Genomic DNA, 56,764 nt, shown 5'->3' on the forward strand with positions numbered 1-56,764 from the left:
TTTGGCCAACATACAAGGAGCCAGGCTTGCCGGCGAACCAGACGCCGCGGTGTATCTGTAGTACCGCGTCATCGTTCTTCGCGGGCAAGCCTCGCTCCTACAGAGGGGGAGGTGCGTTGTTATCGATGAGGTGGGTAATTGGCCAAAATCCGCGTGACCGTTTCGTGGATCGCATTACTTCGGTCCGTCGGGTTCGGGGTGCGGCTGAGTATCTGTTCGTCACTGCCGCGCCATACCAGCTTGCCGTCCTTGCCGTCGAGCATGTCGATCTGGATCGTCGCGACCTTGTAGGACACCAGGCGGGTTTCGTTGTACATCGGCGCGCCATAGTAGCCGTACCAAGGGTAGCCCCAACCGCCGCCGTAGTTGGTCGTCACCTGTTGCTGGCGATCTTCGACAATCAAATAGGCCTGGACACTCACGTCCCCCTTGGCACCGGCGCCCGCCTGGCGCAGGCCTCGCTGGTCTAGCTGCTCGACCACCGATTCGCGCACACGCTGTTCGGTCAGGTCGCTCTTGATCCTGGGGTCGTCGGGACGGTATTGCAGCGCGGGTTCTTTCCAGCTCCAGCTGCGATAGGCGGCAAAATCGCGGCTGGCATCGAAGTCATGATTGACCTGGTTGGCGGCGCAGGCACTGAGCAGTACGGCCACTGCCAGTAAAGCGAGACGGCGGAACATGATGATTCTCCGGTAGAAGACATGAACCTGCGAAGTGCTTCTTGACCACAGGAAGCTAACTAGGAGGATACGCCGACATTGCCTTTTCTACAGCCTCCCGAATGGCATCGACTCGCTCGCCCTGGCTGCCGCGGTTGCTGGTTTCGGCGCTGGAGCTCCAGACCGGTTCACCGGTTTTTGCGTCGTACAGGTCGACGTGAACCACCACGACCTGTTCCTCATAAGTGCGCACAATCGGCACGCTGCCGTACATGCCGTAACCCGGGCCATAACCATAGCGGTTGTAGCCGCCATAACCGCCGTAGTAGCCGTAATCGTCCTGGACCTGACGCAAGCGGGTTTCCAGACGCAGGTCAGCGCTGACGAACAGGTCCGCCGGCCGATTGTCATGCAGAGGCCGCAAGCCGCGTTGATCCAGCGCACTGCTGACGGCTTCGGCGACTTGCGCCGAGTCCGCCCACGGGGTGCCCGGGGGCATTTGCCCGTTGAGCCATGCCCAGCTGCGGTAACGCCCGTAGTCTCGCGGTGGGGCCGGATAAGCGCTGCGATCAAAAGTACTGGCTGCCTGGGGCGGCGCTGGCGGCAAGGGTCTGGAACTTGCCACGTACGGATTGCTGCCCTGGCAGGCCGCCAGGCCCAGGCAGATCAACAGCAACCCTGAACGACTTTTCATTTCGGACTCCGATCAGACCGGCCGACAGATCCAGTGCAAATAGCGCCCAAGCCCGGCGAAGGCTGGATGGCGACGATGGGCCAGCTCCATGTCGAGCAGGTCCGACAGCTCGGCGCGGGCCTGGAACTCCACTGGCATGTAATCGTGAAAAACCCGCACGCCACTCTGGCTTTCGACCTGCCACAGCCCCTCAAGTTGCGCGGCCAACTCCCGTGGGTCCAGCGGCTGTTGCGGGGTCAGGCTCTGCTTCTCGCCGGCCATGTCGTTCTTGCGCATCTTGCGGAAATGACCCTTGAGCAAGTTGCGGTAAATCAGCGCATCGCGGTTGTAGAAGGCCAGGGATAGCCAACCATCGGCCTTGGTCAACTGATGCAATACCGGCAGGATGGCGTACGGTTCGGCCAGCCATTCCAGCACGGCATGGCACAGCACCAGGTCGTAGGGTTCGGTGAGCTGGCCGGGTAGTTCCTGCCAGGGCGCCTGGATGAAGGTTGCATTCTGTCCCGCTTCGGCAAAACGCTGGCGGGCGCCTTCGAGCATGGGTTCGGCGGGCTCGGCCAGGGTCACCTGATGGCCACGCTGGGCCAGCCACAGCGACATGTGGCCAAGGCCGGCGCCGATATCCAGCACTCGCAACGGCCGGTCCGGCAGGGCTTCGGCCAGATCGGCCTGCAGCACCGCCAGGCGAATCGCACCTTTGGCGCCGCCGTAGATTTTTTCGGCGAAACGCGTCGCCAGCTGATCGAAATGACGGTCGCTCATCAGCCGAACCTCCGCTCGCTGTCCGACAGCTTGCTGCGCACCACGTCATTCATGTCCAGCCCCAGTTCGCTGCACAGCAACAACAGATAGAGCACGATATCGCCGATTTCCTGCCCGGCATGGGCTAGCTTGTCGGCCGGCAACTGCCGCGACTGGTCTTCGCTCAGCCACTGGAAAATTTCCACCAGCTCGGACATTTCGACACTCGCGGCCATGGCCAGGTTTTTCGGGCTGTGAAATTGCCGCCAGTCATTGCGATCACGGATGGCGTGCAGGCGTTCGGTCAGTTCAACAAGGTTCATCGGGCTCTCCTGAAGGCGTATAGCTTCGGGGGGATGGCGAGTGAAGGCAAGCGTCCAAGTGTGACGTGGATCTTTGCACCATAATCAAAAGATCGCAGCCTTCGGCAGCTCCTACCCGAGGTCGATAGCCCAAGGCTCAAATCCGGCAACCATGCCTTTCTTTGATCAGGACGTTCATTTCATGCAGGTAGAAGGTTTTTTCGAATGGCTTGGCCAGGTCCTCGGTTCAGTCATCCGCTTCATCGTTGACGGCCTCAGCGGCCTGTTCCAACTGGTGAGTCGCGCCAGTAGCCATTTTGTCGAAGGCCTGTCCCAGGCACTGGGGATGGACACATCGATCATCAGCATCATCACCCTGGTCGTCGGGTTGGTGCTGTTGTGGTCGGCGATCCGCGCGTTCATGAACGCTGCGTTCATCATGGGGATCATCTGGTTGATGCTGGGGTTGTGGCTGCTCAGCTGGATCATGCACTGACACCATCCACCACCGTGTCGCTACAATGCCTGCTCCCCAAGGAGCCTGCATGTCCAAGCTGATCGCCGACTGGCGCGACCGTCCAACCCATCGTCGGGTCTGGGCGTTGGCTGCGCCGATGATTCTTTCGAACATTTCCGTACCGCTGGTGGCGCTGGTCGACAGCACCGTCATTGGCCACCTGCCCCACGCCCATCAACTCGGGGCCGTGGCGGTCGGGGCCAGCCTCTATACCTTCCTCGCCTGGGCCATGGGTTTCCTGCGCATGGGCTCCACCGGTTTTGCCGCCCAGGCCGCGGGACGCGGGGATGGTGCGGCGCTGCGGCAAATTCTGTTGCAGGGCCTGCTGCTGGCCATGGGGCTGGCGGTGCTCCTGGGTGCCTTGGGCGTACCGTTGAGCGGGGTTGCGCTGCACTTCATGCAACCGTCGGCGGAACTGGACCAGTTGACTCGCGAGTTTTTCCACACGCGCCTGTTCGGCCTGCCCGCGGCCCTGGCCAGCTATGCGCTGGTCGGCTGGTTTCTCGGCACGCAGAACGCCCGCGCGCCGCTGGCGATCCTGCTGAGCACCAACCTGGTCAACATTGCCCTTAACCTGTGGTTTGTCCTTGGCCTGGAATGGGGGGTGGTGGGGGCGGCCCGGGCTTCGGTGATCGCCGAGTGGACCGGTGCGCTGATTGGCCTGGCGCTGACCCGCCAGGCCCTACGCGCTTATCCCGGCCATATCGTCTGGGCCGCCCTGGCGCTCTGGCAGAGCTGGCGACCGTTGTTGGCGGTCAACCGCGACATTTTCATCCGTAGCCTGGCGCTGCAGTCGGTGTTTTTCCTGATCACCGTGCAAGGCGCCCGGCTGGGTGATGCAACAGTTGCCGCCAATGCCCTGCTGCTCAATGGCTTGCTGCTCACCGCCCACGCGCTAGACGGCCTGGCCCATGCCGTGGAAGCCCTGTGCGGGCACGCCATCGGCGCTTGCGACCGCGATGCCCTTCGCCGCTCCCTGGTGGTGGCCTGCGGCTGGTCATTGCTGGCGAGCCTGGGATTTGCCGGCTTGTTTCTGTTTGCCGGACACCTGTTCATCCAGATGCAGACCGACATCACCAGCGTGCGCGACACCGCCTTCCTGTACCTGCCCTACCTTGCCGTGCTGCCGCTGATCGCGGTCTGGAGCTACCTGCTCGACGGCCTGTTCATCGGCGCCACCCGTGCCAGGGAAATGCGCAATGGCATGCTGTTGACGGTGGCACTACTGCTGCCGTTCGCCTGGGCGCTACAGGGATATGGCAACCATGGCTTGTGGATAACCTTCCTGCTGTTCATGTTGCTGCGCAGCCTGACGCTTGGCTTGATTGCCTGGCGCCTGCGCCAGAACGATGGCTGGTTCGCCCGCGCGCACTGAGCCGGCGTGGTGTACAGCGCCAGATCAGGGTGAGTCGTTCTGCCATAGCTTGCGCAGGCTTTCGAGGCGCTCGTGCTGGGTAGCACCCGACAATGGCTGCACCAGCCAGGCGTCGGGGTATTGCAAGCGCAGCCACATCCAGCCATCAAGCACCGGGCGCTCGCTGAAACCCAATGCCAGCCCCTCTTCCATATGGCCCCACAAACGCGTGAAATCAGCTCCCGTGGATCGATTCCAGCGCCAGGCATGGTGCTCCAGCAGGCAGGTCTGCAGTTTTTCCCGCTGCCGTGGGGTGAGATCCTCCTCGACCGCCAGGGGGCGCACGGCAAGCCCCGGGTTGAGCAACTGCTGCCAACCCTGACAGCCGAGCGCGCGGTCCGCCCAGGTGCCGCCGAACCAGCGTAACTGGCTGATAGGCCCCAACCAGCGACTGAGCTCCTCGGCATCGCAGGCATCAAAAAAATAACTGGCGGTGTTTGGGTTGTAGTAACTCAACAAGGCACGGTGATGCAGGTTGAACGAGACGCTGAGCATGCGCCGCAGATGCGCCAGCAATGTCGATGCCGGCGCCTCGCTGAACATCAGCAACCCGCGCCAGCGTTGCCCGTCGACGCGGTAGAGATCGGCCAGGGCCGGGCAGCTGCGCAGATCAACGAGTACCGGCCCCTGCTCCTGCAGTGCCTGCCACTCGGTGTCGTCGAACAACCTGAACCGATGGGCATGGGCAAACGTGTCCTGCAGGGTCATACCCGCCTGCGGTCCGCCCGGAATGTCCAGCAACAACCATTGCGGGTTCGCATTCGGCGCCTGTGCCGCGCTCATGCCGCACCGCTCTGGCCAAGGCGAGTGGCCGCGCGGCAGACGCAGGGTGCCTGTGCGCAATGATTGAAACTGCCGCCACCGGGCAGCAGGCACAGCAGCATCAGGGGCTCGCCCGAACACAGCCACTGTTGCACACCGTCGAGCGGGTAATCTTCGAGATCCGTGGCGGCAGGGTTGGGCACCTCGTCTGCTTCGGCACCGGCGGGGCCGTGCAGAAACCCGGTAATCAACGGCCGGTCCGGATCACCTTCGGTGAAGCTCACCACCACCTCCGTGCCTTCAGCCAACCGGAGGCTGCCCGCCGCGTTCAATGGCGCAGCCAATGGCAGCCAACAGTGGCTGGATACCGCGCCCTCCCCCTGATAAACCCAGTCAAACTGCACCGCCACTGGCCTGGATGGATCAGGTTGCGGCTCATCGACATCGACCACCCAGGCACGTTGCAGGCTGTGCATCCGTGGCTTCACCGCCACATGCGGTGTTTCAAGGGGTGATACCCAGTGCTCCGTCCGCACCTTGTTGCTGTAGGTCTGGCTCGCCGCCTGTGCGCCTTGGTGCTCGATATGGGTCAACAACCACGGCTGATTCCATTCGGCAACCGGATGACCGGACAATGGCATGAGCTGGCCGCTGCGCAGCGTTGCCAGGTCGGTGTCACATTCCACGCGCTGCGCCGCGCCATCGGTGCAGCGCTTGACCTCGAAACGACGCACTGCCGCTTGCCCGCCCGCCGCACGGAAGACCGCTGCTTCAGCGCTCTGAAAATTCCCCGGCCCATCGCCGAACACCACGCAATGCCCATCAGCGCGGTGTTCGAAGTAGTAGTGCAGGCGCTCCTGGGCACACAAGCGCTGCAGAAACTGCAGGTCCGATTCCCGGTACTGCGTGCAGAAATCACGGGGCGGGTAATCGCCAGCCAGTTCAAAGCGCCGATCCTGATCGCCGATGCCGTGCTCCCTGAGCACCTGATCCAGTATCTGCGGCACTGAACGTCCGCTGAAAATACGCTGGCTGAAGCGCTGGTCCAGACAGGCGAGTTTGGGCCCCAGCCGAACCTGACAGAGCCTGATCCCCTGGCCGTGATCGCGCTGGACCAGTTCATGCAACTGTCCATGGATGGCGTTTCCCGCCGGCCCGAACAGCAAGGAGGCCGAACGGTACAGCAAGCTGGCGAGGTCGAGCGTCGGGTCTTCGATCAGCAGGTCCACGTCGAACACGAAGGGCTCGCTAATGGATTCTCTACCGGCAAAGGACAGAACCTCGAAGGCTTTGGACAGACCTGCTACGTCCAGACGAAATGACGGCTCGTTGACTGGATCGACCATGGGCGTTTCTCTACAGGAGGGAAAGCCGGGGATTCTCGCCGAGAGACATGGCCGAGTAGAGGGGCGAAATACAACTTAGGAAAAGACCTACGCGAAAAGAGGACGAAATCCCTTGGACGGCCAAGTCGCGGTCTTTTTCGCTAGAAGAAAGAGAATTGCCCTACCGGGTCATCTGAAATTTCCGAAGCAAAAGGTAAATTTTCAGACAACCCGGTGAGCGCGGTGCTTACCTCAGGAAGACAGGTAAGAGGAACGGGTCAGGCCCAGACGCAGGGCATCGAGGAATTGGGTGCGCTCGCTGGCACTGATACGGGCACTGGCGCACTTGTCACGGTAGTGGGTCATCAGTTCTTCCGGCGACAGGTGGACGTAGCGCAGCATGTCTTCGATGGTGTCGTGGGTCTCGATACCGGCGTGGTACACGCTGCCGTCAGCGTTCTGGTAGATATTCACCGAGTCGGTGTCACCGAACAGGTTGTGCATGTCGCCGAGGATTTCCTGGTAGGCGCCGACCAGGAACACGCCCAGCAGGTAGTCCTCGCCTTCGTTCAGGGCGTGCACCGGCAGGCTGGTTTCGATGCTCTGCTCGTCGACGTACTGGTTGATCTTGCCGTCGGAATCGCAGGTCAGGTCCTGCAGCACCGCGCGACGCAGAGGCTCTTCGTCCAGGCGGTGCAGCGGAATGATCGGCAGTACCTGGTCGATGGCCCAGGTGTCCGGCAGGCTCTGGAATACCGAGAAGTTGCAGATGTACTTGTCGGCCAGCTTGTCGTTGAGCTCGTCGAGCACCTGGCGATGGGAGCGCTGGCGTGCCTTCAACGAGTTGTGCAGGCGACGGCACACGGCGAAGTAGCATTGCTCGGCCAGGGCTTTTTCGGCCAGGGTCAGCTTGCCGTCGGCGTACTGGGCGGCGACGTCGCTCATGTAGTGCGTGGCGCGCCAGTAGGTTTCGGTGACCATCTCGATGTCGGTCGGGCCCAGCAAATCCACCAGCCACTGCACGGTTTCCGGCAGCGCTTCCTTGTTCTCGATCTGTGGCACGTCGTCGTTGTGCTTCTCGACGTCGGTCACCTGGATCACCAGCATGGCGTGGTGGGCGGTCAGGGAGCGGCCGCTTTCGGAGAAAATGTTCGGGTGCGGCAGGCTCTGCGCGTCGCAGAATTCCTTGAGCATGCCGACCACGACACCGGCGTAATCGTCCATGTCGTAGTTGATCGAGCTGGCGTTACGCGAGTGCGTACCGTCGTAGTCCACGCCCAAACCGCCACCGACGTCGATGTGATCCACCGGCAGACCGAGGTTGCGCAACTCGCCGTAGTAACGGATCGCTTCCTTGAAACCGTGCTGGTAGTCCGCCAGGTTGGCGATCTGCGAGCCCATGTGGAAGTGCAGCAGGCGGATGCCCTGGTCCAGGCCCGCGGCGCGGAAGCGCTCGACCACCGACAGCAGTTGCGCCGCCGACAGGCCGAACTTGGATTTCTCGCCACCGGTGTCGGCCCACTTGCTCGAGGCCAGGGACGACAGGCGCACGCGCAGGCCAACCTGTGGCTTGACCTTGAGCGAGGCGGCTTCTTCGATCACCAGGCCGACTTCGGATTCTTTCTCGATCACGATGAACACGTTGTGGCCGAGCTTCTGACCCATCAGCGCCAGGCGGATGAACTCGCGGTCCTTATAGCCGTTGCAGACGATGGTGCCGCCCTTCGGCGCCAGCGCCAGCACTGCCAGAAGCTCTGGCTTGGAGCCGGCTTCCAGGCCGATCGACACGTTCTGGGTGGCGATGATGTTTTCGATCACTGCTTCTTGCTGGTTCACCTTGATCGGGTACAGCGCGGTGTACTTGCTCTGGTATTCCAGGCGCTCGATGTTAGCGTCGAACGCACCGGTCAGCTGACGCACGCGGTCTTGCAGGATGTCGGGAAAACGTACCAGCAGCGGCAGGGACAAGCCGCTTTCGCGCAGCTGCTCGACTTGCTCGAACAGATCGATGGGTGAACTGCTCGGGCCGTTGGGACGAACTTCGACGCGACCGGCGTCATTGATCGCGAAATACCCGGCCCCCCAATGGCGAATCCCGTAAACACTGCGGCTGTCCGCAACTGTCCATTGGCTGCCATCGTCTTTGCGTGTGCGTCGTACGGACATTGAAGTCCCCTATAAAGAAGTCATAGTGCGTCGCCTGGATTCAGGCCGGCGCAGTCTAAAGAATGAAAATGACGGTTCGTCAACGAAGGGATAGACCTCGCCGACCGCAGTGAGTTTAGAAACCGGTCATGAACAGGCTCTGTGAAAACCATGGTGACGACGCCAGGCCTGCAGTCAGGCAGGTCTGGATCAAGCCGCGGGTGGTTTTCACAGAGGCTGCTAGCCGCCGGACTTCTTCGCCTTGAAACCGTGCTTGATCAGCTCAGCCAAGAGTAGCTCGACATGATCGCCCTGGATTTCAATGATCCCGTCTTTCAACGCCCCACCGGTACCACAGCGTTTTTTCAACGTTGTGGCCAGCTCCTTGAGTGCGTCTTCGGCCAAGGGCACGCCGGTGATGGTGGTCACCGTCTTGCCGCCACGGCCCTTGCTTTCGCGACGCACGCGCGCGATGCCGTCGCCGGCCGGGATAACGGTCTGTTTGCAGATGCAGGCGTCCACCGGTTTACTGCATTCCGGGCAATGACGACCTGCGTCGGTGGAAAATACCAGGCCACCAAGGGCGGCGAAGGATGCGGCTTTTTTGGCCACCGGCAATCCTCTTGGGAGGACAAAGACTGGTCGCGGCAACCTGGGCAGGTGCCATCGACCGCGAAGCCCCACTCAGGCAGGGGCAGCGCTACTGAGCCAGGCAATACCGGCTCAGTTTGAAAAGGTCGCGCAGTGTAACGGCAAAAACGCCGATTGCTAAGAGCCAATCGGCGCCAATTTATAGCTGTATTGCGACGTCTTGCCCGCGAGACTTCAGATAGCGTTTCAATGCCGCCAAAGAGTCCGGGCAGTAAGGCTTTTGCTCGATATCCCGCAGCACCTGCTCAATGGGCATGAAGCGCGCTTCCAGCACCTCTTCCGGTTGCAGGATCAGCGGGCCGTCCCACACCGCCGAAAACGCCGAACACCAGAGGCGATTACCGGTGTCCTCGAAGAAAAAGTGGTCATGAACGGTCAACTCCACCCCGCTCACCCCCAACTCCTCTTCCAGCTCCCGGGCGGCCGACTCGGCATAGGTTTCGCTGGCGAGCACCATGCCGCCCGCCGCCACGTCCCAATAACCCGGATAGATCGCCTTGCTCAGGGTGCGCCGGTGTACACAAAGCTCGCCGGCGGAGTTGAACAACATAATGTAGGTACCGCGCCCGATCAGCCCGCGCTCGCGCAAGTCAGACCGCACCAGGGCGCCGAGCAAGTTGTCCTGCTCGTCGACCCAGGCGATCTGTTCGGCATCGGAGGCCGCCCGATGGGCGGCCTCGCGCAGGTTATCGATAGAGCTATCGGCCATGGCTCAGCCCTGATTCAGCAATTGACGCAAATCGATCACCGCGGCGTTGGCCCGGGAAATGTAGTTGGCCATCACCAGCGAGTGGTTGGCCAGCACGCCGAAACCGCTGCCATTGAGGATCATCGGGCTCCAGACCGCTTCCTGCGACGCTTCCAGTTCACGAATGATCTGGCGCACGCTGACCGTGGCATTCTTCTTGGCCAGCACGTCGGCGAAGTCCACTTCGATGGCACGCAGCAAATGCGACAGCGCCCAGGCCTGGCCGCGGGCTTCATAGAACACGTTGTCGATCTGCAGCCATGGGGTTTCAACGATCTCTTCATCGACCTGCGGCACCTGCCCAGGGGCCACCACTTCGGTTTTCAACGCCGTATTCAGCTTGACTCGGCCAACGCTGGCCGACAGGCGTTGTGACAGCGAACCCAGACGGGTACCGACATCACCCAGCCAGTTGTTCAGGTTGTCGGCACGGGCAAAGAACAGCGCGCTCTTCTGGTTTGGATCGGACAGGCGGGTCTGATAGCGGGTCAGGGAGTTGATGCCCTCCTGGAACTCGGACTCACTGGATGGCAGCACCCAGCTCTTATTGTCGAAGTTGAAGCGCGGCTCGGCCTTGGCCAGGTCGGCGTCTTCGGTGGACTGCGATTGCGAGCGGGCGAAGTCTTTACGCAGCGCACGGCTCAGATCGCGCACCTGGACCAGCACGCCATATTCCCAGCTCGGCATGTTGTCCATCCACAGGCCTGGCGGCAGGCGGTCGTTGGAAATGTAGCCGCCCGGCTTGTTCAGCAAGGTACCGGCGACACTCTTGAGGGTTTCAACCGTGGTGTAGCCAACCACCATCTGCTTGCCGTCACGTTCGGCGGCCAACTGCGCATTCTGCTGTACCGGAAACAGGGCAGGTTCCGCGCTCCAGTACCAACCCAGAGCAATCGTCACCAGCAGGTAGATGCCAATCAACGTGGCCAGCGCCCGGCTGAACACCAGGCCGCCCAGATAACTGCGGGTGGCCGACTTCGGTTCAGCGGCACGTTCAGGCGCGCTACCGGCGCGGTTCTTCCAGTCCAGCATGGCGATATCCTTTCAATTACTTGAGTTCATCGATTCGACCACAACCATACAACAACGTGCCTTTGCCCGGCACCCGCCGTTGGCTTTACAGCGAAATTTATCTCTTTATCCCTAGGGGAATCCCTTAGCCCGCCAAGACTGAGAACCTGCCGCTTTCCAGCAATGGACAATCGGCTACCGCAGCCCTGCGTGCTGGACGCAAGCAGCTTCAGAATTGCACTCGATGCTGGCCGAGCCCAAGGATTGCCAGACCTGAGCAAGAACTGGCAGGCAATTGGCGACTCTCTGGTCAGAAACTGAATGGATGGGGGTCGCAGATTATTAACGTACAACACTCATGTAACGGAAAAGAGATGCTAGCATAGAGCCACCAGTCGACCTCAGCGTACCCCCTAACCAGTAGTCAGGATATGACCGAGCCAGAAGACCCCAGCCGCGAGCGCCTCAAGCACCACTTTGCCCAGCGGGTAATTCATCAAGCACGTCAGATTCTTGAGATATGGCAACGCCTGCAACGCAATGAATGGTCGACCCAGGAACTGGCGGAACTGAGCGAGGCCAACCTGCGCCTGCTGCGTTTCGCCGAACGCTTCGAACAACCCGAACACACGCAACTGGCGCGTCACATCGGCCAGTCCCTGGAGGCTGTCGACGCCAATCGCGGACGCCTCAGCAGCGGCCTGATCAGCGACCTCAACCGGTTGATGCAGCGCCTGTCGCGCACCGGCCTGCGCCATGGCGATCAGCTCGACCAAACGTTCCTGCCGCCCTTGCGCAAACCAGTCTATGTGATGCTGCAGGATCATGACCGTGCCGAGCGGCTGGCCAAGCAGCTTGAATTTTTCGGCCTCAGCGCCCAATCCCTGGAGAGCGTGCCGGCATTCCGCTCCTCCATGGTCGAGCGCCTGCCGGCAGCCATCGTCATGGACGTTGACTTCAGCGGCCCAGGCATAGGCCTGAAACTGGCGGCCGAAGCCCAGGAAGGTCTCGACCAGCGTTTGCCGCTGCTGTTTTTCAGCTTGCATGAAACCGACACCCCGACCCGCCTCGCCGCCGTGCGCGCCGGTGGCCAGGAGTTCCTCACCGGCACCCTTGAGGCATCAAGCCTGCTGGAAAAAATCGAAGTGCTGACCTGCGTCGCCCAGTACGAGCCTTATAAAGTGCTGATCATCGACGATTCGCGCGCCCAGGCCTTGCACACCGAACGCCTGCTCAACAGCGCCGGGATCATTACCCGGACCTTGCTCGAGCCGATCCAGGCCATGGCCGAGCTGGCGGACTTTCAACCGGACCTGATCATCCTCGACATGTACATGCCGGCCTGCACCGGTACGGAACTGGCCAAGGTGATCCGCCATAACGACCGCTACGTCAGCGTGCCGATCATTTACCTTTCGGCCGAGGACGACCTCGACAAGCAACTCGATGCCATGAGCGAGGGCGGCGACGACTTCCTGACCAAACCCATCAAGCCCCGACACCTGATCACAACCGTGCGCAACCGGGCCGCACGGGCACGCAACCTCAAGGCACGAATGGTGCGCGACAGCCTCACCGGCCTGTACAACCACACGCACATCCTGCAATTGCTCGAAGACTGCAGCTTTCGTGCGCGCCGCGAGGGCAAGCCGCTGAGCTTTGCGATGCTCGACATCGATCACTTCAAGCGCGTCAACGACAGTCACGGCCACCCCATGGGCGACCGGGTGATCAAGAGCCTGGCGCTATTCCTTAAACAGCGCTTGCGCAAGACTGACTTCATCGGCCGCTACGGTGGCGAGGAGTTCGCCATTGTCATGCCCGATACCGACCTCGAAGCGGCCGTCAAAGTGCTCGACGACATCCGCAAGCGTTTTGCCGAGATTCATTATCCCGCGCAACCCCAGGATCTCTGGTGCACGTTCAGTGCCGGCGTGGTAGACCTCAGCGAACACTCCGACAGCCTGTTGATGGCCAGCCAGGCGGATGAGGCGCTGTACCGTGCCAAGGGCGCGGGACGCAACCGGGTGCAGGCCGCCCGGGCATAAAAGCAAAGTGCCACTTTTTCATCGGAAGAGCCCGATACGGTCATAACCCTGTAACACAAACGCAATAACTTCAGGCACTTACCATTCTGCCGTTGGTAGTCCTTGATGCGCCTGAAACTGCTGACCAATCTCAATACCCTGCTTTTAGTTGCCGTGTGCGTGGCCCTTGGCGCCACACTCTGGTGGTCGCAAAAAGCCCTCGAACGCCCCTATCTGTTGATGGAGCGCTACCTGGGGTTGTCCCAGCAGTTCCAGAATGACGTGGCACGCAATATTGTGGATTACCTCGCCAGCGGCGATGCGCTGCGCTTGAGCAGCGCCAGCCAGGCCATCGCCACACTACAAAATGAGCTCGGCGAGTTGCCACCGGACCTGGCTGAAACCTTGCGCCCGAGCCTGACCAACCTGGATGAATTCAGCAAAACCGATCTGCTGGCCGCCGGCAAGCTCGCGAGCGACCCACAGGCCCTGCTCCTGCAAGCCGAACGAGAGCTGGGCGCCAGCCTTGATCAACTCAGCCAGTACGCCAGCGGCAACGCGAGCTACCTGACCCCGCTACTCACCGCCTCCCAGCACCTGGGCAAGTTGTCACTGGCCCGGGACAAACTGGTCAGCAGCGGCCGCAGCGAACTGGCCGCCGACGTCGAGCGCGAAATCAACAACATCCGTAGCCAGGCCGAGCAACTGGACGCCCTGCCGTTATTGGGCGTGACCGCCAGCGCTGAATCGAACACCGATGATTTCGCCGCGATGATGGGCCTGGAGAACAGCGAGAAAGCCGCCGCCGAAGATGCCGGCGTCGGCTTCAAGCGTGAGCTCAACAGCCTGCTCGGTCGCTACCCGGCGGAACTGTCGCGTACCCGCGAGCAGATCCAGAAACGCGCCGAACTCAGTGCCGCGACGCACCTGAAGATCGCCGCCGTGCAACACGCCATCGCCGGGCTGGAGCCGGTGGTACGCGCCCAGCATGGGCAGATCCAGAGCGAAGTCCGAATGATGCAAGGGCTGATGATCGGCTTGATCCTGTTGATCGCCCTGCTGATCGACACCCTGCAACGACGCCTGGCCCGGACCCTGACCAACCTCGCACCGGCCTTGTCGACCTGGGCGGAAGGCGACTTCAGCCGGGACATCCAGCTGGGCAACACCAACCGCGAATTGCACGATATCGAAGCCTCGCTCAATCGCTTGCGCGCCTACCTGGTGGATCTGGTGGGGACCATTCGGCTCAATGCCGAACAGGTCGCCGGCAGCAGTCGAACCCTGGCCGCGCTGAGCAATGACCTGCACAGCGGCGCCGAACACCAGGCCGGCGACACGGCAATGATCCGCGACTCTCTCGGCGAACTGGAAGCGACCATCCAGCAAGTCGCCGGCGACGCCAGCCAGGCCGCCGACGCCAGCCGCCATGCCGGCCAGGCGGTCGAACATGGCCAGAAAGTCATTGGTTTGAGCCTTACCGGCCTGCATGCGCTGGTGGGCGAAGTGCAAGGCAATGCGCAGATGATCGAGCACCTGGCGGAAGAGTCCGCGACCATCGGTGGCGTGCTCACGGTGATCCGCTCGATCGCCGACCAGACGAACCTGCTGGCCTTGAACGCTGCCATCGAAGCGGCCCGGGCCGGGGAAATGGGCCGCGGCTTTGCCGTGGTGGCCGAAGAGGTGCGCTCGCTGGCACAACGCACCGCCGGGGCCACGGCCGAAATCCAGACCCTGATCGCCGGCCTGCAAACCGCGGCACGCCAATCGGTCGAAGGCATGCGCGCCCAGGTCGAACACGCCGAAGCCACCGCCAACCAGGCGCAGGCGGCGGACGGTGCGCTGGATAAAATCGTCGGCGCAATCCAGACCATTTCCGACACAGCGGTACGCATCGCCGATGTCACCGCCCAACAGAGCGGTGCCGTCAGTGAAATCCGCGACCACAGTGAGCGCATTCACCAGCTGGGTGGGGATAACTTGCTGCGTATCGGCCAGGGGCGTGAGCAAGGGGAGAATTTGTTAGTGTTGGGTGGACGTTTGCACACTGCCGTTCAAGCGTTCCGCGTCTGACAGGCCGCCATCGCGGGCAAGCCCGCTCCCACAGGATAGGGGGCGCTCACGGATTTTGTGAGCACTGTCAATACTTGTGGGAGCTGGCTTGCCAGCGATGGCGTCGGAACATTCACCATAGAACTACCCGCACTGCACACCCGCTCTTCGTCCGCTATCATCCCCCCAATTCCGATACGCGAGATCGTCATGCGCCGTTTGCTTTGCCTGCTGCTTTTAGTATTCGCCCTGCCGGCCACCGCCGCCGGGTTGCTGGAGAGCCGTCCCAGTTCGACCCTGGGCTCGATCAACAACAGTGCCGATTTCCTGCCGGTGCGCGAAGCCTTTCAGTTGAGTCTGGTGGAAAGCACCCCGCAATCGATCAAGCTGCGCTTCGTCGCCACCGAGGGCTACTACCTTTACCGGCATCGCTTCCAGTTCCGCGCCGACCCGGCCGATGTCACCCTCGGCCCGGCACAACTGCCCAAGGGCGAACAAAAGCACGATGAGTACTTCGGCGATGTCGAGGTCTACCACGGCGTACTCGATGTAGAACTGCCGCGCACCGATCAACGCGCCTTCACGCTGGCGGTGACCTACCAGGGCTGCGCCGACAAAGGCCTGTGTTATCCACCGGAAACCGAGCGCCTGGGCATCGACGGCAGCGGACCGACGACAACCCACGCCTGGAACTGGCGCGAATTGGCGCTGTTTTTCCTGGCAGGCCTGGGCCTGACCTTCACTCCGTGCGTGCTGCCCATGCTGCCGATTCTTTCCGGCGTGGTGTTGCGTGGTCAGGTCGGCGGCTGGCGTGGTTTCAATCTGTCGTTGGCCTATGTGCTGCCGATGGCCGCCTGTTTTGCCTTGCTGGGCGCGCTCATGGGCCTGTTCGGTGCCCAGCTCAATCTGCAGGCACGCCTGCAATCGGCATGGGTGCTGGTGCCGTTCGCGATGTTCTTTGCGCTGTTTGCCCTGGCGATGTTCGGCGTCTTCGAACTCAAATTGCCCCACGCCATCAGCAGTCGCCTGGACCGCATTGCCGGCCGTACTGAAGGCGGCTCGCTGTGGGGCGCCGCGGTACTGGGCGTGGTTTCCAGCCTGCTGGTTTCGCCATGCGTCTCGGCGCCGCTGGCCGGTGCGCTGCTGTACATCAGCGCCAGCGGCGATGCACTGGGCGGGGGCCTGAAACTGTTCATGCTCGGCCTGGGCATGGGTGCCCCGCTATTGCTGGTGGCCACCGGCGGCGCCGCCTGGTTGCCGAAAAGCGGACCGTGGCTGATCTACGTGAAAAACGCGATCGGCGTGTTGTTGCTGGGCCTGGCGATCGCCTTGCTCAGCCGGGTGCTGCCGGGGCAGGTGACCTTGCTGCTGATCGGCTTGCTGGCCGCGGGTGTCGGGTTGTTCCTGGGAGCACTGGAGTTCGTCTACAAACCGCCGCGAAAACGCCTGGGCCAATTGCTCGGGATGTTCCTGCTGTTTTATGCGCTGGCCTGTTGGTACGGCGGCCTCAGCGGCCAGACCGATCCATTCAGCCCGATCAGCCAGCCGTCCATGGTGGTTGGCAACGAGCCCGTGCAAAACCCCAGCGCCTGGCAAACCGTCAGCACCCCGGCAGACCTCGACCGCGTGCTCGCCGAAGCCCGCTCGTCCGGCACCCCGCTGCTGCTCGACTGGTACGCCGACTGGTGCATCAGCTGCAAAGTCATCGAACATGAAGTGCTCGACAATGCCAACGTCGTCGAACGCCTCAAGGGCTATCGGCTGATCCGCTTCGACATCACCGCCAGCAACGCCGAACAACGTGCCCTGCTCGACCGTTACCAACTGTTCGGCCCTCCCGCCTTGATGTTTTTCGGCAAGGACGGCGCCGAACGCGTCGATGTGCGGGTCATTGGCGAGATCAATGCCAGGGACTTCGTCGAACGTGTCGACAAGGCTAATGACCGGATTTAATAAGGCGGTCATATATTTCGCGCAAACATCGCTCATCGTGCTGGCTATTGCAGAGAACTGGACAGTCACAAAGGCTTTGCGGCATAGTCGCCGGGTTCTGACAAATGCACACGGATAACCAAGGAACAGCCGATGGCAACGCTACTCGTATTGCATGGACCCAACCTGAACCTGCTGGGCACCCGCGAACCGGGCACCTACGGCGCTACGACGCTGGCGCAGATCAACCAGGACCTGGAACGCCGCGCCCGTGAAGCCGGCCACCATTTGCTGCACCTGCAAAGCAATGCCGAGTACGAATTGATCGATCGCATCCATGCCGCCCGCAGCGAAGGCGTGGACTTCATTCTGATCAACCCAGCAGCTTTTACGCATACAAGTGTCGCATTACGTGACGCGCTGCTGGCGGTGAGCATCCCATTCATCGAAGTGCATTTGTCTAACGTGCACAAACGAGAACCTTTCCGCCATCACTCTTACTTCTCCGACGTAGCGGTAGGAGTGATCTGCGGCCTTGGCGCCAGCGGTTATCGACTGGCCCTGGAGGCCGCACTAGAGCAGCTTGAACAACAAGCTAAACGCCCCTGACCGACCCTTGGGAGTTGATGATTCATGGATATCCGTAAAGTTAAGAAACTGATCGAATTGCTGGAAGAGTCCGGCATCGACGAGCTCGAGATCAAGGAAGGCGAAGAGTCCGTACGCATCAGCCGTCATAGCAAGACCCCGGCTCAGCAGTACTACGCACCAGCTCCGATGCCTGCTCCGGTTGCCGCGCCTGCCGCTGCCGCCGCTCCGGCTGCCGCTGCCGCCCCTGCAGCTCCCGCCGCGCCAGCACTGAACGGCGCCGTTGCCCGTTCGCCGATGGTCGGTACGTTCTACCGCAAGTCTTCGCCAACCTCGCCGTCCTTCGTTGAAGTCGGCCAGACCGTGAAGAAAGGCGACACCCTGTGCATCGTTGAAGCCATGAAGATGATGAACCACATCGAAGCTGAAACCAGCGGTGTGATCGAATCCATCCTCGTCGAAGACGGCCAGCCGGTTGAGTACGACCAACCGCTGTTCACCATCGTTTGAACCGCGGAGAGCCTTTGATGACTGCGAAGTTGGAAAAAGTTCTGATCGCCAACCGCGGTGAGATCGCACTGCGGATTCTGCGCGCCTGCAAAGAGATGGGCATCAAGACCGTCGCCGTTTATTCCAAGGCTGACAAGGAACTGATGCACCTGGGCCTGGCAGACGAGTCCGTCTGCATCGGTCCGGCATCGGCCGCCCACTCCTACCTGCACATCCCGGCAATCATTGCCGCGGCCGAAGTGACCGGCGCCACCGCCATTCACCCAGGCTACGGTTTCCTCGCGGAAAACGCCGACTTCGCCGAACAGGTCGAGAACTCCGGCTTCGCCTTCATCGGCCCGAAAGCTGAAACCATCCGCCTGATGGGCGACAAGGTTTCGGCCAAGCACGCGATGATCGCCGCTGGTGTACCGACCGTTCCAGGTTCCGACGGCCCGCTGCCGGAAGACGAAGAAACCGCCCTGCGCATCGGTCGCGAAGTCGGTTACCCGGTGATCATCAAGGCCGCTGGCGGCGGTGGTGGTCGTGGCATGCGCGTGGTGCACAAGGAAGAAGACCTGATTTCCTCGGCGAAACTGACCCGCTCCGAAGCGGGCGCAGCGTTCGGCAACCCGATGGTCTATCTGGAAAAATTCCTGACCAATCCGCGCCACGTCGAAGTTCAGGTTCTGTCCGACGGCCAGGGCCAGGCGATCCATCTGGGCGACCGCGACTGCTCGCTGCAACGCCGCCACCAGAAAGTTCTCGAAGAAGCGCCGGCACCGGGCATCGACGAGAACGCGCGTGAAGAAGTCCTCGCCCGCTGCGTCAAGGCGTGCATCGACATCGGCTACCGCGGCGCCGGTACTTTCGAGTTCCTGTACGAGAACGGCCGCTTCTACTTCATCGAGATGAACACTCGTGTCCAGGTAGAGCACCCGGTATCGGAAATGGTCACCGGCATCGACATCGTCAAGGAGATGCTCAGCATCGCCGCCGGCAACAAGCTGTCGTTCACCCAGGATGACGTGGTCATCAGCGGTCACGCACTGGAATGCCGGATCAACGCCGAAGACCCGAAAACCTTCATGCCGAGCCCGGGCACGGTCAAGCACTTCCACGCCCCAGGCGGCAACGGCGTTCGCGTCGATTCGCACCTGTACAGTGGTTATGCCGTTCCGCCGAACTACGACTCGTTGATCGGCAAGCTGATCACCTACGGCGCAACCCGTGACGAAGCCATGGCGCGCATGCGCAATGCGCTGGACGAGATCGTTGTCGACGGGATCAAGACCAACATCCCGCTGCACCGCGACCTGACCCGCGACGAAGGCTTCTGCAAAGGGGGCGTGAACATTCACTACCTCGAGCACAAGCTGGCTGGCGAGAAGCACTAAGCTTCGACCCCATCAACAAGGCCGCCTTCGGGCGGCCTTGTTGTTTCTGAACGCTTCACGCTTTCCCTGTGGGAGCGAGCCTGCTCGCGAAGAGGCCAGCACATTCAACATCAATGTTGACTGATACACCGTCTTCGCGAGCAGGCTCGCTCCCACAAGGGATCTCCCACAAAACCTTCGCGCTCGCGTAAACTTGCGCGCTTCTCGCAGCCCGCTAGGCTGCAATCAATATTTTTCAAAGGTGCCCGCCATGCCTTGGCTGCAAGTCCGTCTCGCCATCAGCCCAGAACAAGCCGAAACCTACGAAGACGCTTTCCTTGAAGTGGGCGCCGTGTCGGTGACCTTCATGGACGCCGAAGACCAGCCAATCTTCGAGCCCGAACTCAACACCACCCCGCTGTGGTCCCACACTCACCTGTTGGCGCTGTTCGAAGGCGGCACCGAGCCAGGCCCGGTACTGGCCCACCTTGAGTTGCTGACCGGCAGCCCGCTGCCCGAGCATCACAGCGAAGTGATCGAAGATCAGGACTGGGAACGCAGCTGGATGGACAACTTCCAGCCGATGCGTTTCGGCCAGCGCCTGTGGATCGTGCCGAGCTGGCACGCAGCGCCCGAGCCAGACGCCGTGAACCTGTTGCTGGATCCGGGCCTGGCCTTCGGTACCGGCACACACCCGACCACCGCGCTGTGCCTGGAATGGCTCGACGGCCAGGACCTGAAGGACTGCAACGTACTGGACTTCGGCTGCGGTTCGGGGATCCTGGCGATTGCCGCGCTGCTGCTGGGCGCCAAACAGGCCGTGGGCACCGATATCGACGTGCAGGCGCTGGAAGCTTCCCGTGACAACGCCGGGCGCAACGGCATCGCCGATGAACTGTTCCCGCTGTACCTGCCCGAAGATCTGCCGCAGGTTCAGGCCGATGTGCTGGTGGCCAATATTCTCGCCGGCCCGCTGGTTTCGCTGGCGCCGCAGTTGTCGGGCCTGGTCCGGCCGGGCGGTCGCCTGGCGCTGTCGGGCATCCTCGCCGAGCAAGGCGACGAAGTGGCCGCAGCTTATGCCAAGGACTTCGATCTGGACCCGATCGCCAATCGCGATGGCTGGGTGCGCATCACTGGCCGTCGGCGCTAGAATGGACGCCTGCATCTACCGGATCGCCGCATGACCGACAGCTTCGTCACCCAGTGCCCGCATTGCCAAACCAGCTTCCGCGTCAGCCATGCCCAATTGAGCGTGGCGCGCGGGGTCGTTCGTTGTGGCTCATGCCTGCAGGTGTTCAACGCCGCCAAGCAGCTGCTGGAGCAGGCCGGCAAGGAAGCACCCGCGCCGACGCCAGCACCTCGGGAGACCGTCGAACCGCCGCCGCAGCGCGCCATCAGCCAAAAGCAATGGACCGCCACCGAGCTGGACCTGGACAGTCTCGACCTGGACGAAGAACTCGCCCGGCTTGAACAGCGGGAAATCCAGCCGACCACCGAATTCGGCCGACACCGCGAAGACACCCTCAGCGCTCGCCGCGACAGCGCCGAGCACGACGAAGCCCCCTGGCCCGACAGCCTGTTCAGCGAGTCCGCTGCCGATCGTGCCCAAGCGGCCGACACCCTTGACGCACTCGATGTGCTCGACACACCGCCGCCACCGAGCGAACCCTCGCGCACCGAACCGTCGCTGTCACTGGAACCGGTGGACCTGGACGATGAACCGCAGCCTCCGCAACTGCGCCTGAACGATCCGCTCGTCCCCCCCGTACATCACGAACGCATGACGGCAACGACAGAGATCGACGACGACCTGCCTTCGATCGAGCCGCCGCGCAAGCGTCGCGAACGCAGCGAAGCAGGGGTTCGTGCCGAAGCGCTGCAGGACCTGACTGACGATCCACTGCAACTGGATTGGCAAAAACGTCGCTCGCCATGGGGTCGGAGGCTGTTCTGGCTGTTGTTGATCCTGCTGGGAGCTGGCGCACTCGTCGGCCAATACGTCGCCTACCACTTCGATGAATTGGCGCGCCAGGACCAGTACCGCCCCTGGTTCCAGCAACTGTGCCCGCAAATCGGCTGCACGGTGCCCTCCAAGGTCGACATCGCGAAAATCAAGAGCAGCAACCTGGTGGTGCGCAGCCACCCCGAGTTCAGCGGCGCCCTGGTGGTCGATGCGATCATCTACAACCGCGCCCCTTTCTCGCAGCCCTTCCCGCTGCTGGAGCTGCGCTTTGCCGACCTCAACGGCCACCTGATCGCCAGCCGCCGCTTCAAACCTGGCGAGTACCTGAACGGCGACCTCGAAGGCAAGGTGGAAATGCCTCCGCAAACGCCCATCCACATCGCCCTCGACATCCTCGACCCCGGCGCCAAGGCGGTGAATTACAGCCTGAGCTTCCACTCGCCCGAGTGAAACGATTCACTGATCGGCAATTGACGACGGCTTCATGACGTTGCCCATCCGGACCAAACCGCTGGCAATAACAGAATAACTGTTCAGATTTTGTTCAATTCAGCCTTTATCCAGTCATCGAGAGCGGGTATCATGCCAACCCTTTTTCGAACTCTCATGATCCGGCCCCACACCAGGGAAGTCCTATGTCGGCGGTACGCATCGGTCCATACACATTACACAACGGCTTGATTCTCGCCCCGATGGCGGGTGTCACCGACCAACCCTTTCGTCAGCTGTGCAAGCGATTGGGCGCGGGGCTAGTAGTCTCGGAAATGGTCACCAGCGACATGAGTTTGTGGAACACCCGCAAGTCGCGCATGCGCATGATCCATGCAGGTGATCCCGAGCCACGCTCGGTGCAGATCGCCGGTGGCGACGCGCAGATGCTGGCGGATGCAGCCCGGGCCAACGTCGAGCTGGGTGCGCAGATTATTGATATCAACATGGGCTGTCCGGCCAAGAAGGTCTGCAACAAGGCCGCCGGCTCCGCGCTGTTGAAAGATGAAGCATTGGTAACCGAGATCCTGCAGGCCGTCGTGGCCGCGGTCGATGTGCCGGTTACCCTGAAGATCCGTACCGGCTGGGACCGGGACAACAAGAACGGCCTGACGGTGGCGAAGATCGCTGAACAGGCAGGCATTACGGCGCTGGCAGTGCATGGCCGCACCCGTGCCGACCTGTACACCGGTGAAGCCGAGTACGACACCATTGCCGCGATCAAGCAGGCGGTGTCGATGCCGGTCTTCGCCAATGGCGATATCAATTCGCCAGAAAAAGCCCGGTACGTGCTCGACGCGACCGGTGCCGATGGCCTGTTGGTGGGCCGGGCTGCCCAGGGGCGGCCATGGATTTTTCGCGAGATCGACCATTTCCTGCGTACCGGCGAGAAGCTCCCGGCGCTGGACCTGATCGAGGTGGAACGCATCCTGCTAGAGCATCTGGCTGCGCTGCACGCCTTCTATGGAGACGTGATGGGCGTACGCATTGCTCGAAAGCATGTGGGCTGGTATCTCGCAACCTTGCCGGGCGCCAGGGAGTTTCGCGCCCACTTCAATCGTTTGGATGGTACGGAAGCACAATGCGCCAACGTTCGGGAGTTCTTTGCCGGGCGTTACAAGAGCCTGACAGGGGACGGAGAGTGGGTGGCCGCATGACGATGATGACCGAGACTTTAGTGAGTGGAACAACACCCGTGAGCGACAACGTGAATTTGAAACAGCACCTCAATACGCCAAGCGAAGAAGGCCAGACCCTTCGCGGGAGTGTCGAGAAGGCGCTGCACAATTATTTCGCCCACCTTGAGGGCGCTGCCGTCACGGACGTGTACAACCTGGTGCTCTCCGAAGTCGAGGCTCCCCTGCTTGAGTGCGTGATGAACTACGTCAAGGGCAACCAGACCAAGGCCAGCGAGATGCTCGGACTGAACCGGGGCACGCTGCGCAAGAAACTCAAGCAGTACGATTTGCTGTAAGCATTCAATCAAACCAGAAAGGCGCCCGCGTAAGACCGGTCGCCTTTTTTGCTGACTTCCTTTGCTTTTGATGGAAATTGAGATGACCGACCAGACTACCCGCCTGCCGATCCGCCGCGCCCTGATCAGCGTTTCCGACAAGACCGGGATCCTCGAATTCGCCAAGGAGCTTGAAGCCCTGGGTGTCGAGATCCTCTCCACCGGCGGGACGTTCAAGCTGCTGCAGGACAACGGTGTTGCCGCAGTGGAAGTCGCGGACTACACCGGCTTCGCCGAAATGATGGACGGCCGGGTGAAAACCCTGCACCCGAAAATCCACGGCGGGATCCTCGGTCGTCGCGGTATCGACGACGCCATCATGAACGAGCACGGCATCAAGCCGATCGACCTGGTAGCGGTCAACCTGTACCCGTTCGAAGCCACCATCAACAAGCCTGGCTGCGACCTGCCGACCGCCATCGAGAACATCGACATCGGCGGCCCGACCATGGTCCGTTCGGCCGCGAAAAACCACAAAGACGTGGCCATCGTGGTGAATGCCAGCGACTACGCCAGCGTCCTGGAAAGCCTGAAAGCCGGCGGCCTGACCTACGCCCAGCGTTTCGACCTGATGCTCAAGGCCTTCGAACACACCGCCGCCTACGACGGCATGATCGCCAACTACATGGGCACCGTGAACCAGGCCGCTGACACCCTCAGCACAGAAGGTCGCAGCGAATTCCCGCGCACCTTCAACAGCCAGTTCGTCAAGGCCCAGGAAATGCGCTACGGCGAGAACCCGCACCAGAGCGCGGCGTTCTACGTTGAAGCCAAGCCTGCCGAAGTCGGCATCGCCACCGCGACCCAGCTGCAAGGCAAAGAGCTTTCCTACAACAACGTGGCCGACACCGATGCTGCGCTGGAATGCGTGAAGAGCTTCGTCAAGCCGGCCTGCGTGATCGTCAAGCACGCCAACCCGTGCGGCGTGGCCGTGAGCCCGGACGCCGAAGGCGGCATCCGCAAGGCCTACGACCTGGCCTACGCCACCGACACCGAATCGGCATTCGGCGGCATCATCGCCTTCAACCGCGAACTGGACGCCGAGACCGCCAAGGCCATCGTCGAGCGTCAGTTCGTCGAAGTGATCATTGCCCCGAGCGTCAGCGAAGAAGCCCGTGCCATCGTCGCCGCCAAGGCCAACGTGCGCCTGCTGGCCTGTGGCGAGTGGTCGGCCGATCGCGCCGCCGCCTGGGACTACAAGCGCGTCAACGGTGGCCTGCTGGTGCAGAGCCGCGACATCGGCATGATCGGCGCCGATGACCTGAAGGTCGTGACCAAGCGCGCCCCGACCGAGCAGGAAATCCATGACCTGATCTTCGCCTGGAAAGTCGCCAAGTACGTCAAGTCCAACGCCATCGTCTACGCCAAGAACCGTCAGACCATTGGTGTCGGCGCGGGCCAGATGAGCCGTGTGAACTCCGCGCGCATCGCCGCAATCAAGGCTGAGCATGCCGGCTTGCAGGTGGCGGGTTCGGTCATGGCTTCCGACGCGTTCTTCCCGTTCCGCGATGGTTTGGACAATGCGGCCAAGGCGGGCGTGACTGCCGTGATCCAACCAGGTGGCTCGATGCGTGACAACGAAGTGATTGCAGCCGCTGACGAAGCCGGCATCGCCATGGTATTCACCGGCATGCGCCACTTCCGTCACTAAGTACTCGATCCACTGTGGGAGCTGGCCTGCCAGCGATAGCATCCCCTCGGTTTAGCGGATAAACCGGGTTGCCTGCATCGCCGGCAGGCCAGCTCCCACAGAAAAGCGCCCCTGCGGTGCTCAACAGAATTAGCGTCATCCGAGGTTTTTGAAATGAATGTTTTGATCATTGGCAGCGGTGGCCGTGAACACGCCCTGGCCTGGAAAGTGGCCCAGGATCCTCGTGTGCAGAAAGTGTTCGTGGCACCCGGTAACGCCGGCACCGCCATCGAAGCCAAATGCGAGAACGTCGCCATCGACGTACTTGCCCTTGAGCAACTCGCGGACTTCGCCGAGAAAAACGTTTCCCTGACCATCGTCGGCCCGGAAGTGCCGCTGGTCGCTGGTGTGGTCGACCTGTTCCGCTCCCGTGGCCTGGACTGCTTCGGTCCGACCGCCGGCGCTGCGCAGCTGGAAGGTTCGAAAGCGTTCACCAAGGACTTCCTGGCTCGCCACAAGATCCCGACCGCCGACTACCAGAACTTCACCGAGATCGAGCCAGCCCTGGCTTACCTGCGTGAAAAAGGCGCGCCGATCGTGATCAAGGCCGATGGCCTGGCCGCTGGCAAAGGCGTGATCGTTGCCATGACCCTGGCCGAAGCCGAAGACGCCGTACGTGACATGCTGGCAGGCAATGCCTTCGGCGACGCCGGCTCGCGGGTAGTGATCGAAGAATTCCTCGACGGCGAAGAAGCGAGCTTCATCGTCATGGTCGACGGCAAGAACGTCCTGCCGATGGCCACCAGCCAGGACCATAAGCGCGTCGGCGACGGCGACACCGGCCCGAATACGGGCGGCATGGGTGCCTACTCCCCTGCCCCGGTGGTGACCAGCGAAGTCCACCAGCGCGTGATGGACCTGGTGATCTGGCCGACCGTGCGCGGCATGGCCGAGGAAGGCAATGTCTACACGGGCTTCCTGTATGCGGGCCTGATGATCGACAAGGCCGGCAACCCGAAAGTCATCGAATTCAACTGCCGTTTCGGTGACCCGGAAACCCAACCGGTCATGCTGCGTTTGCAGTCGAGCCTGGTCCTGCTGGTCGAAGCTGCCCTGGCGCAGGCGCTGGACAAGGTCGAAGCGCAATGGGATCCACGTCCGAGCGTCGGCATCGTCCTGGCGGCAGGCGGCTATCCTGGTGACTACGCCAAGGGTGTGGCCATCAATGGCCTGGATGCAGCGGCGGCACTCGACGGCAAGGTCTTTCACGCCGGCACCGCGCTCAAGGATGGTCAAGTCGTGACCGCCGGTGGCCGGGTGCTTTGCGCTACGGCCATGGGCGTCAGCGTCGATGCGGCTCAACAGCAGGCCTACAAACTGGCGGCCAGCATTGATTGGGAAGGCTGTTTCTATCGCAAGGACATTGGCTACCGCGCCATTGCCCGCGAGCGCGGCGAACAGGAATAAGGCAACAATTCGACAGGCAGGGGCTTGCGACCCTTGCCTGGCTATTCCGGCGCCGCGCATAGTTATATTCTGGCATTAACCTACGAAGGGATTTCGCCGTGCGCTGGCTCAGGATTGCCATAAGTCTAACCGTCACGTTGCTGACTTTGCTCTGCATGCTCCCGGCCCAGGCCGCGCAAGGCAGTGGCTGGGCGGTATTGCTCGACGAACAGGGTGACCTGCAGCTGAGCGACATCCGCTCCGCCCGCTACACCAATCAATTCAGCCCCATCGAGCTCGACCACCTCACGGCGGCCGAGCCCGACGGTGCGCTATGGCTGCGTTTCCGGCTCGCGCCGGGCAAGCATGAACAATTGCTGCGGGTGTTCGCACCCGACCTGCTGCACTTCAACATGTATGTGCTGGACGGCGACAAGCTGATCGACCAGTCTCAGACAGGCAATGAACAGCCCCTGGCGGACCGGCCCCTGCCCAGCAGCGACTTCATGTTGCCGCTGCCGCAAAGCGACAAGACCCTGGACGTCTACCTGCGACTGGTTTCCGAACACCAGTTGCGACCCTACATCACCTTGCAATCGGCGGTCGTCACCGCGGCCAACCAGAACCAGACGCTGATCTACGGACTGCTGCTGGGCTGCATTTGCATGCTGATCCTGCACAATCTCATCCGCTACGCCTATACCCGCTCGACCAGCAGTGTCTGGCTGGCGGTATGCGAAGCCTTGCTGATGCTCAGCCTGGTGCTGTTGTTGAACCTGGCGGGGCCCTGGATCCCGGACTGGCAGGCCGTGCAGACGCCCGGCGCCTACCTCGCATTGCTGCTGACGGCCCCCAGCGGGCTGATATTTGCCTATCGCTTCTTCAAGCCCCTCGGACCTCATCCGCTGAACAAGCTGATCGTGGGCGACATCCTGTTCATCATGATCTGCAGCCTGCTCCTGCTGTTCGTCAACACGCTGCCGCTCAACATCATCACCTATGCACTGGTCGCCCTGGCAGGCCTGAGCATGTTGTTCGTCAGCACCTTTCACTGGCAAAAAGGTTATCGCCCGGCGCGGTTCTTCGTGGCGGCCATGGTGGTGTTCAACCTTGGCACCCTGATCATCCTGCCCGCCTTGCTGGGGCTGACCCTGATCGAACCCCACGATCTGATCACCACCCTGCTCGCGTTCATCTGCATCAGCGGCCTGTTGATGAGCATTGCCCTGAGCGAACGCCAGCGCAGCATCACCGAAGCGCGTTTCAGCATCAGTCGTGACCTGGCAGCCAGCAACGCCGAGATCAATGCCAAGGCCGAGTTCCTGGCAAAGATCAGCCATGAGATCCGCACCCCGATGAACGGCGTGCTGGGCATGACCGAGTTGTTGCTGGGCACGCCGCTGTCGGTCAAGCAGCGCGACTACGTGCAGACCATTCACAGCGCCGGCAACGAACTGCTGACATTGATCAACGAGATTCTCGACATTTCCAAACTCGAGTCCGGACAGATCGAACTCGACGATGTGCAGTTCGATCTCAACGCACTGATCGAAGACTGCCTGAGTATCTTCCGCGCCAAGGCCGAGCAGCAGAACGTCGAACTGATCAGCTTCATTCAGCCACAGGTTCCGCGCGTCATCAGCGGTGACCCGACGCGCCTGCGCCAGACCTTGCTGAGCCTGCTGGAAAACGCTCTGAAGAAAACCGACGAAGGCGAGATCCTGATCGTCGTCGCCCTCGACGAACGCAGCAGCCATCCTCGCTTGCGCATCGCCGTGCAGGACAGCGGCGAACCGATGGATGCCGAAGAGCGCGACGCGCTGATGCACGCCGAACTGCACAGCAAGCATTTCCTCTCGACCAACCACCTGGGCGGTAATCTGGGGCTGGTGATCGCCCGTCAGCTGATCCGCCTGATGCAAGGTGAATTCGGCATCAAGAGTGGCAACAACCAGGGCAGCACCTTGTGGCTGACCTTGCCGCTGGACCCGGACCGCCTGGAGCATCCAACCTGCGACCTCGATGGCCCGCTGCAGGGTGCACGGGTGTTGGTGGTGGATGACAACGACACGTGCCGCAAGGTGCTTGTGCAGCAGTGCAGCGCCTGGGGCCTGAACGTGAGCGCGGTGCCCTCGGGCAAGGAGGCCTTGGCGCTGTTGCGCACCAAGGCGCACCTGCGTGACTACTTCGATGTGGTCCTGCTGGACCAGAACATGCCCGGCATGACCGGCATGCAACTGGCCGCCAAGATCAAGGAAGACCCGAGCCTGAACCACGACATCCTGCTGATCATGCTGACCGGCATCAGCAATGCGCCGAGCAAGATCATCGCGCGCAACTCGGGAATCAAACGCATCCTTGCCAAACCGGTGGCCGGCTATACTCTCAAGACCACCCTGGCCGACGAACTGACCCAGCGCAACAAAGGGCTGGCGGTGCCGCAGCACCTGCCACCCGGTCCACCCCTGCCGGTCAAGGTTCCCAGCGATTTCCGCATTCTGGTGGCCGAAGACAACAGCATTTCGACCAAGGTCATTCGCGGCATGCTGGGCAAGCTCAATCTGCAACCGGACACTGCCAGCAATGGCGAAGAAGCCTTGGTGGCAATGAAGGCGTATCGCTACGACCTGGTACTGATGGATTGCGAAATGCCAATCCTCGATGGTTTTTCGGCAACCCAACAGCTGCGTGCCTGGGAAGTCGGCAATCAACGCACTCGCACCCCGGTGGTGGCGTTGACCGCGCACATCCTCGCCGAACATAAGGAGCGTGCACGCCAGGCCGGTATGGATGGGCACATGGCCAAACCGGTCGAGCTCTCGCAATTGCGCGAATTGATCGAACACTGGGTTGCCCAGCGCGATCAGCAGAACCGCGCGACGACGCCAACGTCCTGAGCCGACAGACCCCACGGCGCCTGTTAGACTCCCCCTCGACTTCCCCACCAGTGAGCCTGTCCCATGCTCCACGTGTTGTTCAGCGTTTATCTGAAGATGTTGGTGCTCTATAGCCCGTTCTTCGTGTTGTCCTGCTTCATCAGCCTGACCCGCGGCTATTCGCGCAAGGAACAACGTCGACTGGCGTGGAAGGTGGCCATTGCCACGCTGGTGTCCAGCGTCTTGCTATACCTGTTCGGGCGGGTGATTTTCAGCGTCTTCGGCATCACCGTGGACGCCTTCCGCATCGGCGCCGGCAGCGTGCTGTTCATCTCGGCGCTGGGCATGGCGCAAGGCAAGTCGGCGGTGCAGACCGATAATGTGCAGCAGGACGTGACCATCGTCCCCTTGACCATTCCGCTGACAGTGGGCCCAGGGACTATCGGTGCCCTGCTGGTAATGGGCGTCAGTCAGCCGCATTGGGACGACAAACTCACGGCCATTGTCAGTATTGCCCTGGCCAGCTTCACCGTGGGCGTGGTGCTGTACCTGTCCAACCGTATCGAACGCATTCTCGGCGATCAGGGTTTGCAGATCGTCAGCCGGTTGATGGGCTTGTTCGTGTGTGCGTTGGCGGCACAGATTATCTTTACCGGGGTGAAGGGGTATCTGGTGCCCTGAATGCACAAGGCACCTGCCAGGGACTGCTAGATCGTCAGGTTGGCGATCTCGAGACACTCAGACTGCCGCCGTGCACCTAGCCACTGCACGGTATCCTCCCTGTACTCGCCATAGATGCCTGCATTGAAGCGAGCAGTGTAAAAATACGCGTTTACCGCGCCATGCAGATCGCTAAAAGCAAACTCACGCCCTGTGAAAAGCCTGCCGACTGATCCGCGAGTATCAAAAAAAACCGAAGCGATACTCAGGGACCCACGTTCATTTACCACACCAATGCACGCCCGGATGCGCGTCAGCCCCTTCACCTTCAGCGCAGCATATTGACGGAAGGTCTGCTCCACGCTCAGTTTGTCCGGCAGCTCGGCGACCTTATCCAACGCTGCCAGTAAAACAGTGGCCTGCTCACCCTCCAGATTGCTTTCAAAGACCGTCGCAAACACCTCTCGCAACGAAAACGCCTTTTCAGCAATGGATGTGAACGTACCGGTTATCACGTTTTGCCGATCGTAGACCCAGCCACACTCATACAAGATACCCTTATAAGCTTCGAGCCAATCCAGGCCGTTCGGATCCTCAGGAAAGTCTTCATCGGCAGCAAGTTGAGTAAAAAGCAAAGCATCAATCACATCTTGTTTCGTGGCTGACGACAATGCTTTTGATACAGCCAGCACGCCACTTCCATTGATGTAAATCGAATAGTCCATAAGCCTATATCCTTCGTGCAAACCAGAGGCAAGCACCTCTGGCCCATACTGACTACTTTTTACTTCCTATGCCGCGCAAATCGTTTACCCCGCACTTCTTTGCGCCGCTGCCCAAGGACAGACTCAATATCATCTTTTACTTCAGCATAAGCAAAAGGATTAAAGGTGAGAAAATTCGAACCCTGGTAAATATCAACATTGGTGACTTCGAGATCAAAGAAAATAATCTCGCCACCGAACTTTTGAGTTTCGTGATTCACAGACGAAAAGGAAATAATAATGAGGCCATTCTTCGCTTGCTCGCATGGCAATATGGCCAGCTTCACACCTTTTGCTGTCACGACTTCTAAATTGAATAATTGGACTGTATCGGGCTGTTTTTCCAAAGCAGTCAAGGTGGAGTCTGCCACGGCACTCAGCACCGTTGCACCGGGAATGGCGGCTTTTGCCGCAGCGATCCCCGCTTGGACAATAGACGTGACGACGTTTTTCATCGTCCCCGAGCCAGACTGCTTGTTGTATTCCACGCTCGCATGGACTGGAACAGCACACCCCATATCCAACATGCAATTGATAAACGCTCGATGCCAGGCAGCGGGATTCGGATCATTTTTAGTTTCGTGATCGGCCTCCAGCTTCGAAAAACTGATGAGGTTTTCGATAATCATCATGTTCTCAAGCGAAATACCATCGCCATAACCGATGAGTGAATTACCCAGAACCAAAGCATCCAGTTCCTTGGTAGGGCTCGAAGCAGCCGAATCCACTAAACCTCTTGCACGAGGGACGTTAACCAACAGTGCCTTGGCCCTGGCAAGACGCGCCTTGCCCAAATCCGTGCAACCCTTGAGAGCGTTTGTATCTTCAAAACTTTGCATATCCAACATTCCTTTGAATTCGTTTATAGCCCTCCTGGGCGTAAAAACGAATTTAACCCACCCCCTTACCGAGCAACAAACCCAATTAAATTTCCACATATGTAAAAACTGAACAAACACACCAAAGAGCGGATTATTCGAGCAAAAACCCGAACAACCCGCCCTATACAAATGCGACTTGTTTAGTTGATATCGACCAACTTGTCGCCGTAGCTACGCGGGGTGTACACCCACGACGACCCTTGAGGCCGAGGAAACACACGAGTCGTGGATGAGCCAATCAACACCATGGTCCGCATGTCGACCTGATCCGGCGTCAATTGGCCAAGTGTCGTGACCCGCAACGTCTGCCCCGGACGCCCGACATCACGCCCCAATACAACGGGAGTGTCAGCAGTACGATGCAGCGCGACGATTTCCAGCGCACGCCCCAACTGCCAGGGCCGGGAACGCGAGATCGGGTTATAGAAAGCCATCGCCAGGTCGGCTTGCGCCGTCAGGTCCAGACGCTTCTCGATGATGTCCCACGGTTTGAGATTGTCCGATAGCGACAGTACGCAGAAATCATGCCCCAACGGTGCACCTGCTCGTGCAGCCGTTGCCAGCGATGCCGAAACGCCCGGCAGGATTTCCAGGTCGACGTTGTGCCACGCTGGATCGCGGGACTCATGCAGTGCTTCAAGCACCGCCGCAGCCATGGCAAATACACCGGGATCCCCGGAAGAGACGACCACTACGCAACGGCCCTGCGCCGCGAGCTCAAAGGCGTGGCGGGCACGCTGCATTTCTTCACGGTTGTCGGTGCAGTGCAGGACCTGATCCGCACGGAATGGTCCCGCCATGCGCACATAGGTTTCGTAACCGAGAACGTCGTTGGCACGGGCCAGTTCCGCCTTGACCGCTGGCACCATCAGGTCAGCAGCGCCAGGGCCAAGACCGATCACCGCCAGACGACCGCGAGCACGGCCAATCGACAAGGGGGCCAGAGGCTGCTCGGCAACGGCAATGGCAACGGCCTCATCGCCGAACAGGGCAACAGGCTGGTCGATGGCGTTACGCAGCAGTTGGCTGACTGCGCCGACATCACTGGCAAAACGCAGGGGCACACCCAGCTCATGCGCCGCTTCACGCAGCGTCACACTGGACATTTCACTATCGGCGGCCAGCAGGCAGGCTAACGACTGCACGGCGATTTTTGCCTGATGCAAAGCTTCGCGAACCGCACCTGGCACATCGGCCACGCCGGCACTGACAGCCACCAACACGTTACGTGGATAAATCAGCAGTTCATTGGCCGCCGGCGTCCGCTCGGCATGCCCGACGTGCACGGCCAACCGCGCTTGCGGGTTTTCCGGTAACTGCGCCTGCACCAGCCAGGGTGCCGCACCTTCGATGCGCACCGACTCACCGGCGAGCAAATCGGAAACGAAGCGTTTGCCCAGCTCAAGATCACCCAAGGCATAACCGCTGGGCGGGTTCAACAGGCAGGTACCAAAACGCAATTCGCCACTGGTGGTGATCGCCGCGGACACGTCCAGCGCTGCCGCAATCTCCCGCGCCAACATGTTCACGCCTGCCAACCCACCGAGCAGCGGAACCACGGCGCTACCGTCTTCGGCGACGGCGAGCACAGGCGGCTCAGCCCCCTTCTCCAGCAGCAACGGCGCGAGGGTGCGAATGACAATGCCGGCTGCGCACAGGGCGATGATCGGCGTGTCTTGTTGATAAAGCTCGCGCAACGTCGCACCGAACTCGTGGTACGTGCGATCGGCACCGACGACCCGTTCGGCCAGGCCGTGGATCAAGGCGCCGGGGTACAGCTGTTGAATGCTGCGCGCGGTCGCGAGGCTGCCATTGCCGAGAATGACAATGGCCGGAGCTGGACGAGTCATCAGCCTTGCCACCTTTCACCGGGAACGATGATCAACGAGAAGTACGGCGACGACATCGGCTCGACCTGATCCAGCGGCACGATCTTCTGGTTGGCCATGGTCGCGCGTTCGACATACAGCGCACGCTCGGCCAATCCGAGCTCTTCCAGCACCTGACGGACTTTCGGGAAGTTGCGCCCCAGCTTCATGATCACCGCCGCATCGGCGTCGGCCAGACGGCGCTTGAGATCATCGTGAGGCAGCACGCCGGACAGCACCGACAAGCTCTGATTGCGATACACCAACGGTGCACCCAATACCGAAGCGCCGCCGAGCATCGAGCAGACACCCGGCACCACTTCGGCTTCATAACGCTCTGCCAGCCGATCGTGCAGGTACATGTAGGAGCCGTAGAAAAACGGATCGCCTTCGCAGATCACTGCCACGTCACGCCCCGCATCCAGATGCGCTGCCAGCTCTTCACCCGCCGCATCGTAGAAATCGCTGATCACTTGCTCATAGGACAGCGGTGCCGGCAATGCCTCGGTGGTCACCGGATACACCAGTGGCAGCAAGGTTTGGGCGTCCTGCAAATGGGCTTCGATGATGCCGAAGGCGTTGCCCTTTTTACCCTTGGCGACGAAATAAGCCACCACCGGCGATTCGCGCAGCAGGCGCAGGGCCTTGACGGTAATCAGTTCCGGATCACCGGGTCCCACGCCAAGGCCGATCAAGCGTCCAGGTTGCTGCATCATTCGATCTCCGTGGCGAGGGCATTGACGGCGGCGGCGGCCATGGCGCTACCGCCCAGCCGGCCTTGCATGATAACGAACGGCACGCCGCGACTGTCGGCGGCCAGCGCAGCCTTGGATTCGGCGGCGCCAACGAAGCCCACCGGGAAGCCAAGGATCAGCGCCGGTTTCGGGGCGCCGGCGTCGAGCATTTCGAGCAGGTAGAACAGTGCCGTCGGCGCGTTGCCGATCACCACCACGCTGCCTTCCAGGTGCGGACGCCAAAGCTCCAGCGCAGCGGCGGAACGGGTATTGCCCAATTCACGGGCAAGCTCGGGAACGCTTTCATCACGCAGGGTGCAGATGACCGGATTGTTCGCTGGCAAGCGCGTGCGGGTGATGCCCTCCGACACCATCCGCGCATCACACAGGATCGGCGCGCCGGCGGCCAGCGCATCGCGCCCGGCCTTGCCCGCGCCTGCGGAAAACTGTAGGCCGTCGATCGCATCGACCATGCCGCAAGCGTGGATCACACGGACGGCGAGTTTTTCCAGATCGGCCGGAATGCGCTCGAGGTTGGCCTCGGCACGAATGATCGCGAAGGAATTGCGATAGATCTCCTGACCGTCGCGGATGTAATCAAGCATCAAGGGGGCTCCGTGAGCGGGCGTCGAGCAAGGCCGCGACCGCGTCGATAGTAAGATTGCGTGCGTGCAGCGCGCCGAAACCCGGCTGCGCGGCATCGCGAAAATAGAGGTCGTAGTGACCAGGGCACGTCGCCAACAATGTGACGGGCGCCGTGTGCGCGCACGCGCAGGAGCGCGGGCAACCCGACAAGTGAACCTGCACCTGTGCGGATTGATCATGCAGCCGTTCGGCCAGTTGCCGCGCGTCGCCCTTGGTATCCGCCAAGCCTTTGCCGCAACCGGCCGATCCGGTGCAGGCCACCAGATGGGCCAGGGTCTGGTCGGCGTCGACCAGATAACCCAACGCCTGCAATTGTTGGCGCAGGGCGGGTGAATCCTCATCGCGAATATTGGGCAGCAACAGGCTTTGCCAAGGGGTCAGGCGCAGGCTGGCATCACCAAACGCCTCGGCCAGATGAGCCGCCCCCTTGAGCATCGTCGGGTCCAGCCGCCCCAAGGGCGGCACGGCGCCGACATAGACCAGGCCTTCCTGACGCTGTGGGTAACTGCCGATGTGCAATCGCGCAGGGGCAGTCGGGCGCCGCCATGGTTCCATGGCAAACAAGGGCACTCGCTCGGCCAGGCGTTGCAGCAGCGAATCAAGCGAATGCTCGGCCAACAGATGCCGCATCCGGGTCTGATCCGGCCGTGCAAGTTCGAGAAACAACTCCAGCACCGCCACCACCAGGGCATGCCCGTCACGCAGCAGTACCGCAGCCGCCGGCGTCTCGGTGGGGCACCCCGCCAGACCGAAAGCCAGCACTGGCTCGCCGTTTCGCTCAACCGCACTCAGCCAGAGGTCATGGGGATGTTCGAGCATGGCCAAGGCTTCACCGCCATCCAGCTGCACGGCGAACTTGGCCGACAACTCATGAAAGCGCGCATGGGTTTGCAAGCTGTCGAGAATTTCCCGGGCCAAGGGTCTGCTGTCGATCAGCATGTGCCGGTCAATGCCGGCGCTGGGGCTGAGCATCAGGTTGCGCACATCATCGCCAGCAACGTTGACAGGCCCCAGCCCGACGGCCAGCAGACTGTCGATCAACGCGGCGGACTGCTGGCCAATTCCGCGAATTTGCAGATTGGCGCGGTTGGTCGCCTCTATCACGCCCCCGGCATAGCGTTCGGCGGCATCAGCAACCGCCATTGCCTGATCTGCGCGAATAGCCCCACCGGCGAGTTTGATCCGACAAATGCCGCCATCCAGCGCCTGAACGACACGCAACAACCCGGGACAGGCCGATGGGCGCAAGGGACTGGATGTCTGGGGTGAATTCACGGGGATGACCGGCAACGGGACGAAGGGCGCATTATGCCTGCTTTGCCCGGCCGGATGAAAAAGCTCAAGTGGATTGACGACGAAGCGTGCTCGCTCAATGGCCAACGATCGCTTCGCTTGAAGTCTGAAGCGCCCACAACTCCCCCGCGCATTTAACAGCAAGTATCAGTTCTTCACGCCAACTTCATTTCAACAGCACACAGGCTGTTGTAGTTTCATCAGCAGGAAAACCACTTCTTCCGATCAAATTTTTATTCAAGGGAACTGAATATGAATAATAGAAACTTCTCCGGCGTATTGACCGGCCCCAATCTGCTTTCGTGCATTGATGATATGTCACTTGCGGATCATGACGACCTGACCCACTGCACACAGATCGCCACCCTATCCGCCGACATGGTCTGCAGCCGCTTTGTCGATTCGGCAAAGTGGCTGAATGAGTATGTGAACACGCTGGATTTCTTCGGCTGGTCGGTCTTCCAGGATGCAATCTTTACCCGCACCCGTCACGACGTCTTGAGGAGCGTTGCGGATTTCCTGGTCGAGAGTGCTGAGAAGATGCCCGACAGCCGACAAGGCAACGCAATGATCGACACGCTCGACGCACTGAAACCCGACAAACCGGCGCTGCTCTCCCTGGACCAGGAAAGTCTCCTGGGGCAGCATTTCCAGGTTATCCCTGCCCGCTATGACGCCAAGGGTTTTCTTGAAATCGCAGTATTCAATCTTGAATTGGTAGCATCTACAAAAGAAAGCAACTTCCTGTACGTCGAATCGGAAAAGCGCTCCGCCACAATCATCCAGCAACGGGCCTATCTCAAACTGGATAAAAGAATACTTGAAACAAAAAGAACGCTTATTGATAAAAAGCGCCGCGAGATCAGAATGAAGAGATTCGACCTTCTGAAAATCAACCCATAAGATAATCAGGATAAATCCCATCATTTTGCAGGGCAGCCATCGGCCTTGACCGCGATTTCATCGACTGACGACGGGCGAATGCAATCGACACCGCGTTATGATGCGCAACCGCGCCGGCCGAGAAGGACTTGAGCGCGGTGATGATTTGGCTTTTGTCGATAGAAGAGGAATGGCATGCCCCCTTGGCTGACAGTTGTAGGCATCGGTGAAGACGGCTTCAAGGGCCTGGGCAAGAACGCTCGGCACGCCCTGCTGGGCGCTTCGCGGATCATAGGCGGTCAGCGGCAACTGGATTTGCTGCCGGTGTGCATTGGTGGCGAGCGGCAATTGTGGCCCAGCCCGTTTTCGCTGGCCCCAGTGCTGGAACGGCACGGCGAACCGGTTTGCGTGCTAGCCAGCGGCGACCCGATGTTCTTTGGTGTCGGCGCCAGCCTCGCCCGGCAATTGCCCAGCGATGAAATGCTGATCTTGCCCGCGCCATCTTCCTGTTCACTCGCCGCCGCGCGGATGGGCTGGCCGCTGCAGGATGTGGTGACGCTGTCAGTGGTTGCCCGCCCCATCGCGGCACTTAATGCGCAATTGTCCGGTGGCGTTCGTTTACTGGTGCTGAGCAATGACGGCCAAAGCCCTGCCGCGATCGCGGCGCTGTTGCGCGAACGCGGGTTCGGGCCGAGCCGCCTGAGCGTGCTGGAACATTTGGGTGGTGAGACCGAGCGACGCATCGACGGTACCGCCAACGACTGGACCGACCCGGCTGTCGCCGACCTCAACCTGATCGCCATCGAATGCATCGCAGAAGTAAACACACCGCGTCTGTCGCGACTGGCCGGCCTGCCAGACTCCGCTTTCAGGCACGACGGACAACTGACCAAACGTGATGTGCGCGCGATCACACTCGCTCGTCTGGCACCGGTTCCCGGCGACCTGTTATGGGATGTCGGCGCTGGCAGCGGCTCCATTGGCATCGAATGGATGCGCGCGCATCCAGGTTGCCGTGCGCTGGCCATCGAGGCCGATGAAGGTCGGCAACTGTTGATCAAGCACAACCGCGACGCACTCGGCGTGCCCGGCCTGCAACTGATTCGCGGCAGCGCGCCGCAAGCCCTGGCGGGCCTCGAACGCCCGGACGCGATTTTCATCGGCGGCGGCGTCACCCGCGAAGGCGTGCTCGACACTTGCTGGGCAGCGCTCAAACCCGGCGGCCGCCTGATTGCCAATGCGGTCACGTTGCAAAGTGAAATGACCCTGATGGCCTGGCGCGAACAGCACGGCGGCGAGCTGACCCGTATTCATATCGCCCAGGCACAGCCCCTGGGCGACTTCGACACCTGGCGCCAGGCGTTGCCGATTACATTGCTGGACGTGGTCAAACCCCTCGATGCGTGACGAAACCGCCGAACAACCTGCCCCATTGCGCAGCGGCCTGACCACGGGCAGCTGCGCCACCGCAACCAGCCTGGCGGCGGCTCGCCTGCTACTCGGTGGTGTGAGCTCGGACGCCGTGGAAATCGTCCTGCCCAAAGGCAAGCAGGTGCAGATGCGCCTGGAATTCTGTCGCCTCATGGAAGGCGGCGCCGAGGCCGGGACAATCAAGGATGCCGGGGACGATCCCGACGTGACCCACGGTGCACTGCTCTACTCCCAGGTGCGCCTGCGCAGTGAGCCGGGCACAGGTTTCATTGCCGGGCGTGGTGTTGGCACGGTCACACGACCGGGGCTAGTGCTGGGCGTCGGCGAACCGGCAATCAATCCGGTACCGCGCAAGATGATCAGCGATCACCTGGCGCTGCTCGCTGAAGAACTCGGCTACCACGGTGGTTTCGAGGTCACGGTGAATGTCGAGAACGGAGAAGCCCTGGCATTGAAAACCATGAACCCGCGCCTGGGCATTCTCGGCGGCCTGTCGATCCTCGGCACCAGCGGCATTGTCCGGCCGTTTTCCTGCGCGGCCTACATCGCCTCGATCCACCAGGGGATCGACGTGGCCAAGACCAACGGCTATCTGCACATCGCCGCGTGCACCGGCAACGCCAGCGAAGACACCATGCGCAGGGTCTACAACTTGCCGGAAATCGCCCTGATCGAAATGGGCGATTTCGTCGGTGCAGTGCTCAAGCACCTGCGCAAGGTCCCGGTGGAAAAACTCAGCCTGTGCGGCGGCTTCGGCAAGATCAGCAAACTGGCGGCCGGGCACATGGACCTGCACAGTCGGCATTCGAGCATCGATCTGCCGCAACTGGCCGAGTGGGCCGCCGCGGTCGGTGCCGATATGGCGTTGCAGCAACGCATCCGTGAAGCCAACACCAGTCAACAGGCCCTGGCGATGGCCAGCGCTGCAGGAATCGCCCTCGGCGATGCCGTGTGCCAACACGCCCTGGAGTTTGCCCGCAGTGTGGTGCCGGCGCAGGTTCAGGTCGAAGTGTTTGCCATCGATCGCCAGGGCGGGATTGTCGGCCATGCGGGGGCTTTTCAATGAAGCGCATTCTGCTGCTGGGCGGCGTCACCGAGGCCCTGGCGATTGCCCGAACCCTCGGCCCACGACACATTTATAGCCTGGCGGGTGTCGGTCGAGTGCCTACGGACTTGAACTGTCAGGTGCGTGTGGGTGGCTACGGCGGTGCCGAAGGCCTGGCGCAGTTCATCCGCAATGAGCGGATTGATCTGTTACTGGATGCGACTCATCCCTATGCCGCCCAGATCAGTCGAAACGCCGCGCTGGCGGCTCGCTTGAGCGGCATCGCCTGCTGGGCGCTGCGACGTCCGGCATGGCAACCACAGGCCGGCGATGACTGGCGCGAAGTCAGTGATTGGGCCGAGTTGATCGAGGCCCTGAAACCCTTCCGTCGACCGCTGTTCACCCTGGGTCGCGAGCCCTTGCAACACCTGGACGAAATTCCGCCGGAGCAATTCTGGACCTTGCGCGCGCTGGACGTGTACCCCGGCAATGACCGTTGCGAAGTGATCGGCGCTCGTGGACCGTTCCAGATCGTTGATGAACGCGAGCTGTTCGAACGTCGGCAGATCGATGTGCTGATCAGCAAAAACAGCGGCAGCACGGCTACCGAGCCGAAGCTGGAAGTGGCGCGCGAGCGTGGGGTGCCTGTGTTGGTGTTGAAGCGGCCGGAGTTGCCGGCGTCAGATCGAGAGTTCGGGTCGGTGGCAGATTTGCTGGACGCCCTGAGGGACTCGGACTATTCCTGAGACCTGCTGAGCCCGGCGACTTTGCTGACAACACTCTCGGACTGATCTGACTGTCCGCGCCAGGACTCTAACCCTATAGTCCTCTCCCTCCTGATCCTATCAAGCACACCCACCATCCACAGGTATGAATGGCCTCGCCTGGAGAAAAGTGTTGCTTGCCACAATGTATCCCAAGGAATACGATTCGACATGATCGAGCTTGAACGATCACGAGTGATTGCCGACTGGCTCAACTCGTTGAGGGACACCATCGGCAAAGCTCGAATAATCGCCAGGCTCCGTGCCGCTGAACATGGAAATTTTGGTGATTGTGAATCCGTAGGCGCTGCTGTTCATGAAATGCGTGTTCATTACGGTCCTGGTTACAGGCTGTACTTCACTCGCAAAGATGAGGTGATTTACCTACTGTTGATCGGAGGCGACAAATCGACTCAAAAACGAGATATCAAACGTGCTATTCAAATGGCACAAAACATCGGTAATGAGGAGTAAGTCATGGCCGAACGATTCACCCGTTTTGACGCCGCCGAGTTTCTCAAAACGCCGGAAGAAATGGCGGCTTATCTGGACGCCTGCTTTGAAGAGGATGCTGGCGACGGTGTACTGATACGCGCAGCTCTGAACGATATAGCCCGGGCAAAGGGTATGACACAAATTGCCCGTGATGCCGGCCTGGGACGCGAGAGTCTGTACAAAGCGCTGAGCAGTAGTGGCAATCCGGAATTCGCGACTATCATGAAGGTTATGAAAGCCTTGGGCCTGCGCTTGCATGCCATTGCTGATTGATTGCACTGCGACACCACACCGCACACGGTGTTTTTACTTATCGGCCCTGATCAGGCTAAATAGCCGCGCCTGATCGCCCACCCACCGGATTTGTCCCATGTCCCGACAACGGCTCGCAATTGCCTGGATCGCCTGCTTCGCAGTGCTGTTCAACATGCTCGCCATGCCGATGTCCGGAGCGATGGCGCAGACGGCGAAGTCGCCAGCCGAACAATTGTTGTGGGGCAGTTTCTGCTCGTCCAGCGGCACCAGGATGGTGGCGATTCCTCTGGGCGACATCGAGCAGAAAGCCCCGCAAAGCGACGACCATTCCAACATGCAGCATTGCTGGTGCTGCAGCGGCTCCGCGCCATTAGTGGCGTTGCCCGGACATGAGCCACAGCTGTATTACACGCAGTTCGAAGCGAATCGAAGCCTGCCTCCCGCCGCATTCAATACCCCGACACCCCGCCAGCAATGGCCCAGCCTCAACCCCCGTGCCTCCCCTCTGGTGTGATTGTTTCTCGCATTTGATCTGCGTTTTGAATCGCCTGGAGAACTGCCATGTTGAACAGACTCATCGTTCTGGCCGCGTTGCTGCTGCCTGCCTGCTTTGCCAATGCCCACGAATACACACAGGGCGATCTGCAGATCGCTCATCCCTGGTCGCAAGAGTTGCCACCGAATGCGCCGAACGTAGCGGCCTATTTCGTGATCCACAACGCAGGCAAGACCGCCGACCGCCTGCTCAGCGTCGACTCGCCGATTGCGGGTGAGGCCCAGTTGCATGAGCATCTGATGCAAAACGACGTGATGAAAATGCAGCACGTACCGAGCGTGGAAATCCCCGCTGGCGGCGAAGTCACTTTTGCACCGATGGCCTACCACGTGATGCTGCTGAACCTGAAGGACCGCAGCCTGCTGAGCGACGGCAAACGCTTCCCGCTGACCCTGCATTTCGAGAAGTCCGGTGACGTGACGGTCGAAGTGGCGGTGCAGAAGCAGGCGCCCGAGACCACGCAAAAGCACGCGCACGTTCAGTAATCCGCTGAGCTGAAGCCGCCCATGCGCCCGCCAGGCACCAGGTCATCCGCCCACCGTCGTCAGCCATTGAGCCTGACGCGCGGCAGCTGGATCAGCCTGTTCGCCATGTTGATGATCTTTATCGGTCCGCTGATTTCCCAGTCGATGCCGATGGATCAGCGCGCCTCGATGCCCCTGGACATGAGCATGAACATGTCGATGGACATGAGCATGGACATGTCGGCGATGGAGCACGCGGATCACGCCGCACAACCAACTGCAGAACATTGCCCGCCAGCGTCCGGGCACCATGCAATATGGGAAAAATGCGGCTATTGCAGCCTGCTGTTCAATTGCCCGGCGCTCACCGGTGGCGGGGCATTCACCGCGTTCGACACCCCACCCGCCAACACGTACACCACCCCATCCCCTCGCCTGGGCCACGCCCGGCAAACCTTCTTTCCCGGCGCCCGCACCCGCGCCCCGCCCGTCGTCGCGTAAACACCCACCGCTGGTTTCACACGGTCCTGTAGGAGCGACCGTGTCGTTTACGACTGTTCGATGGAAATTGTCATGTCCAGGTTTACTGCTGCCCCATGCTTGAGCGCTGCCCAAGCCTCCCTTGCCCTGAACGAATCCAGCATTCGTTTCAGGCACGCCACCGCCATCCTGTGCGGTGCCTTGCTGACGCCTTCGGCGCTGGCCGATGAACACGCAGGTCATAGTGAAGAACTGAGCCCGACGGTCATCACCGCCATTGCCCCGAGTTCGCCACTGACCATCGTCACCAACCCCAAGGAGCCGCGCCAACCCGTGCCGGCCAGCGACGGGTCGGACTATCTGAAAACCATTCCAGGCTTCGCCCAGGTGCGCAATGGCGGCACCAACGGCGATCCGGTGCTGCGCGGCATGTTCGGCTCGCGCCTGAACATCCTCACCAACGGCGGCATGATGCTCGGGGCGTGCCCCGGCCGGATGGACGCACCGACCTCGTATATATCGCCGGAAACCTACGACACATTGACCGTTATCAAAGGACCGCAGACCGTGCTCTGGGGACCGGGTGCCTCGGCCGGCACCATCCTCTTCGACCGCGAACCGGAACGTTTCGGTGAGCTCGGCACGCGGGTAAACGCCAGTGTGCTGGCCGGCTCCAACGGCCGATTCGATAAATTGGTGGACGCCGCCGCCGGCGGACCATTGGGCTATGTGCGGGTGATCGGCAACACCGCCCAGGCCGACGACTACAAGGATGGCAACAACGACACCGTGGCATCGCGTTACGACAAATGGAACGGCGACGTCGCGCTCGGCTGGACCCCCGATGCCGATACTCTGCTCGAGCTCACCGCCGGCAAGGGTGACGGCGAGGCGCGCTACGCCGGGCGCGGCATGGACGGTTCGCAGTTCAAGCGCGAGAGCCTCGGCCTGCGCTTCGAGAAGTCGAACATCAGCGACGTGCTGGAAAAGCTCGAGGCGCAGGTCTACTACAACTACGCCGACCATGTGATGGACAACTACACGCTACGCACGCCGTCCGGCACCGGGATGATGGCCGGCCCCATGGCGTCCAACGTCGACCGTCGCACCCTTGGCGCGCGAATCAAGGCCACCTGGCGCTGGGCCGATGTGCAGTTGATCGGCGGCATTGACGCGCAGACCAACGAGCACCGCCAACGCAGCGCCATGGGCATCGACACCTACAAGGACCTGCCGTACACCAAGGATGCCGACTTCCATAACTACGGAGTGTTCAGCGAACTGACCTGGTACGCCGCCGAGCGTGACCGGCTCATCACCGGCGCACGCCTGGACCGCGCTTCGGCCAAGGATTACCGGCAAACCATCGGCTCGGGGATGATGACCCGCCCCAACCCGACCGCCGACGACACCCGTGCCGATACGCTGCCCAGTGGCTTCATCCGCTATGAACATGACCTGGCCGACAGCCCGACCACGGTGTATGCGGGCCTGGGTCACACCCAGCGTTTCCCGGACTACTGGGAACTGTTTTCACCCAATTCCGGCCCCGCCGGATCGGTGAATGCCTTTGATGCGATCAAACCCGAGAAAACCACCCAGCTCGACTTCGGCCTGCAATACAAGTCCGAAGACCTCGATGCCTGGGCCTCGGCGTACATCGGCCAGGTGCGTGATTACATCCTGTTCAACTACACGCCAGCCATGATGGGCATGACCTCGCAAGCGCAGAACATCGATGCGCGAATCATGGGTGGCGAACTGGGTGCCGCCTACGAACTCACCGAGCACTGGAAAGCCGACGCCACCCTGGCCTACGCCTGGGGCAAGAACAGCAGCGATGGCAATGCCTTGCCGCAAATGCCGCCGCTGGACGCCCGTTTCGGCTTGACCTACAGCGAAGACAACTGGAGCGCTGGCGCACTGTGGAGAGTGGTTGCCGCGCAAAACCGTATCGACCAGAACAAAGGCAACGTGGTCGGCAAGGACTTCGACAAGACCCCGGGTTTTGCCGTGTTCTCGCTCAACGGTGCCTATCGGATCAACCAGCACTGGAAGGTCAGCAGCGGCGTCGACAACCTGTTCGGCAAGGCCTACGCCGAACACCTGAACCTGGCCGGCAACGCCGGTTTCGGCTACCCGGCCAATGACCCGCAAGCCATCAAGGAACCGGGGCGCACGCTCTGGACCAAGATTGATATGAGTTTCTAACAAGAAAAGTCAAAAGATCGCAGGCTACGCCAGCTCCTACATTGACACGCGTACACCCTGTAGGAGCTGTCGAGTGAAACGAGGCTGCGATCTTTTACAGACAATTGATTCGCCAAGCGGAGCACAACCGATGAAACAGCCCAAAGTGAATTTCTACAACCTGGCCTGGCGCTGGCACTTCTATGCCGGATTGTTCGTTGCGCCATTCATGGTGATGCTGGCCCTGACCGGCACCATTTACCTGTTCAAGCCGCAACTCGACTCACTGATGTACAGCAGCCTGCTCAACGTCCCGGCCGGGCACCACACGGTGCCGGCCGATGACCTGCTCAACCGGGTCAAGGCCGCCTATCCACAAGGCACGATCAAACAATACCTGCCGCCGGTAAACGCCGAGCGCAGCGCCCAGTTTGTCGTGCTCAACGGCGGGAACGAGCTGAACGTGTTCGTCGACCCGTACCACGGCGATATCCTCGGCGAGCAAGACGCCAAGAAAAACCTGCAAGCGGTCGCGCGGGCGATTCACGGCGAGCTGATGATCGGCACCGTCGGTGACCGTCTGGTGGAACTGGCCGCTGGTTGGGCGGTGGTACTGGTGGTGTCCGGGGTGTTCCTGTGGTGGCCGCGCGGTCAGGCCGCGGGCATTCTGTGGCCACGCCTGAGCAGTCGAGGCCGGGTGTTGTGGCGTGACCTGCACGCCGTCACCGGTTTCTGGGGCGCCTCGTTGCTGCTGGTGATGCTGCTCAGCGGCATGACCTGGACCGGCTTCTGGGGCCAGCAATACGCCGCCGTCTGGAACGTCTTTCCGGCGGCGATGTGGGACAACGTGCCCAAGTCCGACGTCGAAGCGCGCAGCCTCAACAGCGCCACCCGCCAGACGGTGCCGTGGGCCATGGAAAATACGCCGATGCCGATGTCGGGCGATCATGCCGAACACATGGCCCACGATGCAGCGCCAGCCGGTCCGGCCGCGCCGACCATCAGCCTGCAGGACGTGCAGGACATCGCCGCGCAACGCAAGGTCGAGCCAGGCTACAGCATCACGTTCCCGACCACGGCCACCGGCGTTTTCACCATCGCCGTGTTCGCCGATGACCCACGCAACGACGCCACCCTGCATGTCGATCAATACACCGGCAACGTCCTCGCCGACGTACGCTACGAGCAGTACGGCGCCGTCGCCCGCGCCACGGAAATCGGTGTGATGCTGCACGAAGGCAAGATGTTCGGCACGCTCAACCAGATCATCGTCCTGCTGATCTGCATGATGATTTTGCTCAGCGCGGTCAGCGGCGTGGTGATCTGGTGGAAGCGTCGTCCGCAAGGCAAGTTCGGTGTCCCGCCGCTGCGTCACGACCTGCCGAAGTGGAAAACCGCGATGGTGATCATGTTCGCATTGGCCGTGGCATTTCCGTTGGTGGGCGTTTCGCTGGTAGTCGTCTGGCTACTCGACCGGCTGCTGCTGTCACGCTTCAATCGACAAACTGAAAGCGCCTCGACTCAACCCTGAGTCAAACGAGATGCGCGGGATTGCCGCGCATCTCGCCCGCCCCAATGTGGCGCATCCCGACGCACCACTGCCCTGACCTCGTCCCGTCATGGTGCGTTCTCACATCCGTTCAACCGCTCTAACACGACATTCTCCTGCCTTTCCCCGACCGGGCACAGCCCTTGCTAAAGACCCTTCAGTAGTCCGCATCTGCCAACCAAGAAAATTCATAAGTTCATGGAGATCGCACAATGAAGCGTCGCAGTTTGATCAAGGCTTTCACACTCACGGCAAGCATTGCCGCGATGGGCATGACCTGGACTGTCCAGGCCGCCGAGACCATCAAGGTCGGTATCCTGCATTCGTTGTCCGGCACCATGGCGATCTCCGAAACATCGCTCAAGGACATGGCGCTGATGACCATCGACGAGATCAACGCCAAGGGCGGCGTGAACGGCAAGATGCTCGAAGCGGTGGTGGTGGACCCGGCGTCGAACTGGCCTCTGTTTGCTGAAAAGGGCCGGCAACTGCTGACCCAGGACAAGGTCGCCGTGGTGTTCGGATGCTGGACCTCGGTGTCGCGCAAATCGGTGTTGCCGGTGTTCGAAGAGCTCAATGGCCTGCTGTTCTACCCGGTGCAGTACGAAGGCGAAGAGATGTCGCCGAACGTGTTCTACACCGGCGCCGCGCCGAACCAGCAAGCGATCCCGGCCGTCGAGTACTTGATGAGTGAAGAAGGCGGCAGTGCCAAGCGCTACTTCCTGCTCGGCACCGACTACGTCTACCCGCGCACCACCAACAAGATCCTGCGTTCGTTCCTGCACGCCAAAGGCGTGGCCGACAAGGACATCGAAGAGGTCTACACGCCGTTCGGCCACAGCGATTACCAGACCATCGTCGCCAACATCAAGAAATTCTCCGCCGGCGGCAAGACTGCGGTCATCTCGACGGTCAATGGCGACTCCAACGTGCCGTTCTACAAGGAACTGGCGAACCAGGGCCTGAAAGCCACCGACGTACCGGTCGTAGCGTTCTCGGTGGGCGAAGAAGAACTGCGCGGCATCGACACCAAACCGCTGGTGGGCAACCTCGCGGCGTGGAACTACTTCGAGTCGGTGGAGAATCCGGCCAACAAGAAATTTGTCGCCGACTGGAAAGCCTACGCGAAGAAACACAACCTGCCTGGCGCCGACAAGGCCGTGACCAACGACCCGATGGAAGCCACTTACGTCGGCATCCACATGTGGGCGCAGGCGGCTGAAAAAGCCAAGTCCACCGATGTCGACAAGGTCCGCGAAGCCCTGGCCGGCCAGACCTTTGCCGCGCCGTCCGGCTACACCCTGACCATGGACAAGACCAACCACCACCTGCACAAGCCGGTGATGATCGGCGAGATCCAGGCCGACGGTCAGTTCAACGTGGTGTGGCAGACCGAAGGGCCGATCCGTGCCCAGCCGTGGAGCCCGTTCATCCCGGGCAACGACAAGAAGCCGGAGTATGCGGTGAAGAGCAACTAAGCCAATGGATACCGGGCCTAAGCATGGAGCTTGGGCCGACACGAATCCTGTGGGAGCTGGCTTGCCAGCGATGGCATCACCTCGGTACCTCAGATACACCGAGTCGCCTGCATCGCTGGCAAGCCAGCTCCCACAAAATCCGAGCAAGGCGACTTTTTATGCCCACTGCCATTCATCGCTTCATCCTCGCCATCGCATTTCTGTTGCCGATGACCACTTTCGCCAGCGACGCCGAAGACTTCGTCGCCGCCAACCCCATGCAGCAGGCCAAGCTGCTCGAAGCATGGGCCGCGCAGCCAGATCCTGCGCGCATCGAACTGATCAACGCCCTGCAACAAGGCGAACTGACGGTCGATGGCCAGCCGAAAACCCTGCGCCTGAATAACCGCCTGCGGGGTCTGATCGACACCGCCCTGGCCAGCCACCAATTGCTCGCCGCCGACGCCAAAACCCGTCTGGGCGCCGCCCAGCAATTGCAGAAAAGCGCCAAACCCGCGCAGCTGAAATTCCTCGACCAGCAACTGGCTGGCGAAAAGGATGAAAGCGTTCACGCCGCGCTCAGCCTGGCCCTGGCCAACCTGCAACTGGTGGACAGCGATCCGGCCGTGCGCCTCGCCGCTGTGCGCCTGCTCGGGGAAACCGGTGATCCCCTGGCCCGCACTCGCCTGGAAAGTCTGCTGGAACCGGGTGTCGAAGCCGACGTAAACGTGCGTACGGCTGCCGAAACCAGCCTGGCCCAGGTCAAACGCAAACTGCTGGTCGGCGAAATGCTCGGCCAGGCCTTCAGCGGCATGTCACTGGGCTCGATTCTGCTGCTCGCCGCCCTGGGTTTGGCGATCACCTTCGGGCTGCTCGGGGTGATCAACATGGCGCACGGCGAAATGTTGATGCTCGGGGCGTACTCGACCTATGTCGTGCAGCTGATGTTCCAGCGCTTCGCCCCGCAAGCCATCGAGTTCTATCCGTTGATCGCGCTGCCCGTGGCATTTTTCGTCACGGCCGGGATCGGCATGGCGCTGGAGCGCACGGTGATTCGCCACCTCTACGGCCGCCCGCTGGAAACCCTGCTTGCCACCTGGGGCATCAGCCTGATGCTGATCCAGTTGGTGCGCCTGGTGTTCGGCGCGCAAAACGTCGAGGTGGCCAACCCGGCGTGGTTGTCCGGCGGGATTCAAGTGCTGCCCAATCTTGTGCTGCCGTACAACCGCATCGTGATCATCGCGTTCGCGCTGTTTGTGGTGGTGCTCACCTGGCTGCTGTTGAACAAGACCCGCCTGGGTCTGAACGTGCGCGCCGTCACCCAGAATCGCAACATGGCGGCCTGCTGCGGCGTGCCCACCGGGCGCGTGGACATGCTCGCCTTCGGCCTCGGCTCGGGCATTGCCGGCCTCGGCGGCGTGGCGCTGAGCCAGATCGGCAACGTCGGCCCGGACCTCGGCCAGAGCTACATCATCGATTCGTTCCTGGTGGTGGTGCTCGGCGGTGTCGGCCAACTGGCCGGTAGCGTATTGGCCGCGTTCGGACTGGGTATCGCCAACAAGATTCTCGAACCGCAAATCGGTGCCGTGCTCGGCAAGATCCTCATCCTCGCGCTGATCATTCTGTTCATCCAGAAACGTCCGCAAGGCCTCTTCGCACTGAAAGGACGGGTGATCGACTGATGAACCAGCCCCTGATGCTCACGGCCAGCCAAAAGGCCGGCCCCAAAGTCACGATTGCCGTCGGCGCGGTGATCCTTGCCTTAATGTTGGCGCTGCCGTTGCTGTCGTTGTTGTCGCCGGACAGCGTCTTCCATGTCTCGGCCTACACGCTGACGTTGGTAGGCAAGATTCTGTGCTACGCCATCGTCGCCCTGGCGCTGGATCTGGTCTGGGGTTATGCCGGCCTGTTGTCCCTCGGCCATGGCCTGTTCTTCGCCCTCGGCGGTTACGCCATGGGCATGTACCTGATGCGCCAGGCCTCGGGCGATGGCTTGCCGGCCTTCATGACGTTCCTGTCGTGGACCGAACTGCCCTGGTACTGGGCCGGCACCGACAGCTTTCTCTGGGCCCTGTGCCTGGTCGTACTGGCACCGGGTTTGCTGGCGTTGGTGTTCGGCTTCTTCGCCTTCCGTTCGCGGATCAAGGGCGTGTATTTCTCGATCATGACCCAAGCCCTGACCTTCGCCGGCATGCTCCTGTTTTTCCGCAACGAAACCGGTTTTGGCGGCAACAACGGCTTCACCAACTTCCGCACCATCCTCGGCTTTGGTATCACGGAACCGGGCACCCGGGCGGTGCTGTTTTTCGCCACGGTGCTATTGCTGGTGGCCAGCCTGTACATCGGCTGGCGCCTGGCGCAGAGCAAGTTCGGTCGAGTGCTGACCGCATTGCGCGACGCGGAAAACCGCTTGATGTTCTGCGGCTACGACCCGCGCGGCTTCAAGCTGTTCGTGTGGGTGTTGAGTGCGGTGTTGTGCGGCCTGGCCGGGGCGTTGTACGTGCCGCAGGTGGGCATCATCAACCCGAGTGAAATGTCGCCGACCAACTCGATCGAAGCGGCGGTCTGGGTGGCCCTCGGTGGTCGCGGAACATTGATCGGCCCATTGCTGGGCGCAGGCGTGGTCAATGGCATGAAGAGCTGGTTCACCGTGGCGTTCCCGGAATACTGGCTGTTTTTCCTCGGCGCGCTGTTCATCATCGTGACCCTGTACCTGCCCAAGGGCGTGATCGGTTTGCTGAAGAAAAGAGGTGAGCAATGAGAGTCACTGCAAGCGCTGAATTCATGCTCGAACCGGCGTTTTTCCCGCCCCTGGAACCGAACAGGGACGCCGGCAGCAGCCGCGATGCCATCGGCCTCGGCCAGCGCGCCGGCAAAGGCCTGAACACCCGCCACGGCACCATCCTGACCCTGGAAGACATCAGCGTAAGCTTCGATGGCTTCAAGGCGTTGAACGACTTGAACCTGTACATCGGGGTCGGCGAGTTGCGCTGCATCATCGGCCCTAACGGCGCGGGCAAGACCACGCTCATGGACGTGATCACCGGCAAGACCCGCCCCACCCACGGCAAGGCCTGGTTCGGCGAGACACTGGACCTTACCCAAATGAGCGAAGTGCAGATTGCCCAGGCCGGCATCGGCCGCAAGTTCCAGAAGCCGACCGTGTTCGAAGCCTTGAGCGTGTTCGAGAACCTGGAGCTGGCGCAGAAAACCGACAAATCGGTGTGGGCCAGTCTGCGGGCGCGTTTAAGCGGCGAGCAGAAAGATCGTATCGCCGAAGTGCTCGACACCATTCGCCTGACCGCTTCGGTCAATCGTCCCGCCGGCTTGCTGTCCCACGGCCAGAAGCAGTTCCTGGAAATCGGCATGCTGTTGATGCAAGACCCGCAGTTGCTGCTGCTCGATGAACCGGTGGCCGGCATGACCGACGCCGAAACCGAATTCACCGCCGAACTCTTCAAGACCCTGGCCGGCAAGCATTCGCTGATGGTGGTGGAACATGACATGGGATTTGTCGGCTCGATCGCCGACCATGTCACCGTGTTGCACCAGGGGAGTGTGCTGGCCGAAGGGTCGCTGGAGCAGGTGCAGGACAACGAACGGGTGATCGACGTTTATCTCGGTCGCTAGACATGATCGTTCCCACGCAGAGCGTGGGAACGATCACGGGGGAGGAATTGAGAATGCTGCAAGTCGACAAGCTGCACCAGTACTACGGCGGTAGCCACATCCTGCGCGGCCTGACGTTTGACGTGAAGGTCGGCGAAGTCACCTGCCTGCTCGGCCGTAATGGCGTGGGCAAGACCACCCTGCTCAAGTGCCTGATGGGCCTGCTGCCGGCCAAGGAAGGCGAGGTCAATTGGGAGGGTAAGCCGATCACCACGTTCAAGCCGCACCAGCGGGTGCATGCCGGCATCGCCTACGTGCCGCAAGGCCGGGAAATCTTCGGCCGCCTGACCGTGGAGGAAAACCTGCTGATGGGCCTGTCGCGATTCCCGGGCTCCGAGGCGAAAGAAGTCCCGGCGTTCATCTACGAGTTGTTTCCGGTATTGCTGCAAATGAAGCAGCGACGCGGCGGTGACTTGTCCGGTGGCCAACAGCAGCAGCTTGCAATCGGCAGAGCCCTGGCCAGCCGCCCGCGCCTGCTGATCCTCGATGAGCCCACCGAAGGCATCCAGCCGTCGGTGATCAAGGAGATCGGCGCTGTGATCAAGAAACTCGCGGCGCGTGGCGACATGGCGATTCTGCTGGTAGAGCAGTTCTACGATTTCGCCGCCGAACTGGCCGATCAGTACCTGGTGATGTCCCGTGGCGAGATCGTGCAGCAGGGCCGTGGAGAAAACATGGAAGCCGAAGGTGTACGCGGCCTGGTAACGATCTAATCTGTGGCGTCCCGGCGATAATCAGAAAATATGAATTTACCTCTTCCCACTGCCCTGTTTACCCCGAGCTGGCATGCCGAGCTGGAACTGGGCTACGCCCGATTCGGCGACAGCACGCGCCCGGTCCAACGACGACACAAAGGCCCGTTGCGGGTGCAGAAGCACCTGTATGCAGAAGGGCCCGAGGTGTGCCAGCACATCATTGTGCATCCGCCCGGCGGGATTGCCGGCGGTGACCGACTGGACATCAGCGCCAGCGTCGGCCACGCGGCGTGGGCGCAAATCACCAGCCCCGGCGCCGCCAAGTGGTATCGCGCGGCGGCACCGGCTTATCAGAAACTCGAGCTGAACGTAGCCCAGGGCGCGACACTGGAGTGGCTGCCACAGGAGACGATCATCTTCAGCGATGCCCGCGCCGAGCTCAGCACGTCCATCGATCTGCAAGGCGATGCACGGCTGTTCTACTGGGACGTGGTGGCACTGGGTCGCCCCGCCAGTGGCGAACGTTTCGACCACGGGCATTTCCAGGCGCAACTGGATATTCGTCGTGATGGACAGTTGCTCTGGCATGAGCGCCAGCGCATCGTCGGCAATGACGGCTTGCTCGATTCGCCCATTGGGCTGGACGGGCAACCGGTGTTTGCCACGTTGCTGGTGACTGGCGAGATTGATAGCCCATTGCTGGAGCAGTGCCGTTCGCTGCCCAATGACGTGCGCGGGGATTTGACTCAGTTGCCGGGGCTTTTAGTCGCCCGTTGCCTGGCCAGCGAAGCCTTGTTGGCGCGCGGCTGGTTGATTGAATTATGGCGACTGCTCAGGCCTGCGTTGCTTGGCCGAGAAGCCGTCCCACCGAGAATATGGAGCACCTGAACATCGCTCCTGCAAAAACCTTTTTAACTGCCGAGACTGGATTTCTACGATGGACCTGACCCCACGTGAAAAAGACAAGCTGCTGATCTTCACCGCCGGCCTCGTCGCCGAGCGGCGTTTGGCCCGTGGTGTGAAACTCAACTACCCGGAAGCCATGGCCTACATTTCCGCGGCCCTGCTCGAAGGCGCCCGCGACGGCCAGACCGTGGCCGAGCTGATGCACTACGGCACCACCCTGCTCAGCCGCGAACAAGTGATGGAAGGCATCCCGGAAATGATCCCGGAGATCCAGGTCGAAGCGACCTTTCCCGACGGCACCAAACTGGTCACCGTCCATCAACCGATCGCCTGAGGCTGCACCATGACTTACACCATTCGCGATGCCGTGCATGCCGACCTGCCGGCAATCCGTGACATCTACAACGACGCCGTACTCAACACCACGGCGATCTGGAACGAACTGGCGGTCGACCTCGGTAACCGCCAAGCCTGGTTCAGCGCCCGGCAATCCCAGGGTTATCCGATCCTGGTGATCGTCGACGGCGAGAACAGCGTACTGGGCTACGCTTCGTTCGGTGACTGGCGACCGTTCGATGGTTTCCGCCACACCGTCGAGCATTCGGTCTACGTGCGCAGCGACCAGCGCGGCAATGGCCTTGGCCCGAAACTGATGGATGCCCTGGTCGAACGCGCCAGGGACTGCGGCAAACACGTGATGGTCGCGGCCATCGAAAGTGGCAATGCCGCCTCGATTCGCCTGCATGAGCGCATCGGCTTCGTGATCACCGGGCAGATGCCTCAGGTGGGCACCAAGTTCGGTCGCTGGCTGGACCTGACCTTCATGCAACTGACCCTCAATCCTGGCGCGCAACCACCGACCGCCAGCAAGGAGTGACACCCGATGAACCCCGCCCAACTGCGACGCGTCAACGTTGAAAGCTTTGCGCACTATCGTCAGGGATTGATTGACCTGCTGCTCGATGCCGTCGGTTATGGAGCCAGCGTCGGCTTCATGGCCAACCTGGATGCCACGCAGGCCCGCGCGTATTTCGATGAAGTTCAGGAGAACCTGAACAAGGGCAACGTGTTGTTGTGGGTGGTGGTCAAGGACGAACAAGTGCAGGCCAGCGTACAGCTGACCCTGTGCCAGAAAACCAATGGCCTGAACCGCGCCGAGGTGCAGAAATTGCTGGTGCGCGAGCATGCTCGGCGCCGCGGCCTGGGTCAGCAATTGATGGCGGCTGTGGAGCAGGCCGCCCTGCAACACAAACGCGGCATGCTCTACCTCGATACCGAGGCCGGCTCCCCGGCTGAAGACTTCTACAAGGCGCTGGGCTACACCCGCGCCGGTGAAATCCCCGACTACGCCTGCGACCCGAGCGGCCGCTACAAGCCAACTGCCCTTTACTACAAGATCCTCCAAGGAGCCCATTGATGATTCCCGGTGAATACCAGATCCAGCCCGGCGACATCGAACTCAACGCGGGTCGTCGCACTGTCAGCTTGAAAGTGGCCAACAGCGGCGACCGGCCGATCCAGGTCGGCTCGCACTACCACTTTTTCGAAACCAACGACGCCCTGACCTTCGACCGCGACGCCAGCCGCGGCATGCGCCTGAACATCCCCGCCGGCACCGCCGTGCGTTTCGAACCGGGCCAAAGCCGCGAGGTCGAGCTTGTCGACCTGGCCGGGCATCGCCGGGTATTCGGGTTTGCCGGCAGGATCATGGGCGGCCTTGATTGACCGATCGTTCCCACGCTCTGCGTGGGAATGCATCCCGTGACGCTGCGCGTCACAAAAAGCGGACGCAGAGCGTCCATGGCGGCATTCCCACGCAGAGCGTGGGAACGATCAAAGAAGGAATTGCAATGAAGATTTCCCGTCAAGCCTACACCGACATGTACGGCCCCACCGTCGGTGACAGGGTCCGCCTGGCCGACACCGAGCTGTGGATCGAAGTGGAAAAAGACTTCACCACCTACGGCGAAGAAGTGAAGTTCGGTGGCGGCAAGGTTATTCGCGACGGCCAGGGCCAGAGCCAACTGTTGGCACGCGACGTGGTCGACACCCTGATCACCAATGCGCTGATCATCGACCACTGGGGCATCGTCAAGGCCGACGTCGGCCTCAAGGACGGTCGCATCGCCGCCATCGGCAAGGCCGGCAACCCGGACGTCCAGCCCAACGTGAACATTGCCATCGGCGCCAGCACCGAAGTGATCGCCGGTGAAGGCATGATCCTGACCGCCGGAGGCATCGACACCCACATCCACTTCATCTGCCCGCAGCAGATCGAAGAAGCGCTGATGAGCGGCGTCACCACCATGATCGGCGGCGGCACCGGGCCGGCCACCGGCACCAATGCCACCACCTGCACCTCCGGGCCGTGGCACCTGGCGCGCATGCTCCAGGCCGCCGACGCCTTTCCGATGAACATCGGCCTGACCGGCAAGGGCAACGCCAGCCTGCCCGAACCGCTGATCGAACAGGTCAAGGCCGGCGCCATTGGCCTCAAGCTCCACGAAGACTGGGGCACCACCCCGGCAAGCATCGATAACTGCCTGAGTGTCGCCGACCAGTACGACGTACAAGTGGCCATTCACACCGACACCCTCAACGAATCGGGCTTCGTCGAAACCACCCTCGCCGCCTTCAAAGGCCGCACCATCCACACCTACCACACCGAAGGCGCGGGTGGCGGTCATGCCCCGGACATCATCAAGGCCTGCGGTTTTACCAACGTGCTGCCGAGCTCGACCAACCCGACCCGACCGTTCACCCGCAACACCATCGACGAACACCTCGACATGCTGATGGTCTGCCACCACCTGGACCCAAGCATTGCCGAAGACGTGGCCTTCGCCGAAAGCCGCATTCGCCGCGAAACCATCGCGGCCGAAGACATCCTTCACGATCTCGGCGCGTTCTCGATGATCAGCTCCGACAGCCAGGCCATGGGCCGCGTCGGTGAAGTGATTACCCGCACCTGGCAAACCGCCGACAAGATGAAAAAGCAGCGCGGCCCACTGCCCCGGGACGGTGAAGGCAACGACAACTTCCGCGCCAAACGCTACATCGCCAAGTACACCATCAACCCGGCGATCACCCACGGTATCAGCCATGAAGTAGGTTCGATCGAAGTGGGCAAATGGGCGGATCTGGTGCTTTGGCGACCGGCGTTCTTCGGGGTTAAACCGACGTTGATCCTCAAGGGTGGCGCCATCGCGGCCAGCCTGATGGGCGATGCCAACGCGTCGATTCCAACACCGCAACCGGTGCATTACCGTCCGATGTTCGCCAGCTACGGTGGTTCGCTGCACGCCACCAGCCTGACGTTCATCAGCCAGGCGGCGCAAGAGGCCGGCTTGCCCGAAACCCTGGGTTTGAAAAAGAAAATCGCTGTGGTCAAAGGTTGCCGTGATGTGCAGAAAACTGACCTGATTCACAACGACTACCTGCCGAGCATTGATGTCGACCCGCAGACCTATCAGGTCAAGGCCGACGGCGTGCTGCTGTGGTGTGAGCCGGCAGATGTGCTGCCGATGGCGCAACGGTACTTCCTGTTCTGACAATGAGATCAACACGCAGGAACCTGGCGTGCCAGGCTCCTGCGATACCAAAAGCGATCAGCTCGCCGGTTGAACGGTGAAGGGGATTTCTACCCGCTGCAGCTTTGCCCGGTCGATCGCCTGACGTGTCAACGTCTTGAGCAACGCCCTGCTTTCATCAGTTATCGCCTTCAAATCGGC

Annotated in this window: 55 protein-coding genes (1 of these 55 cut by a window edge); 38 read left to right on the top strand and 17 right to left on the bottom strand. The window is 61.3% G+C overall.

Annotated features, from left to right (window positions below; translation table 11 throughout):
* Positions 1-119: 119 nt before the first annotated feature.
* The 4 genes from PMI35_RS18430 to PMI35_RS18415 are packed head-to-tail and all read right to left on the bottom strand — an operon-like array spanning position 120 to position 2,417.
* Positions 120-680, bottom strand: a complete 561-nt coding sequence (locus PMI35_RS18430) for a DUF4136 domain-containing protein (RefSeq protein ID WP_008058791.1) — start codon at positions 678-680, stop codon at positions 120-122.
* Positions 681-735: 55 nt separating this feature from the next.
* A complete protein-coding gene (locus PMI35_RS18425; RefSeq protein ID WP_008058792.1) occupies positions 736-1,353 on the bottom strand; it encodes a DUF4136 domain-containing protein in 618 nt (205 codons plus the stop codon).
* A 12-nt stretch (positions 1,354-1,365) separates the two neighbouring features.
* On the bottom strand, positions 1,366-2,115 hold the full coding sequence (locus PMI35_RS18420; RefSeq protein WP_008058793.1) for a methyltransferase domain-containing protein: 750 nt from the start codon (positions 2,113-2,115) through the stop codon (positions 1,366-1,368).
* On the bottom strand, positions 2,115-2,417 hold the full coding sequence (locus PMI35_RS18415) for a MazG-like family protein (protein WP_008058794.1): 303 nt from the start codon (positions 2,415-2,417) through the stop codon (positions 2,115-2,117). The genes PMI35_RS18420 and PMI35_RS18415 overlap by 1 nt, the downstream gene beginning before the upstream one ends.
* A 181-nt stretch (positions 2,418-2,598) precedes the next feature.
* Here PMI35_RS18415 and PMI35_RS18410 point away from each other — a divergent pair, with 181 nt between their 5' ends.
* Positions 2,599-2,892 (top strand): hypothetical protein, encoded by a 294-nt coding sequence (locus PMI35_RS18410; protein WP_008058795.1) that lies wholly within the window; start codon positions 2,599-2,601, stop codon positions 2,890-2,892.
* Between the two features lie 49 nt (positions 2,893-2,941).
* Positions 2,942-4,288, top strand: a complete 1,347-nt coding sequence (locus PMI35_RS18405) for an MATE family efflux transporter (RefSeq protein WP_008058796.1) — start codon at positions 2,942-2,944, stop codon at positions 4,286-4,288.
* A 24-nt stretch (positions 4,289-4,312) separates the two neighbouring features.
* Here the strand turns inward: PMI35_RS18405 and PMI35_RS18400 are convergent, their stop codons facing one another.
* From PMI35_RS18400 to PMI35_RS18375, 6 genes are all read right to left on the bottom strand, one after another.
* Positions 4,313-5,110 (bottom strand): DUF4123 domain-containing protein, encoded by a 798-nt coding sequence (locus PMI35_RS18400; RefSeq protein WP_008058797.1) that lies wholly within the window; start codon positions 5,108-5,110, stop codon positions 4,313-4,315.
* On the bottom strand, positions 5,107-6,435 hold the full coding sequence (locus tag PMI35_RS18395; protein ID WP_008058798.1) for a type VI secretion system Vgr family protein: 1,329 nt from the start codon (positions 6,433-6,435) through the stop codon (positions 5,107-5,109). The genes PMI35_RS18400 and PMI35_RS18395 overlap by 4 nt, the downstream gene beginning before the upstream one ends.
* A gap of 231 nt (positions 6,436-6,666) precedes the next feature.
* Complete coding sequence (gene speA, locus PMI35_RS18390; protein ID WP_008058799.1) at positions 6,667-8,580, bottom strand: arginine decarboxylase; 1,914 nt, start codon at positions 8,578-8,580, stop codon at positions 6,667-6,669.
* Positions 8,581-8,799: 219 nt separating this feature from the next.
* On the bottom strand, positions 8,800-9,171 hold the full coding sequence (locus PMI35_RS18385; RefSeq protein ID WP_007914613.1) for a translation initiation factor Sui1: 372 nt from the start codon (positions 9,169-9,171) through the stop codon (positions 8,800-8,802).
* 178 nt (positions 9,172-9,349) lie between these two features.
* Positions 9,350-9,919, bottom strand: a complete 570-nt coding sequence (locus PMI35_RS18380; protein ID WP_008058804.1) for an NUDIX hydrolase — start codon at positions 9,917-9,919, stop codon at positions 9,350-9,352.
* A 3-nt stretch (positions 9,920-9,922) separates the two neighbouring features.
* Positions 9,923-10,990, bottom strand: coding sequence for a DUF2333 family protein (locus PMI35_RS18375; RefSeq protein WP_008058805.1), 1,068 nt, complete (start codon positions 10,988-10,990; stop codon positions 9,923-9,925).
* Positions 10,991-11,400: 410 nt separating this feature from the next.
* Between PMI35_RS18375 and gcbA the strand changes: the two genes are divergently transcribed.
* From gcbA to PMI35_RS18305, 14 genes are all read left to right on the top strand, one after another.
* On the top strand, positions 11,401-13,017 hold the full coding sequence (gene gcbA / locus PMI35_RS18370) for a diguanylate cyclase GcbA (RefSeq protein WP_008058806.1): 1,617 nt from the start codon (positions 11,401-11,403) through the stop codon (positions 13,015-13,017).
* Between the two features lie 1,323 nt (positions 13,018-14,340).
* On the top strand, positions 14,341-15,069 hold the full coding sequence (locus PMI35_RS35890) for a methyl-accepting chemotaxis protein (protein WP_443217058.1): 729 nt from the start codon (positions 14,341-14,343) through the stop codon (positions 15,067-15,069).
* Between the two features lie 189 nt (positions 15,070-15,258).
* Positions 15,259-17,001, top strand: coding sequence for a protein-disulfide reductase DsbD (locus PMI35_RS18360; RefSeq protein ID WP_008058808.1), 1,743 nt, complete (start codon positions 15,259-15,261; stop codon positions 16,999-17,001).
* Positions 17,002-17,133: 132 nt separating this feature from the next.
* Entirely contained in the window at positions 17,134-17,589 is a 456-nt protein-coding gene (aroQ, locus tag PMI35_RS18355) for a type II 3-dehydroquinate dehydratase (RefSeq protein ID WP_008058809.1), read from the top strand.
* A gap of 24 nt (positions 17,590-17,613) precedes the next feature.
* Complete coding sequence (gene accB / locus PMI35_RS18350) at positions 17,614-18,078, top strand: acetyl-CoA carboxylase biotin carboxyl carrier protein (RefSeq protein WP_008058828.1); 465 nt, start codon at positions 17,614-17,616, stop codon at positions 18,076-18,078.
* A 17-nt stretch (positions 18,079-18,095) separates the two neighbouring features.
* Positions 18,096-19,454, top strand: a complete 1,359-nt coding sequence (gene accC / locus PMI35_RS18345) for an acetyl-CoA carboxylase biotin carboxylase subunit (protein ID WP_008058830.1) — start codon at positions 18,096-18,098, stop codon at positions 19,452-19,454.
* Positions 19,455-19,704: 250 nt separating this feature from the next.
* Complete coding sequence (gene prmA / locus PMI35_RS18340) at positions 19,705-20,583, top strand: 50S ribosomal protein L11 methyltransferase (protein WP_008058831.1); 879 nt, start codon at positions 19,705-19,707, stop codon at positions 20,581-20,583.
* A 30-nt stretch (positions 20,584-20,613) separates the two neighbouring features.
* Entirely contained in the window at positions 20,614-21,846 is a 1,233-nt protein-coding gene (locus PMI35_RS18335) for a DUF3426 domain-containing protein (protein WP_008058833.1), read from the top strand.
* 185 nt (positions 21,847-22,031) lie between these two features.
* Complete coding sequence (gene dusB, locus PMI35_RS18330) at positions 22,032-23,042, top strand: tRNA dihydrouridine synthase DusB (RefSeq protein WP_008058836.1); 1,011 nt, start codon at positions 22,032-22,034, stop codon at positions 23,040-23,042.
* Positions 23,039-23,359, top strand: coding sequence for a DNA-binding transcriptional regulator Fis (gene fis / locus PMI35_RS18325; protein ID WP_015093301.1), 321 nt, complete (start codon positions 23,039-23,041; stop codon positions 23,357-23,359). Before dusB ends, fis begins: the two co-directional genes overlap by 4 nt.
* Before the next feature lie 82 nt (positions 23,360-23,441).
* Positions 23,442-25,049 carry a bifunctional phosphoribosylaminoimidazolecarboxamide formyltransferase/IMP cyclohydrolase gene (purH, locus tag PMI35_RS18320; protein WP_008058838.1) on the top strand — a complete coding sequence of 536 codons (1,608 nt, stop codon included), beginning with the start codon at positions 23,442-23,444 and terminating at the stop codon, positions 25,047-25,049.
* 153 nt (positions 25,050-25,202) lie between these two features.
* Positions 25,203-26,495, top strand: a complete 1,293-nt coding sequence (purD, locus tag PMI35_RS18315; protein ID WP_008058839.1) for a phosphoribosylamine--glycine ligase — start codon at positions 25,203-25,205, stop codon at positions 26,493-26,495.
* A 98-nt stretch (positions 26,496-26,593) separates the two neighbouring features.
* Positions 26,594-29,371 (top strand): hybrid sensor histidine kinase/response regulator, encoded by a 2,778-nt coding sequence (locus PMI35_RS18310; RefSeq protein ID WP_008058840.1) that lies wholly within the window; start codon positions 26,594-26,596, stop codon positions 29,369-29,371.
* A 63-nt stretch (positions 29,372-29,434) separates the two neighbouring features.
* Positions 29,435-30,031 (top strand): MarC family protein, encoded by a 597-nt coding sequence (locus PMI35_RS18305; protein WP_008058841.1) that lies wholly within the window; start codon positions 29,435-29,437, stop codon positions 30,029-30,031.
* A 26-nt stretch (positions 30,032-30,057) separates the two neighbouring features.
* On the opposite strand, the gene PMI35_RS18300 is transcribed toward PMI35_RS18305, so the two are convergent.
* The 6 genes from PMI35_RS18300 to cobG all read right to left on the bottom strand — a co-directional run bounded on the left by PMI35_RS18300 (position 30,058) and on the right by cobG (position 36,177).
* Complete coding sequence (locus PMI35_RS18300; protein WP_008058842.1) at positions 30,058-30,735, bottom strand: hypothetical protein; 678 nt, start codon at positions 30,733-30,735, stop codon at positions 30,058-30,060.
* A gap of 59 nt (positions 30,736-30,794) precedes the next feature.
* The gene (locus tag PMI35_RS18295) at positions 30,795-31,613 is read right to left on the bottom strand and encodes a hypothetical protein (RefSeq protein ID WP_008058843.1); all 819 of its coding nucleotides are present in this window, start codon (positions 31,611-31,613) and stop codon (positions 30,795-30,797) included.
* Between the two features lie 182 nt (positions 31,614-31,795).
* The gene (gene cobJ, locus PMI35_RS18290) at positions 31,796-33,505 is read right to left on the bottom strand and encodes a precorrin-3B C(17)-methyltransferase (protein ID WP_008058845.1); all 1,710 of its coding nucleotides are present in this window, start codon (positions 33,503-33,505) and stop codon (positions 31,796-31,798) included.
* A complete protein-coding gene (locus PMI35_RS18285) occupies positions 33,505-34,236 on the bottom strand; it encodes a precorrin-2 C(20)-methyltransferase (protein ID WP_017336332.1) in 732 nt (243 codons plus the stop codon). Before PMI35_RS18285 ends, cobJ begins: the two co-directional genes overlap by 1 nt.
* A complete protein-coding gene (locus PMI35_RS18280) occupies positions 34,236-34,862 on the bottom strand; it encodes a precorrin-8X methylmutase (RefSeq protein ID WP_008058850.1) in 627 nt (208 codons plus the stop codon). The genes PMI35_RS18285 and PMI35_RS18280 overlap by 1 nt, the downstream gene beginning before the upstream one ends.
* Positions 34,855-36,177 (bottom strand): precorrin-3B synthase, encoded by a 1,323-nt coding sequence (gene cobG, locus PMI35_RS18275; protein WP_032831556.1) that lies wholly within the window; start codon positions 36,175-36,177, stop codon positions 34,855-34,857. The genes PMI35_RS18280 and cobG overlap by 8 nt, the downstream gene beginning before the upstream one ends.
* Before the next feature lie 270 nt (positions 36,178-36,447).
* On the opposite strand from cobG, the gene PMI35_RS18270 reads away from it, so the two are divergent.
* From PMI35_RS18270 to ureC, 22 genes are all read left to right on the top strand, one after another.
* Complete coding sequence (locus PMI35_RS18270) at positions 36,448-37,098, top strand: hypothetical protein (protein WP_008058855.1); 651 nt, start codon at positions 36,448-36,450, stop codon at positions 37,096-37,098.
* A gap of 174 nt (positions 37,099-37,272) precedes the next feature.
* Positions 37,273-38,484: a bifunctional cobalt-precorrin-7 (C(5))-methyltransferase/cobalt-precorrin-6B (C(15))-methyltransferase gene (locus tag PMI35_RS18265; RefSeq protein WP_008058857.1), complete on the top strand. Its 1,212-nt coding sequence runs from the start codon at positions 37,273-37,275 to the stop codon at positions 38,482-38,484.
* On the top strand, positions 38,477-39,574 hold the full coding sequence (locus tag PMI35_RS18260) for a cobalt-precorrin-5B (C(1))-methyltransferase (protein ID WP_008058859.1): 1,098 nt from the start codon (positions 38,477-38,479) through the stop codon (positions 39,572-39,574). The genes PMI35_RS18265 and PMI35_RS18260 overlap by 8 nt, the downstream gene beginning before the upstream one ends.
* The gene (locus PMI35_RS18255) at positions 39,571-40,299 is read left to right on the top strand and encodes a cobalt-precorrin-6A reductase (protein WP_008058861.1); all 729 of its coding nucleotides are present in this window, start codon (positions 39,571-39,573) and stop codon (positions 40,297-40,299) included. The genes PMI35_RS18260 and PMI35_RS18255 overlap by 4 nt, the downstream gene beginning before the upstream one ends.
* Before the next feature lie 189 nt (positions 40,300-40,488).
* Complete coding sequence (locus PMI35_RS18250) at positions 40,489-40,791, top strand: type II toxin-antitoxin system RelE/ParE family toxin (protein ID WP_008058864.1); 303 nt, start codon at positions 40,489-40,491, stop codon at positions 40,789-40,791.
* 3 nt (positions 40,792-40,794) lie between these two features.
* The gene (locus tag PMI35_RS18245; RefSeq protein WP_008058866.1) at positions 40,795-41,085 is read left to right on the top strand and encodes an addiction module antidote protein; all 291 of its coding nucleotides are present in this window, start codon (positions 40,795-40,797) and stop codon (positions 41,083-41,085) included.
* Between the two features lie 97 nt (positions 41,086-41,182).
* Positions 41,183-41,581 (top strand): DUF2946 domain-containing protein, encoded by a 399-nt coding sequence (locus PMI35_RS18240; RefSeq protein ID WP_008058868.1) that lies wholly within the window; start codon positions 41,183-41,185, stop codon positions 41,579-41,581.
* A 47-nt stretch (positions 41,582-41,628) separates the two neighbouring features.
* Positions 41,629-42,108 carry a copper chaperone PCu(A)C gene (locus PMI35_RS18235; RefSeq protein ID WP_008058869.1) on the top strand — a complete coding sequence of 160 codons (480 nt, stop codon included), beginning with the start codon at positions 41,629-41,631 and terminating at the stop codon, positions 42,106-42,108.
* A gap of 21 nt (positions 42,109-42,129) precedes the next feature.
* Complete coding sequence (locus PMI35_RS18230; protein WP_008058870.1) at positions 42,130-42,588, top strand: DUF2946 domain-containing protein; 459 nt, start codon at positions 42,130-42,132, stop codon at positions 42,586-42,588.
* Between the two features lie 72 nt (positions 42,589-42,660).
* Positions 42,661-44,778, top strand: a complete 2,118-nt coding sequence (locus PMI35_RS18225; protein WP_008058871.1) for a TonB-dependent copper receptor — start codon at positions 42,661-42,663, stop codon at positions 44,776-44,778.
* Between the two features lie 130 nt (positions 44,779-44,908).
* Entirely contained in the window at positions 44,909-46,288 is a 1,380-nt protein-coding gene (locus PMI35_RS18220; RefSeq protein WP_008058872.1) for a PepSY-associated TM helix domain-containing protein, read from the top strand.
* Positions 46,289-46,518: 230 nt separating this feature from the next.
* The gene (gene urtA / locus PMI35_RS18215; protein ID WP_008058873.1) at positions 46,519-47,784 is read left to right on the top strand and encodes an urea ABC transporter substrate-binding protein; all 1,266 of its coding nucleotides are present in this window, start codon (positions 46,519-46,521) and stop codon (positions 47,782-47,784) included.
* A 158-nt stretch (positions 47,785-47,942) separates the two neighbouring features.
* On the top strand, positions 47,943-49,445 hold the full coding sequence (gene urtB / locus PMI35_RS18210; protein WP_008058875.1) for an urea ABC transporter permease subunit UrtB: 1,503 nt from the start codon (positions 47,943-47,945) through the stop codon (positions 49,443-49,445).
* Positions 49,445-50,524 carry an urea ABC transporter permease subunit UrtC gene (gene urtC, locus PMI35_RS18205; RefSeq protein ID WP_008058877.1) on the top strand — a complete coding sequence of 360 codons (1,080 nt, stop codon included), beginning with the start codon at positions 49,445-49,447 and terminating at the stop codon, positions 50,522-50,524. The genes urtB and urtC overlap by 1 nt, the downstream gene beginning before the upstream one ends.
* Positions 50,521-51,393: an urea ABC transporter ATP-binding protein UrtD gene (gene urtD, locus PMI35_RS18200; RefSeq protein ID WP_008058879.1), complete on the top strand. Its 873-nt coding sequence runs from the start codon at positions 50,521-50,523 to the stop codon at positions 51,391-51,393. The genes urtC and urtD overlap by 4 nt, the downstream gene beginning before the upstream one ends.
* A gap of 53 nt (positions 51,394-51,446) precedes the next feature.
* Positions 51,447-52,145 (top strand): urea ABC transporter ATP-binding subunit UrtE, encoded by a 699-nt coding sequence (gene urtE / locus PMI35_RS18195; RefSeq protein ID WP_008058881.1) that lies wholly within the window; start codon positions 51,447-51,449, stop codon positions 52,143-52,145.
* A 30-nt stretch (positions 52,146-52,175) separates the two neighbouring features.
* Positions 52,176-53,015: an urease accessory protein UreD gene (locus PMI35_RS18190; RefSeq protein WP_008058884.1), complete on the top strand. Its 840-nt coding sequence runs from the start codon at positions 52,176-52,178 to the stop codon at positions 53,013-53,015.
* A 49-nt stretch (positions 53,016-53,064) separates the two neighbouring features.
* Positions 53,065-53,367, top strand: coding sequence for an urease subunit gamma (ureA, locus tag PMI35_RS18185; RefSeq protein WP_007937143.1), 303 nt, complete (start codon positions 53,065-53,067; stop codon positions 53,365-53,367).
* Positions 53,368-53,376: 9 nt separating this feature from the next.
* Positions 53,377-53,910, top strand: a complete 534-nt coding sequence (locus PMI35_RS18180) for a GNAT family N-acetyltransferase (protein ID WP_008058886.1) — start codon at positions 53,377-53,379, stop codon at positions 53,908-53,910.
* Positions 53,911-53,916: 6 nt separating this feature from the next.
* Positions 53,917-54,450: a GNAT family N-acetyltransferase gene (locus PMI35_RS18175; protein WP_008058889.1), complete on the top strand. Its 534-nt coding sequence runs from the start codon at positions 53,917-53,919 to the stop codon at positions 54,448-54,450.
* A complete protein-coding gene (locus PMI35_RS18170) occupies positions 54,450-54,758 on the top strand; it encodes an urease subunit beta (RefSeq protein WP_008058891.1) in 309 nt (102 codons plus the stop codon). The genes PMI35_RS18175 and PMI35_RS18170 overlap by 1 nt, the downstream gene beginning before the upstream one ends.
* 125 nt (positions 54,759-54,883) lie before the next feature.
* On the top strand, positions 54,884-56,584 hold the full coding sequence (ureC, locus tag PMI35_RS18165; protein ID WP_008058893.1) for an urease subunit alpha: 1,701 nt from the start codon (positions 54,884-54,886) through the stop codon (positions 56,582-56,584).
* 57 nt (positions 56,585-56,641) lie between these two features.
* Here ureC and PMI35_RS18160 read toward each other — a convergent pair whose 3' ends face one another.
* Positions 56,642-56,764, bottom strand: the 3' portion of a protein-coding gene (locus tag PMI35_RS18160) for an NEL-type E3 ubiquitin ligase domain-containing protein (protein WP_008058894.1). It continues 4,614 nt past the right edge of the window; the window shows 123 of its 4,737 coding nt (coding positions 4,615-4,737); the start codon falls outside the window, past its right edge — the gene reads right to left on this strand; the stop codon is at positions 56,642-56,644.

Origin of the sequence: Pseudomonas sp. GM78 (genome assembly GCF_000282475.1) — a bacterium.
Taxonomy (GTDB): Bacteria; Pseudomonadota; Gammaproteobacteria; order Pseudomonadales; family Pseudomonadaceae; genus Aquipseudomonas.

What these genes read in the sequence shown, in the direction of transcription:
- PMI35_RS18425 (WP_008058792.1), bottom strand. Translation starts at nt 1,353, where the DNA reads ATGAAAAGTCGTTCAGGGTTGCTGTTGATCTGCCTGGGCCTGGCGGCC.
- PMI35_RS18225 (WP_008058871.1), top strand. Translation starts at nt 42,661, where the DNA reads ATGTCCAGGTTTACTGCTGCCCCATGCTTGAGCGCTGCCCAAGCCTCC.
- speA (WP_008058799.1), bottom strand. Translation starts at nt 8,580, where the DNA reads ATGTCCGTACGACGCACACGCAAAGACGATGGCAGCCAATGGACAGTT.
- dusB (WP_008058836.1), top strand. Translation starts at nt 22,032, where the DNA reads ATGTCGGCGGTACGCATCGGTCCATACACATTACACAACGGCTTGATT.
- PMI35_RS18405 (WP_008058796.1), top strand. Translation starts at nt 2,942, where the DNA reads ATGTCCAAGCTGATCGCCGACTGGCGCGACCGTCCAACCCATCGTCGG.
- PMI35_RS18420 (WP_008058793.1), bottom strand. Translation starts at nt 2,115, where the DNA reads ATGAGCGACCGTCATTTCGATCAGCTGGCGACGCGTTTCGCCGAAAAA.
- PMI35_RS18375 (WP_008058805.1), bottom strand. Translation starts at nt 10,990, where the DNA reads ATGCTGGACTGGAAGAACCGCGCCGGTAGCGCGCCTGAACGTGCCGCT.
- PMI35_RS18430 (WP_008058791.1), bottom strand. Translation starts at nt 680, where the DNA reads ATGTTCCGCCGTCTCGCTTTACTGGCAGTGGCCGTACTGCTCAGTGCC.
- accB (WP_008058828.1), top strand. Translation starts at nt 17,614, where the DNA reads ATGGATATCCGTAAAGTTAAGAAACTGATCGAATTGCTGGAAGAGTCC.
- PMI35_RS18190 (WP_008058884.1), top strand. Translation starts at nt 52,176, where the DNA reads ATGAATTTACCTCTTCCCACTGCCCTGTTTACCCCGAGCTGGCATGCC.
- PMI35_RS18250 (WP_008058864.1), top strand. Translation starts at nt 40,489, where the DNA reads ATGATCGAGCTTGAACGATCACGAGTGATTGCCGACTGGCTCAACTCG.
- PMI35_RS18410 (WP_008058795.1), top strand. Translation starts at nt 2,599, where the DNA reads ATGCAGGTAGAAGGTTTTTTCGAATGGCTTGGCCAGGTCCTCGGTTCA.
- fis (WP_015093301.1), top strand. Translation starts at nt 23,039, where the DNA reads ATGACGATGATGACCGAGACTTTAGTGAGTGGAACAACACCCGTGAGC.
- PMI35_RS18400 (WP_008058797.1), bottom strand. Translation starts at nt 5,110, where the DNA reads ATGAGCGCGGCACAGGCGCCGAATGCGAACCCGCAATGGTTGTTGCTG.
- urtA (WP_008058873.1), top strand. Translation starts at nt 46,519, where the DNA reads ATGAAGCGTCGCAGTTTGATCAAGGCTTTCACACTCACGGCAAGCATT.
- urtD (WP_008058879.1), top strand. Translation starts at nt 50,521, where the DNA reads ATGAGAGTCACTGCAAGCGCTGAATTCATGCTCGAACCGGCGTTTTTC.
- urtE (WP_008058881.1), top strand. Translation starts at nt 51,447, where the DNA reads ATGCTGCAAGTCGACAAGCTGCACCAGTACTACGGCGGTAGCCACATC.
- cobJ (WP_008058845.1), bottom strand. Translation starts at nt 33,505, where the DNA reads ATGACTCGTCCAGCTCCGGCCATTGTCATTCTCGGCAATGGCAGCCTC.
- PMI35_RS18295 (WP_008058843.1), bottom strand. Translation starts at nt 31,613, where the DNA reads ATGCAAAGTTTTGAAGATACAAACGCTCTCAAGGGTTGCACGGATTTG.
- PMI35_RS18240 (WP_008058868.1), top strand. Translation starts at nt 41,183, where the DNA reads ATGTCCCGACAACGGCTCGCAATTGCCTGGATCGCCTGCTTCGCAGTG.
- PMI35_RS18230 (WP_008058870.1), top strand. Translation starts at nt 42,130, where the DNA reads ATGCGCCCGCCAGGCACCAGGTCATCCGCCCACCGTCGTCAGCCATTG.
- PMI35_RS18220 (WP_008058872.1), top strand. Translation starts at nt 44,909, where the DNA reads ATGAAACAGCCCAAAGTGAATTTCTACAACCTGGCCTGGCGCTGGCAC.
- gcbA (WP_008058806.1), top strand. Translation starts at nt 11,401, where the DNA reads ATGACCGAGCCAGAAGACCCCAGCCGCGAGCGCCTCAAGCACCACTTT.
- PMI35_RS18335 (WP_008058833.1), top strand. Translation starts at nt 20,614, where the DNA reads ATGACCGACAGCTTCGTCACCCAGTGCCCGCATTGCCAAACCAGCTTC.
- PMI35_RS18305 (WP_008058841.1), top strand. Translation starts at nt 29,435, where the DNA reads ATGCTCCACGTGTTGTTCAGCGTTTATCTGAAGATGTTGGTGCTCTAT.
- PMI35_RS18360 (WP_008058808.1), top strand. Translation starts at nt 15,259, where the DNA reads ATGCGCCGTTTGCTTTGCCTGCTGCTTTTAGTATTCGCCCTGCCGGCC.
- PMI35_RS18180 (WP_008058886.1), top strand. Translation starts at nt 53,377, where the DNA reads ATGACTTACACCATTCGCGATGCCGTGCATGCCGACCTGCCGGCAATC.
- PMI35_RS18265 (WP_008058857.1), top strand. Translation starts at nt 37,273, where the DNA reads ATGCCCCCTTGGCTGACAGTTGTAGGCATCGGTGAAGACGGCTTCAAG.
- ureC (WP_008058893.1), top strand. Translation starts at nt 54,884, where the DNA reads ATGAAGATTTCCCGTCAAGCCTACACCGACATGTACGGCCCCACCGTC.
- PMI35_RS18395 (WP_008058798.1), bottom strand. Translation starts at nt 6,435, where the DNA reads ATGGTCGATCCAGTCAACGAGCCGTCATTTCGTCTGGACGTAGCAGGT.
- accC (WP_008058830.1), top strand. Translation starts at nt 18,096, where the DNA reads ATGACTGCGAAGTTGGAAAAAGTTCTGATCGCCAACCGCGGTGAGATC.
- PMI35_RS18270 (WP_008058855.1), top strand. Translation starts at nt 36,448, where the DNA reads ATGAATAATAGAAACTTCTCCGGCGTATTGACCGGCCCCAATCTGCTT.
- PMI35_RS18415 (WP_008058794.1), bottom strand. Translation starts at nt 2,417, where the DNA reads ATGAACCTTGTTGAACTGACCGAACGCCTGCACGCCATCCGTGATCGC.
- purD (WP_008058839.1), top strand. Translation starts at nt 25,203, where the DNA reads ATGAATGTTTTGATCATTGGCAGCGGTGGCCGTGAACACGCCCTGGCC.
- purH (WP_008058838.1), top strand. Translation starts at nt 23,442, where the DNA reads ATGACCGACCAGACTACCCGCCTGCCGATCCGCCGCGCCCTGATCAGC.
- urtB (WP_008058875.1), top strand. Translation starts at nt 47,943, where the DNA reads ATGCCCACTGCCATTCATCGCTTCATCCTCGCCATCGCATTTCTGTTG.
- prmA (WP_008058831.1), top strand. Translation starts at nt 19,705, where the DNA reads ATGCCTTGGCTGCAAGTCCGTCTCGCCATCAGCCCAGAACAAGCCGAA.
- PMI35_RS18260 (WP_008058859.1), top strand. Translation starts at nt 38,477, where the DNA reads ATGCGTGACGAAACCGCCGAACAACCTGCCCCATTGCGCAGCGGCCTG.
- PMI35_RS18380 (WP_008058804.1), bottom strand. Translation starts at nt 9,919, where the DNA reads ATGGCCGATAGCTCTATCGATAACCTGCGCGAGGCCGCCCATCGGGCG.
- PMI35_RS18175 (WP_008058889.1), top strand. Translation starts at nt 53,917, where the DNA reads ATGAACCCCGCCCAACTGCGACGCGTCAACGTTGAAAGCTTTGCGCAC.
- PMI35_RS18300 (WP_008058842.1), bottom strand. Translation starts at nt 30,735, where the DNA reads ATGGACTATTCGATTTACATCAATGGAAGTGGCGTGCTGGCTGTATCA.
- ureA (WP_007937143.1), top strand. Translation starts at nt 53,065, where the DNA reads ATGGACCTGACCCCACGTGAAAAAGACAAGCTGCTGATCTTCACCGCC.
- PMI35_RS18170 (WP_008058891.1), top strand. Translation starts at nt 54,450, where the DNA reads ATGATTCCCGGTGAATACCAGATCCAGCCCGGCGACATCGAACTCAAC.
- urtC (WP_008058877.1), top strand. Translation starts at nt 49,445, where the DNA reads ATGAACCAGCCCCTGATGCTCACGGCCAGCCAAAAGGCCGGCCCCAAA.
- PMI35_RS18285 (WP_017336332.1), bottom strand. Translation starts at nt 34,236, where the DNA reads ATGCAGCAACCTGGACGCTTGATCGGCCTTGGCGTGGGACCCGGTGAT.
- PMI35_RS18235 (WP_008058869.1), top strand. Translation starts at nt 41,629, where the DNA reads ATGTTGAACAGACTCATCGTTCTGGCCGCGTTGCTGCTGCCTGCCTGC.
- PMI35_RS18255 (WP_008058861.1), top strand. Translation starts at nt 39,571, where the DNA reads ATGAAGCGCATTCTGCTGCTGGGCGGCGTCACCGAGGCCCTGGCGATT.
- PMI35_RS18280 (WP_008058850.1), bottom strand. Translation starts at nt 34,862, where the DNA reads ATGCTTGATTACATCCGCGACGGTCAGGAGATCTATCGCAATTCCTTC.
- PMI35_RS35890 (WP_443217058.1), top strand. Translation starts at nt 14,341, where the DNA reads ATGATCCGCGACTCTCTCGGCGAACTGGAAGCGACCATCCAGCAAGTC.
- aroQ (WP_008058809.1), top strand. Translation starts at nt 17,134, where the DNA reads ATGGCAACGCTACTCGTATTGCATGGACCCAACCTGAACCTGCTGGGC.
- PMI35_RS18245 (WP_008058866.1), top strand. Translation starts at nt 40,795, where the DNA reads ATGGCCGAACGATTCACCCGTTTTGACGCCGCCGAGTTTCTCAAAACG.